We start from the raw sequence: 53,976 nt of genomic DNA, 5'->3' as shown, positions 1-53,976 counted from the left end.
TTGGATGCCAGTCCTTTGGACAAAATTGGTAAGTAATTTAAATGCTTAATAAAGGGAATTCGATGAAAAAATGGTGGATGGCTTGTGCCATATGGCTGGTAAGTAATGTGGCATTTGCAGGATTGGCACCGGATCAGCTGGTGAAGAAAACTGCCGATGATGTGGTCGATGTCATCAAGTCTGATAAAGATATTCAGGCGGGTAACCAGCAAAAGATTTTTGCGCTGGCTGAAGAGAAGATTCTGCCAAACTTTGACTTTGATAAAGTATCCCGTCTGGTATTGGGTAAAAACTGGACCAAGGCGACCCCTGAGCAGCAAACTGCTTTTCAGGCTGAGTTTAAAACCCTGTTGTTGCGCACATACGCCACGGCATTGTCCAAATATAAAAACCAGTCTATCGAGTACAAGCCTTTCCGTCTGGAAGCAGGTGCAGAGACTGCGACTGTGAAAACGGCGATCCAGCAGCCAGGTGGCGATCCGATCTCTGTGGATTACACATTGGGTAAAAAAGGCGAAGACTGGAAAGTATTCGATATCGTGATTGAAAGTGTGAGCCTGGTTACCAATTACCGTAGCCAGTTTGCACAGGAAATCCGCCAGAACGGGTTAGACAGCCTGAATAAAAAGCTGGCTGAAAAAAACAAAGCCGCTACTGGTAAGTAATTTCTCAATAAAGGGTCATCGTGGCAACTATTACACAACAGGCAAATACATTGAGCTTCAGTGGTGATTTGCTGATTAACAATATCAGTAACGCCCTGGCACAGTTGCAAACGTTGCGCCTGGACCCGCCATTGACGCTGGACTTTTCCAAAGTGGAAGAGGTAGATACGGTGGCAGTGAGTTTGATTTTTGAGATTCAGCGCCAGTTTCATCATGAGCATGCCCAGGCCGGGTCTATCTCGGTAGTGGGGGTGCCTGACAATCTGCGTAGTTTGATGCAGTTATATGGTGTGGATAGTTTCTTGTTGAATTAACTTGATATCTCAGTCAGCAAACCCCAGCTCTGTGGACAGAGGTGGGGTTTCGTTTTTTTAGGATAGGGAAAGGCAACACCGTGGCGGCAGCCGTTGAAATCCAGGGTATTACCAAGCATTTTGGTGCGTTTGAAGCGCTGAGGGGCATAGACCTGACCATACAGCAGGGTGAATTCTTTGCGCTACTCGGCCCGAATGGTGCCGGTAAATCGACATTGATCAACCTGTTGTCCGGTTTGTTAAAACCCACCAGTGGGCATATCCGCATCATGGGGCATGATGTGCAGTCTGCTTATCAGCAAGCGCGCATGGCCCTGGGCGTTGTGCCGCAGGAGCTGGTGTTTGATCCGTTTTTCAATGTGCGTGAAATGATGCGTTTCCAGGCCGGTTATTTCGGCTGTGGACCGGAAAATGACGCCTGGGTGGATGAAGTGATCGAGGGTTTGGGGCTGACGGATAAAGCGCATACCAATATGCGCCAGTTATCCGGCGGCATGAAACGCCGTGCCCTGATTGCGCAGGCGCTGGCCCACAAGCCGCCCGTGATTGTGCTCGATGAGCCGACCGCAGGGGTCGATGTAGAGCTGCGCCAGATGCTGTGGGGCTTTATACAAAAGCTGAACCAGCAGGGCCATACCATTATCCTGACCACGCATTACCTGGAAGAGGCTGAAACCCTGTGCGAACGGGTGGCCATGATGAAGCACGGCAAGATCGTGGCGCTGGACACCACCAAGCAACTGTTGCACAGCCACGCCGCCAAACAATTGTCCTTACGCCTGGAGGGCGCAGTGCCGGCACAGCTTCACTCTTTGATCAAGCAGCAACAGGGCGACGAAGTGATTTTTAACCTGCCTGATATCGGACGTATTGAAGTGATCCTATCCGCATTGCGCCAGGCAGAAGTGTCTGTGCTGGATATCCAGTTGCAAGAGGTGGATCTGGAAGATGTGTTCCTGAATCTGGTAGGTAGTCACGGAGGGCAAACAGCATGAAATGGCTACTAAAACGGCTGAATCCTTTTTACTGGCTGGATGACCATATCAGCGCGCGCCACCGTGGCATGTATACGCTGTTTAAAAAAGAGCTGTTAAGGTTCTGGCGGGTTGCGTTTCAAACCATTGCGTCACCCATATTGACCGCATTGCTCTATCTGCTGATTTTTTCACATGTGCTGGAGTCACATGTGAAAGTCTATGACCAGGTGAGTTACACCGCGTTTCTGGTGCCGGGCCTGATGATGATGTCCTTGCTACAAAATGCGTTTGCCAATAGTTCTTCCAGTCTGATCCAGTCCAAGGTGATGGGCAATATTATTTTTTTGATGCTAACGCCATTAACCTACCTGGAATTTTTTGTCGCTTTCCTGGCCGCTTCCATGATCCGCGGCCTGGCGGTCGGGCTCAGTATCTATCTGGTGGCATTGTGTTTTGTCGATGTGCCCACAGTTCACCCATTGTGGATTGTGACATTCGCCCTGCTGGGCAGTGCATTGCTGGGTACCTTTGGCGTGATCGCCGGTATCTGGGCGGATAAGTTCGACCAGATGGCGGCCTTCCAGAACTTTGTCATCATGCCGCTGACGTTTCTCTCTGGCGTGTTTTACTCTATCCATTCCCTGCCACCATTCTGGCAGGCAGTGTCTCAGCTCAACCCTTTTTTCTACATGATAGATGGGTTTAGATATGGATTCTTTGGCCAGGGAGATGTTTCGCCATGGCTAAGTGTCAGTGTCGTAGGTGCGTTTCTGCTGGCATTAGCGTGGCTATGCCTAAAGATGTTAAAATCCGGTTATAAATTACGTAGTTAGTGCGATCCGGTGTTAGCAAAACGCTGCACCGTTTTCAGCTGAGATTGAAATAAAAGCGAGGTTTTGTGTTAACAGCAGCTCAATTGCAATCGTATATCCTCAGTGGTTTGGAATGCGATTATATAAAAGTGAATGGGGACGACGGCACGCATTTTGATGCGGTGGTCGTCAGCCCTTTATTCGAAGGTAAACGCATGGTGCAGCAGCACCAGCTGGTGTACGCCGCGCTGGGTGACCGCATGCGCGCCGAGATACATGCGCTGGCCATGCAAACTTATACGCCGACACAATGGCAACAGATGCAGCAAGCATAAGTGCTTGACGCTGCGACTAAATAGAATCGATTGGAGAAAACATGGACGCACAAGCAAAAATTAAAGAGACAGTCACCACTAATAAAGTGGTGCTGTATATGAAAGGTAGCCCGAAATTCCCGCAATGTGGATTTTCAAATGTGGCGACACAAATCCTGGATGCCTGTGGCGCCGAATTCGTGGCCGTAGACGTGTTGCAAGACATGGATATTCGCGAAGGCATCAAGCAATATGCAAACTGGCCGACGATTCCCCAATTGTATGTCAAAGGTGAATTCATTGGTGGTGCTGACATCATGCGTAGCATGTACCAGAGTGGTGAGCTGCAAACCCTGTTGTCGGAAGCATAATCTTGGACAAACTGATTATTGAGGGCGGCGTGCCTTTGCACGGCGAAGTAGTCGTGTCTGGCGCTAAGAATGCTGCCTTGCCGATTTTATGTGCGGGTTTGCTGGCGGAAACACCGCTGATATTGACCGGCGTACCAGAGTTGCGGGATGTGGCCTCCACACTCAAGCTGCTGGACACCATGGGCGTGAAAGTCAGCAAAACGGATGACCAGGTCAGCCTGGATGCCAGTGATGTCGCTTCGTTTGAAGCGACCTACGAAATGGTAAAAACCATGCGTGCGTCTATCCTGGTGCTGGGCCCGTTGCTGGCGCGCTTTGGTACGGCACGTGTGTCATTGCCTGGCGGCTGTGCCATAGGCTCACGCCCGGTAGATTTACACATCAAAGGCCTGCAAGCCATGGGTGCTGCCATGCATATCACGCATGGCTACATCCAGGCCAGCACCTTGCATTTGCCTAACCGCCGTTTGCAAGGCGCTACTTATTATATGGATATGGTGACGGTGACTGGCACTGAGAACCTGATGATGGCCGCCGCGCTGGCGCAAGGCACTACCGTGCTGGAAAATGCTGCCAAAGAACCCGAAGTCGTAGATCTGGCTGAATGTCTGAACAAAATGGGCGCGAAAATCACGGGTGCTGGTACTGACACCATCACCATTGAAGGCGTAGAGCGCTTGACCGGCGCACAGCACCATATCGTCTGTGACCGTATTGAAGCCGGTACCTACATGGTAGCTGCCGCCATGACGGGTGGCGAAGTCACCTTGAAAAACGCCCGTGCCGATCTGCTGGAAGCTGTCATCGAAAAACTGCGTGAGGCGGGTGTGCAGATCAGCACGGACGCCGACAGTATTACCGTTAAAAGTAATGGTCAGTTGAAAGCGGTCAATATCCGCACCGCGCCGCACCCGGCTTTCCCTACTGATATGCAGGCGCAGTTCATGGCGATGAACACCATGGCAGAAGGCGTTTCTACGGTGGTGGAAACCATTTTTGAAAACCGCTTTATGCACGTGCAGGAACTGCAACGCATGGGTGCCAATATTGAGATCCAGGGCAATACTGCGTTTGTCAAGGGCGTGCCCGCACTGGAAGGCGCCAATGTGATGGCGACAGACTTGCGCGCTTCTGCCGGGCTGGTGTTAGCGGGGCTGGTGGCAGAAGGTGAAACAGTGATAGACCGCATTTATCACCTGGATCGTGGCTACGAGCGGCTGGAAGAAAAACTGAATCAATTGGGCGCCAAAGTACGCAGATCACATTAAGTGAAGCGCTTATTAAATAATACGCAAATTAAAATAATACCTAGGTTAAACAAACCATGATTACTATCGCACTCAGTAAAGGGCGCATTTTTGAAGAAACCACACCGCTACTGGCAGCGGCAGGTATCCGGTCGCTGGAAGATCCTGAATCTTCACGCAAACTGATTCTGCCAACCAACCGTGACGATGTGCGCTTGATCATTGTCCGTGCTACCGATGTGCCGACCTATGTGCAATATGGTGCTGCTGATATCGGCATTGCCGGCAAAGATGTGCTGGATGAACATGGCGGTGAAGGCCTGTACCAGCCTCTGGATTTGAATATCGCCCGTTGCAAGATGATGGTGGCCGTACGCGAAGACTTTGATTACGAAGCTAGCATCCGTCAGGGCGCGCGCTTAAAGGTTGTCACCAAGTATGTGAAAACGGCGCGTGAACATTTTGCCGCCAAAGGCATGCATGTAGACCTGATCAAATTATATGGCTCCATGGAGTTGGGTCCTCTGGTAGGGTTGGCAGATGCGATTGTCGACCTGGTCAGCACCGGAGGCACCTTGCGCGCCAATAAACTCAAAGCCGTTGAAGAGATCGGTGCGATCAGCTCACGCCTGGTGGTGAACCAGGCCTCGTTCAAAGTGAACCGCCCTTCATTGCAGCCGATCATTGACAGTTTTGCTGAAGCTATCCAGAAAGATTCATCACAGTAAACATATGAAGATTAAACGTTTAACCACCCAATCTGCGGATTTTGATCGCGAACTGAAAGCCTTGCTGGCGTTTGAGACCGCGCAGGACGACAACATTGACCAGGTGGTCGCCAATATTCTCAAGGATGTGAAAGCGCGCGGGGATGCCGCGGTGCTGGAATATACCAACCGCTTTGATAAGACCAATGCTGACAGTCTGGCGCAACTGGAAATTCCGCAAGCTGAGTTACAGGCGGCCCTGACCAGTTTGCCAGCCGCCCAGCGCGAAGCTTTGCAAGCCGCGGCTGACCGGGTGCGTAGTTATCACGAAAAGCAGGTCATGCAATCCTGGCAATATACCGAAGCGGATGGCACCTTGCTCGGTCAACAGGTGACTTCGCTTGATCGCGTCGGCTTATATGTGCCTGGCGGTAAAGCGGCTTATCCTTCTTCCGTATTGATGAATGCGATCCCGGCCAAAGTGGCTGGTGTGCAAGAGCTGATCATGGTTGTGCCTACTCCTAATGGCGAGAAGAACCCATTGGTGTTGGCTGCCGCGGCTGTGTGCGGTGTGACGCGCGTATTCTGTATTGGTGGCGCACAGGCGGTAGGCGCGCTGGCGTATGGTACTGAGACAGTGCCACAGGTAGATAAGATTGTCGGCCCGGGCAATGCTTATGTCGCGGCTGCCAAGCGCCGTGTATTCGGTGTCGTCGGCATTGATATGGTGGCAGGCCCTTCTGAAATCCTGGTCATCAGCGATGGCAAGAGCAATCCTGACTGGACAGCGATGGATTTGTTCAGCCAGGCAGAACATGATGAATTGGCACAGGCGATCTTGCTATCACCGAGCGCCGAGTTTCTTGACCAGGTGCAGGCCAGCATTGAGCGCCAGGTCACTGAAATGCCCAGACAGGAAATCATCCGCACCTCCTTGGAAAATCGCGGCGCATTGATACAGGTGAAGGATCTGCAAGAAGCAGCCGAGATTTGTAACTTTATTGCGCCTGAGCACTTGGAGTTATCCATGGACGACGCGTTAGCATTCAGCAAAAAAATCAAACACGCCGGTGCCATTTTCATGGGGCGCGATACCTGCGAAGCCCTGGGTGATTATTGTGCCGGACCTAACCACGTGCTGCCGACTTCACGCACGGCGCGCTTCAGCTCGCCATTGGGTGTGTATGACTTCCAGAAGCGCTCCAGCCTGATCATGGTCTCAAGCGAAGGCGCGCAAACGCTGGGCAAGATTGCAGCAACACTTGCTTATGGCGAAGGCCTGCAGGCGCACGCGCGCAGCGCCGAATACCGCCTGAAATAAGGGTTGGCGACTATGAGTAAATTCTGGAGTCCGATTGTGCATGCCCTGACACCCTATGTGCCAGGCGAGCAGCCCAAGATTCAAAACCTGATCAAGCTGAATACCAATGAGAATCCTTATGGCCCAAGCCCCAAAGTGATTGCAGCTTTGCAGGCGGAAGCAGCGGATAGTTTACGCCTGTATCCTGACCCCGACTCCAGCCGCATGAAAGCAGCAATCGCTGAATATCATGGCCTGCAAACCAATCAGGTATTTGTAGGTAATGGTTCAGACGAAGTACTCGCGCATATCTTTCAGGCATTATTGAAACACGACTTGCCCTTGCTGTTTCCGGATATCACCTATAGTTTTTATCCGGTCTATTGCGGCTTGTATGGCATTCAATACGAAACCGTGCCACTGAATGCGCGGTTTGAGATTGCGATAGATGATTACCTGCGCCCCAATGGCGGCATTATTTTCCCTAACCCGAATGCACCGACAGGGATTCCGCTGCCGTTGGCCGACATTGAAGGCTTACTGCAAGCTAATAAAGACTCCGTCGTCGTGATTGATGAGGCGTATGTGGATTTTGGCACCGAGTCAGCAGTCGCCCTGATCAGCCGCTATCCAAACCTGTTGGTGACGCATACTTATTCTAAATCGCGTTCGCTGGCCGGTTTGCGGATCGGTTATGCAGTCGGTGATGCTGGTTTGATTGAAGCGCTGATCCGCGTGAAAGATAGCTTTAATTCTTATCCGATTGATAGGTTTGCGGAAGCAGGCGCAGTTGCCGCCCTGCAGGATGAAGCTTATTTTCAGCAAACCCGGCAGCAGGTGATTGCCGCACGTGAGCAATTAGTTGATGATTTGCAGGCGCTGGGGTTCGAAGTGCTGCCATCTGGCGCCAATTTTATCTTTGCGCGTCATCCGCAATATGCTGGTGAGCAACTTGCGGCAGGTTTGCGCGAACAGGCTGTGATCGTGCGTCATTTCAAAAAACCAGCCAGGATCAGTGACTTTCTGCGTATCACCATAGGCAATGAAAGCCAGAATCTCGCGTTAATTGCTGCTGTGAAGAGTCTTTTGCAAGCTTGATGTCGCTAAAATCAAACTACGTGCAGCAATATAACTGCTAACATCGCTTAAATGAATCTTTAGTGAAGTAAAAAAAGATGACGCAATATTGTCATTTTGTTTGAAATACGGTTATGATGCACGCTATTGTACATAATGTGCAGTGAGGGTTGCGTTTGCATCATTGCTGCGCAAAAGTTCATTGGATTTAAAATAGAGCAAACTCGGAGGAAGAAAAATGGCACAAACCCAGATGGCATTAGACTCATTGGATTTTGACGCAACAATCGCTTTGGCCGCCAAAGTGGCGCCACATGTTGATATCCTGGAAATTGGTACACCTTGTATCAAGCATAACGGTATCGAACTGTTGAAAGCATTGCGTACTAAATTCCCTAACAACAAGATTTTGGTTGACCTGAAAACCATGGATGCTGGCTTCTACGAAGCTGAGCCATTCTACAAAGCCGGCGCGGATATCGTGACTGTGCTGGGTACTGCAGATGTTGGTACGATCAAAGGTGTGGTCGATGCTGCTAACAAATACGGTAAAGAAGCGCAAGTTGACCTGATCAACGTAAAAGACAAAAAAGCACGCACATTAGAAGTCGTTAAATTGGGCGCGCACATCATTGGCGTACACACTGGCTTGGATCAACAAGCTGCTGGCCATACACCATTTGCTGACCTGGGCCTGGTATCTGGCTTGAAAACAGGCGCTAAAGTATCTGTTGCTGGTGGTGTTAAGGCTGCAACTACTAAACAAGTGGTAGATGCTGGTGCTGACATCGTTGTTGCTGGCGCTGCTATCTACGGTGCTGCTGATCCTGCTGCTGCTGCTTCAGAAATCACAAAAATCGCACACGGTGCTGGTACTTCTGCTAAAGGTGGCAACAAGTTGCTGCCATGGATTATCGCTGCTGTTGCTGCAGTATTGGTATTCTCACTGCTGGGTAAAAAATCTGAAGAAGCTGCTCCTGCTTCAGAAGCGCCAGTAGCTGAAGAGGCTGCACCTGCTGATGCTGCGCCTGCTGCTGAAGCACCTGCTGCTACTGAAGAAGCTGCTCCAGCGGCAACTGAAGAAGCTGCACCTGCTGCAGAAACTCCAGCTAACTAATCTCTGTTTGATTTGATCTGTTGGCCGCCCCGGGCTGGTCAACAGCAGATAGTCAGCAGTCTAAAAAGCAGTCCTCACGGGCTGCTTTTTTGTTTTTAGTGACAGATTTTGCCTAGCCGCGAAGACTTGCGGTAAAATGCCTGTATTATTTGCTAAATCTCTGTGAACACCTCTTTTCCCACTATGTCACGCCAAGCTGAAGTCACGCGCAATACACTCGAAACCCAAATTACAGTTGCTATCAATCTGGATGGCACCGGCGTGTCTGATTTGCAGAGCGGCCTGGGTTTTCTGGACCACATGCTGGATCAAATTGCCCGCCACGGCATGATAGATTTAAAAGTGCATGCCAAAGGTGATCTGCATATTGATGGACACCACACGGTTGAAGATATCGGCATTACCCTGGGCCAGGCCTTTGCAAAGGCCCTAGGTGATAAAAAAGGTCTGACGCGTTATGGCCACAGCTATGTGCCGCTGGACGAAGCTTTGAGCCGTGTTGTGCTCGACCTGTCCGGGCGTCCTGGCCTCGAGTTTGACTGCAAGTTTACGCGTGCCATGATCGGTGAGTTTGATGTAGACTTGTTCTATGAATTCTTTCAGGGGTTCATCAACCACTCGCTGGTGACTTTGCACATTGATAACCTGAAAGGTCATAATGCGCATCATCAGGCGGAAACTATTTTCAAAGCGTTTGGCCGTGCCTTGCGCGTTGCCATTACCCCTGACCCGCGCATGGCTGGAATGATGCCATCGACCAAGGGTTCGCTATAAGCCGATACGCCATACATGAATCGTTTGCAAGTCGCCGTCATTGATTACGGCATGGGTAATTTAAGATCTGTCGCCAATGCCTTGAAAGCAGTTGCGCCGGATGTGCACATCGAGATCACCAGCGATCCGGAACAGATTGCCGCTGCTGAACGCGTGGTGTTTCCCGGGCAGGGCGCGATGCCGGACTGTATTCGTGAACTGGATACGCGTGGTTTACGACAGGCTGTGATTGCGGCGACACGTGACAAGCCTTTCCTGGGGATTTGCATCGGTTTGCAAATGCTGTTCGAGCATTCTGAAGAAGGCGATGTGCCTGGCCTGGGTATTTACCCCGGTGAAGTGAAGCGCTTTCCAGCCGAAAAAATGGTGGATGCTCACGGCGCCAAGCTGAAAGTACCACACATGGGCTGGAGTAAGGTACAGCAAGCCCTGAAACATGATTTGTGGCAGGATATCCCTGATCTTGCACGCTTTTATTATGTGCATAGTTACTATGTGGCGCCTGCAGAATCGGCGCTGACAGCTGCGACCACGGCTTACCCGTTTGACTATACCTGTGCGATTGCGCGGGACAACGTATTTGCCGTCCAATTTCACCCGGAAAAGAGTGCAGAATCAGGCTTGCAACTTTTGCGTAATTTTGTAAACTGGAAACCATGATAGTGTTTTCAAACCCTTTGTCCAAATTCGTTATTTTTCAATACAAAACAGCATGTTAATTATCCCGGCAATTGATTTAAAAGATGGTCACTGTGTTCGCTTGAAGCAGGGGCTGATGGAAGAATCCACCGTATTTTCTGAAGACCCGGCGGCCATGGCCAGACACTGGGTGGATCAGGGTGGCAAGCGCCTGCACCTGGTTGATTTGAATGGTGCGTTTGCCGGTAAACCGGTCAATGAAAACGCCATCAAGTCGATCGTGGCGGCCGTTGGTGGTGATATTCCTATCCAACTGGGTGGCGGTATTCGCGATCTGGATACCATAGAACGTTATCTGGATGACGGCATCAGTTACATCATCATAGGCACTGCCGCCGTGAAAAACCCAGGTTTTCTGCACGAGGCCTGCTATGCATTCCCGGGCCAGATCATGGTCGGGCTGGATGCCAAAGATGGCAAGGTTGCGGTGGATGGCTGGTCTAAATTGACTGGTCACGATGTGATCGACCTGGCGAAGAAGTTTGAAGATTATGGTGTGGAAAGCATAGTCTACACAGACATTGGCCGTGACGGCATGCTGACTGGCGTCAATATTGAAGCGACCGTGGCCCTGGCGCAAGCCCTGACCATCCCGGTGATCGCCAGTGGTGGTGTGACCAACCTCGATGATGTGCGCAAATTATGTGCGGTGCAGGCTGAAGGGATTATTGGTACGATTACCGGCCGTGCCATTTACGAAGGCACACTGGACTTTACCGCAGCCCAGAAACTGGCAGATGAGCTCAGCGCATAATGGGGTGTGCTAAACGCATCATTCCTTGCCTGGATGTGACGAATGGTCGCGTGGTCAAAGGCGTCAATTTTCTTGAACTGCGTGATGCCGGTGACCCGGTAGAGATTGCGCAACGCTACAACGATCAGGGCGCCGATGAGCTGACCTTTCTTGATATTACCGCCAGTTCTGATGACCGCGACCTGATTTTGCATATTATCGAACGTGTGGCCGAGCAGATATTTATCCCGCTGACTGTAGGCGGCGGTGTGCGTAAAGTAGAGGATGTGCGGCGATTGCTGAATGCCGGTGCCGACAAGGTCAGTATCAACACCACTGCGGTGCTGAATCCGCAGGTCGTTGAAGATGCTGCCAGCCGCTTTGGTTCGCAATGTATCGTTGTTGCCATCGATGCCAAAAAAGTCGACAACCAGCCATTTGAGTGGGAAGTCTTCACCCACGGTGGCCGTAATGCGACCGGCTTGGATGCAGTCGAGTGGGCACGTAAAATGGTTAGCCTGGGCGCGGGGGAATTGCTGGTTACCAGTATGGACCGCGATGGTACCAAGATAGGTTTTAATAATCCATTGAATAAAGCGATCAGTGACGCTGTAGATGTACCACTGATTGCCTCCGGCGGCGTTGGTAACTTGCAACACCTGGTTGATGGTGTGACCTTGGGTGGGGCGGATGCCGTGCTGGCCGCCAGTATTTTCCATTATGGTGAGTTTACGGTACAGCAAGCGAAAGACTATATGCGTCAACACGGGTTGGAAATACGATGACTTGGCTGGAACAGGTGGCCTGGAGTGATGACGGCTTGGTGCCTGTCATTGCCCAGGAACTCACTTCGGGCAAGATACTGATGTTTGCCTGGATGAATCGTGAAGCGTTGCAGCTGACACGCGAGACGGGTCATGCCGTGTATTACTCCCGTTCACGCAGCAGGCTGTGGCATAAAGGCGAAGAGTCCGGCCACACCCAGATCGTGCATGATATCCGTCTGGATTGCGACAATGACGTAGTACTGCTCACTGTAGAACAGCAAGGCGGCATCGCATGCCATACCGGCCGTCACAATTGTTTTTTCCAACAGTTGCAGAATGATCGTTGGGTGACTGTTGAGCCTGTCATCAAGGACCCGAAAGCGATTTATCATGAGTGATGTCTTAAATCGGTTGTCTGAACTGCTGGAACAGCGAAAATCTGCGGATCCTGCTGCTTCATATGTGGCCAAGCTCCATGCCAAGGGCCTGGACAGTATCCTGAAGAAGATAGGCGAAGAAGCGACAGAAACCGTGATTGCGGCCAAAGGCGGCAATGCCGAAGAAATCATTTATGAAACCGCAGATTTATGGTTTCACACCCTAGTGTTGCTGAGTCATGCCGGGCTAAGCGCACAGGATGTGCTCAATGAACTGGCGCGCCGCGAAGGCCTGTCTGGCATTGCAGAGAAAGCGAGCAGGGCAGAATGAGCGCAGATTGCATTTTTTGTAAAATCACGGCCGGTAGCATTCCTTCTAAAAGTATTTATGAGGACGACAATGTCATCGCTTTCCATGACATCCGTCCCATGGCTAAAGTGCACTTTCTGATCGTGCCAAAAAAACATATTGAGACATTAAAAGACTGTGCTGCCGAAGACCAGGATTTGCTCGGTGGCATGATGTTGCTGGCGCCTAAACTGGCAGCAGAACAAGGGTTGATTGGCTACAAAACGTTAATGAATGTGGGCCGTGAAGGCGGGCAAGAAGTGTTTCACATTCATTTGCATGTCTACGGTGGTGGGGCTGCGGCATAACCGCAGCCACTCCGCCAGTTAAAGGAGATTGTGATGGGAAGCTTCAGTGTATGGCATTGGTTAATTGTATTGCTGATCGTGGTGCTGGTGTTTGGTACCAAAAAATTGCGTAATATCGGTAGCGATGTCGGCGGGGCGGTCAATGAGTTCAAAAAGGCTGTCAATGAAGGCAAAGGCGAATCCAAGCCAGACGAACTGTCTGACAAAAAATAAGCGCTAGTCTCGCTGTGTTTGATATTTCTTTTTCTGAGTTACTGGTGATCGCCATTGTTGCACTGGTGGTGATCGGGCCGGAAAAACTGCCAAAAGTCGCCCGCACTGCGGGCGCTTTTTTTGGCCGCTTGCAGCGCTTTGTCGCGCAGGTCAAAGATGAAGTCAATCGTGAATCGCGCTTTGCAGAGCTGCAGAAGTTGCAGGACGAGGTGCATTCCAGCCTGCAACAGAGTTATGTCGATATCGAACGTAGTATTCTGCCGACTGAATCCCAGGTGATTGAGGAACCGGTAGCGATTGAGGCCGTTAAAAAGCCGCGCAAGCCACGTCGGGCGAAAGTGCCGGAAACCGCGACAGAAAGCCCTTTGGCCTCGCCTAAGCGCCGATCTAAAATGGCAGTCAAAGACAATCAGCCGGCGCCATCATCAGATGCAGTGCAAAACCTTACTCATGGGGATGCAACTGTCAGCCCCGCGCTTAAGCGTCAGCGCAAACCTAAACCCAAACCAGCCGGTGACACCACGGATATGTTTATCGATGAGCCGCAGTCTTAACGCGTGATGAATGCGCTTTAGCCTATGACGCCTACTGAAAATTTTATTACCCACCTGGTTGAGCTGCGCAACCGCCTGCTACGTGCAGTAGCGGGTTTGCTGGTTATATTTGTCGGCTTGTTTCCTTTTGCCGATAAGCTCTATAGTTTGCTAGCGGCACCGTTGCTGGCCAAGTTGCCGCAAGGCGCCCAAATGATTGCGACAGCGGTCACGACGCCGTTTTTTGTGCCTATGAAAGTCACCATGCTGGCAGCGTTTCTGCTGGCGTTGCCATGGATACTGTATCAGTGCTGGGCATTTGTGGCGCCGGGTTTGTACACGCATGAGAAACGCATGCTGCTGCCCTTGCTGGTGGCTTCACTCATCCTGTTCTTTATTGGCATGGCGTTCGCTTACTTTGCAGTTTTCCCCGTGGTGTTCGGTTTCCTGATCGGGAGTGCACCGCAAGGCGTGGCGGTGATGACTGATATTGCCGAATACCTGGACTTTGTGATTGGCATGTTCCTGGCGTTCGGATTCGCGTTTGAAGTGCCTGTGGCGGTGGTACTGATGGCACTCATGGGTTGGGTGACTTTAGAGCAACTGAAAGAAGCGCGTTCTTATGTGATTGTTGGCGCGTTTGTGTTGGGGGCCATTTTTACACCACCAGATATCGTGTCACAGTTTATGCTGGCTATCCCGTTGTGGATATTATATGAGGCCGGGCTGCTGGTGGTGCGCTGGCTACCACCGCGTGCGACAACACCGACCTCCATCTGAATCCAGATTTAGTTATTTTTAGGTATTTTACTCGGTAGTGGGCGCTTACCTACGACCAGGTCGATATCCACTTTCTTGCCGGTGCGCAAAATAGACAATGTGGCTTTCTCGCGCGGTTTTAGCAGGGCAATAATATTCAGCATGGATTGACTATCTGCCACCGGTTTCTTGTTGATGGCAGTGAGAATATCTCCAGGCCGTAATCCGGCGCGGTCTGCCGGGCTATCCAGCAACACCCCGGCGATCAGCGAACCGTTGATGCTCTTCAGATTAAATGATTCTGCCAGTTCAGGCGTGATGTCTTGGGCTTCTATGCCTATCCAGCCACGGGTGACCGAGCCGCTGGAAGTGATTTGTTCCATCACCTGCTGCGCGATACTCACCGGAATGGCAAAGCCTATGCCCATGCTGCCACCATTGCGGGAATAAATGGCGCTGTTGATCCCAATCAGGTTACCGTTGGTATCGATCAATGCGCCGCCAGAGTTGCCCGGGTTGATGGATGCGTCGGTCTGGATGAAATTCTCGAACGTATTAATACCCAGATGGTTGCGACCCAGCGCGCTGATGATGCCTTGCGTCACGGTTTGGCCTACGCCAAACGGGTTGCCGATCGCCAGCACGACATCACCCACCTTCATTTGCTCGCTATTGCTAAAGGTGATGGCAGGTAATGCTTTGCGGTCGATCTTAAGCACGGCTATATCTGTTTCGGGGTCGGTACCGACCACAGTGGCGGACGATTTGCTGCCGTCACTTAAGGCAACTTCGATCTGGTCTGCCGAGCTGATGACATGGTTGTTGGTCAGGATCAGGCCATCGGCACTGACGATCACGCCGCTGCCCAGGCTGTTTTCCGGCTGTTCATCTTCTTCTTCCATTTCCTCGCCAAAAAAATGACGGAATAAAGGGTCATTCTTGAGCGCACGGTGCGGGTCCTGGCTGATATGTGCAGTGGTGAAGATATTGACGACTGAAGGTGTCGCCTTGCTGACAGCGCCGCGATAGCCTGTTTGAGCGATGGCGGCGGCCTGGTCACCGGGAGTGGATTGTTTGACGATAGTCTGTTGACCGTTCGATTGCACCAGCAGGTTGGGATAAAATAGTTTCATCACAAACAGAATACCGAGGCAGACGGTGACAGCTTGTGAGAATATAGTCCAGAGTTGTCGCATGGGTGCAGTCAAATAATTGTTTTAATAATTGATCAGTATATGAGAGTCAGAGATGGAATTGAATCGTCTTGTTAGCGAATTGGCTAATTTTTTGCAAGTTGTCAGATTTCAGGACTATTGCCCGAACGGATTGCAGGTAGAAGGCCGGCCAGAAGTGCGTCGCATCGTCACCGGTGTTACCGCCAGCCAGGCGTTGATCGACGCAGCGATTGAAGCGAATGCTGATGCGATCATGGTGCATCACGGCTATTTCTGGCGCGGCGAGCCTGCGGAGGTCACCGGTATGAAACGCAAACGCCTGAAGCAACTGCTCACTCACGATATCAGCCTGCTGGCTTACCATTTACCTTTAGATGCGCATCCTGAAGTTGGCAACAATGTGCAACTGGGTAAAGTGCTCGGCTGGCCGCTGGTGCGTTATCTCGATGAGAAGAATATGCTGCCTATGGCGTCCTTGCCGCAAGCAGTTTCATTGAAACAGCTCGGTGAGCATATCAGCGGGGAATTAGGTCGCCAGGTGCAATTGCTGGGTGACCCAGGACAGCAGGTGCGCACAGTGGCCTGGTGTACAGGCGCGGCGCAGTCCTATATCCAGCAGGCAGTGACCGCAGGGGTGGATGTATTTATCAGCGGCGAGGTCTCGGAACAAACCTGGCATACCGTGCAGGAAACCGGAACGGCCTACATTGCAGCCGGGCATCATGCCACTGAGCGCTACGGTGTCCAGGCGCTGGGGCAGTGGCTGGCAAACAATTACGGAATTGAGCATATTTATATAGAAGTGGAGAACCCAATTTAATTGATAAATATCAATAAGTTATTGAATTATATTTGGATTGTGCATGCGGAAAATGTATAATCGCGACTCAAGTTTTGATCTAACTGTTACCTTAAAAGGGTAGATTAAGGAAGCCAATGTCAGAAAACAAAATCGACAACCCTAGTTTGTCGTTTTGCGCGCCATCTGAGGTGGATTTGCAAAAGCGTGATTTTTTGGTGAAAGCAACTGCTGCCACCGGTGCTGTCGGCGTTGCTGCCGTGGCGGTGCCATTTGTCGGCAGCATGTTACCCAGTGAGCGTGCAAAAGCCGCTGGTGCACCAGTAGAAGTCGATATCAGCAAGCTGAAACCAGGTGAAAAGATGACAGCCGAATGGCGTGGTCAGCCAGTCTGGATCGTGCGCCGTTCGCCAGAAATGATGGCGATTCTGGACAAGCATGATGCGGATTTGTCCGATCCTGCGATGGAAGTGCCTCAGCAACCTGAATATTGCAAAAACAAGGCACGCGCGATTAAACCTGAGTTTGCTGTGATGTTGGGCACATGCACGCACCTGGGTTGTTCACCGAATGATAACTTTGCGCAAACAGCCGAATGGCCAGGTGGTTTTGTCTGTCCTTGCCATGGGTCTAAGTTTGACCTGACTGGCCGGGTATTCAAAGGCTCGCCAGCCCCGACTAACCTGATTGTGCCGCCACATCAATATCTGACAGAAACCACCATCCTGATTGGTGATGACAAAAAGGCGGAGGCTTAAAATATCATGGCAACTAATAATAAAACTATTGCCGCTGGTGTGCTGGATTGGGTCGATGCCCGTTTCCCGCTGACCAGTACCATCAAAGGACACCTTACCGAGTATTACGCACCGAAAAACTTCAACTTCTGGTATTTCTTTGGCTCATTGGCGTTATTAGTATTGGTGCTGCAAATCGTCACCGGTATTTTCCTGACCATGAACTACAAGCCGGATGCTGAACTGGCATTTGCCTCGGTGGAATACATCATGCGGGACGTATTTGGCGGCAACATCATTCGTTATATGCACTCGACTGGCGCCTCCATGTTCTTTGTGGTGGTTTACCTGCATATGTTCCGTGGCATCATTTACGGTTCATACCGCACGCCGCGTGAGCTGATCTGGTTGTTTGGCGTAGGTATTTTCCTGGTGCTGATGGGTGAGGCTTTCTTCGGTTATCTGCTGCCATGGGGGCAAATGTCCTACTGGGGCGCGCAGGTGATTGTGAACCTGTTCTCTACCGTGCCATTTATCGGCCCTGATCTGTCCGAATGGCTGCGTGGTGATTACCTGGTGTCTGATGCGACCTTGAACCGCTTTTTTGCCTTCCACGTGATCGCCTTGCCGCTGGTGCTGTTGGGCCTGGTTGCTGTGCATATCGTGGCTTTGCATGAAGTGGGTTCTAACAACCCTGACGGTGTGGAAATCAAGAAATATAAAGATAAAGAAACCGGTATCCCGCTGGATGGGATTCCTTTCCATCCTTATTACTCGGTCAAGGATCTGGTCGGCGTGGTCGCCTTCCTGATGGTGTTCTTCGCCATCGTGTTCTTTATGCCGGAAATGGGTGGTTACTTCCTCGAAGCCAACAACTTTGTGCCTGCTGATCCGTTGAAAACGCCAGCACACATTGCACCGGTATGGTATTTCACGCCTTATTACTCCATCTTGCGTGCTGTGCCGCCTATCGGTATCTCACAGTTCCCAGGCGTAGTGGCGATGGGCTTGTCTGTTGTTGCATTCGCTTTCCTGCCTTGGCTGGATAGAAGTCCTGTGAAGTCGATTCGTTACCGTGGCCAATTGTACAAGCGCTGGTTGACTGCTTTCGTTATCAGCTTTGTTATCCTGGGTTATCTGGGCACTGTTCCAGGCGATGTCTGGGGTCAGTTCGGGCCGTGGCTGGGGCGTGCAGATCGTGCCACCGTGGTCGCACGTATTTGTATGGTGGTCTACTTTGCATATTTTGTATTAATGCCTTGGTACACCAAAAAAGACAAAACCAAACCAGTGCCGGAAAGGGTGACATACAAATGATGAAGAAATTGTTTATTCAGGCATTTGCCAGTGTAGCGTTGCTGGTTTCAGGCGCTGCTTTGGCGAATGAGGTGCATATTGATGTAACGGCACCGATCAGCATGAGCGATAAAGCCTCTTTGCAGCGCGGGGCCAAGATTTTTGTGAATTACTGCCTCAACTGCCACAGTGCCAACTATATGCGCTACAACCGTTTGCAGGATATCGGCCTGACCGACAAGCAGATCAAGGATAACTTGCTGTTTGCCGGTGAGAAAGTTGGCGAGCCCATGCGTGTCAGCATGAATCCCAAAGATGCCAAGCAATGGTTTGGTGCAGCGCCGCCTGATCTGAGCGTGGAAGTGCGCGCACGTGGTGCAGACTGGGTATATGCCTACCTTCGCAGTTTCTACAAGGATGACAGCCGTCCTACCGGCTGGAATAACCTGGTGTTTGATAAAGTGGCCATGCCGCATGTGTTGTACGAGTTGCAGGGCGTGCAGGTGCTGGATCATGAAACGCATACACTAAAACTGGAAAAAGCCGGCAAATTGAGTCCTGAAGAATATGACCAGTTTGCAGGTGATTTAACCAACTTTATGGCATTTATGGCAGAGCCTGCGAAACAATCCCGCTTGTGGATCGGTGTGTTCGTGCTGCTGTTCTTGTCTGTGCTGTTAGTCTTGGTGAAGAAAATCAAAGCTGAATACTGGAAAGATATTCGTTAATCAGCAACCAAGTCCGACACCAGGGCTTTGGCCTTGGTGTCTTTTTTTATAGGGAAAAATGATTATGATGAGATTGTATTCGGGCACTGTCGATCCTTACAGCCACCGTTGCCGTATCGTGCTGTTTGAAAAAGGCATGGACTTTGAAGTCATTGATGTTGACCTCACCAACAAAACTGAAGACCTCGCCATTCTGAACCCTTATGGCGAAGTGCCGGTGCTGGTTGAGCGTGACCTGGTATTGTCAGAGGCCAATATTATCAATGAATACATTGACGAGCGCTTCCCGCATCCGCAATTGATGCCGGCTGACCCGGTCATGCGTGCACGTGCACGCCTGTACCTGTATAACTTTGAAAAAGATTTGTTTAATCACATCAAGGATATCGAGTCCGGTGAAGATGACAGAGTAGAGCGTGCACGTAAAGTCATTCGCGATAATTTGACGCAGCTGGTGCCTATCTTCAGTAAGCAGAATTATTTGATGGGTGATGAATACTCCATGCTGGATGTGGCGATTACGCCATTGCTATGGCGCCTGGGCCACTATGGCATTGAATTGCCAAACCAGGCAGCGCCGCTGCTGAAGTATGCCGAGCGTTTGTTCTCGCGCCCTATGTATGCTGAAGCGATGACCCCTTCTGAAAAGGCCATGCGCAAGTAATTTTTAGTTCGCAGATACGCAGCGCGGTGAAATTCTCCCGCGCTGTTTTTTTAAGGAAAATCAGCATGAGTACATTGATCCCTACCACGGCTTATTTGATACGCGCGATACATGAATGGTGTGTTGATAATGCATTGACGCCACATCTGCTGGTGAAAGTGGATGCGCAAACGCGTGTGCCTATGGCATTTGTGAAAAATGGCGAGATTGTGCTGAACATTAATTACACCGCGGTGAAAGATCTGCATATCGATAATGATGCCGTGGTGTTCTCGGCGCGGTTCAGCGGCGTGGCTCAGCATATCTATGTGCCTATCGGCCGCATTGCCGGCGTGTTTGCCCGCGAGAACAGCCAAGGCATGTTTTTTGAAGTGACGGATGGCCCTGCGCCAGAGCCTTACACGAAAGCCGAATTGTCGGTGGCGGAGGCACCTGCAGCGGCTTCGCCGAAAAAATCCCATCTTAAAGTGGTCAAGTAACCTTGCACATCCGCAAAAATGCATCGTCATAAAAATGAACGGTTGCGGATGTATGATTGTTTTTGCTGAGAATAAAAAAATTTCTCAAAGCACTAGATAAAACTCATAAAAAAGTGCTATAGTTGCGCCTTTCCGAAATGCCGGGTTAGCTCAGTTGGTAGAGCAGCGCACTTGTAATGCGAAGGTCATCAGTTCGATTCCGATACCCGGCACCATAGATTAAATACAGTTAGCATTGACGCTGATTGGATTTGCCGCGATAATCGCGGTCGATTTTGGAGGGGTGGCCGAGTGGTTAAAGGCGACGGACTGTAAATCCGTTCTCTCAGAGTACGCTGGTTCGAATCCAGCCTCCTCCACCAAATTTTCTGTCTGTAGGCGTTTGTAAAGCGGGATGGTGAGAGCCCTCCTTGGGTGTTCTGCACAGTGCGGGTGTAGCTCAGTTGGTAGAGCACTTGCCTTCCAAGCAAGATGTCGCGAGTTCGAACCTCGTCGCCCGCTCCAGCTAATAGGTAAAAGCGCCCATGTGGCTCAGTGGTAGAGCACTCCCTTGGTAAGGGAGAGGTCGCGGGTCCGATTCCCGCCATGGGCACCAGTTTTGCTCTCGTTAAGTTAGTGGCAAAAAATTGGTGACGTAAAGTTTGGTAGCATAGAGCTTGTTTAAGTAGTGGCGTTTCAGGGTGGTGTCATCCGCGTCGCGTAATTTGTGAAAACACAATTATTTATTGGCATTTTCAGTATCAATAAAGGAAAACATCATGGCAAAAGGCAAATTTGAACGTACCAAGCCACACGTGAACGTTGGTACGATTGGTCACGTTGACCACGGTAAGACAACCCTGACAGCGGCTATTACCACTGTATTGACTAAGAAATTTGGTGGTGAAGCGAAGGCTTACGATCAAATTGACGCGGCGCCAGAAGAAAAAGCACGTGGTATCACGATCAACACAGCGCACGTTGAGTACGAGACAGCAGCACGTCACTACGCACACGTTGACTGTCCAGGTCACGCTGACTACGTTAAGAACATGATTACCGGTGCTGCCCAGATGGACGGCGCGATCCTGGTATGTTCAGCTGCTGACGGCCCAATGCCACAAACACGTGAACACATCCTGTTGGCTCGCCAGGTTGGCGTACCATACATCGTTGTATTCCTGAACAAAGCTGACATGGTAGATGACGCTGAGTTACTGGAACTGGTTGAAATGGAAGTGCGTGACCTGTTGTCTAAATATGACTTCCCAGGTGACGACACCCCGATCATCAAAGGCTCAGCAAAACTGGCCCTTGAAGGCGACCAATCAGAGATCGGCGAACCAGCCATCTTCGCATTGGCTGACGCATTAGACAGCTACATCCCAACGCCTGAGCGTGCTATCGACGGTACCTTCCTGATGCCAGTAGAAGACGTATTCTCTATCTCTGGTCGTGGTACTGTAGTGACTGGCCGTATCGAGCGCGGTATTGTTAAAGTCGGCGACGAAATCGAAATCGTTGGTATCAAGCCAACACTGAAAACAACATGTACCGGTGTTGAAATGTTCCGTAAACTGCTGGACCAAGGTCAGGCAGGCGACAACGTAGGTGTACTGTTGCGTGGTACCAAGCGTGAAGAAGTTGAACGTGGTCAAGTATTGTCCAAATCAGGTTCTATCAAGCCACACACCAAGTTCACAGCAGAGATCTACGTGTTGGGTAAAGATGAAGGTGGTCGTCATACGCCATTCTTCAACGGCTACCGTCCACAGTTCTACTTCCGTACGACTGACGTGACTGGTGCAGTTGAATTGCCAGCAGGTACCGAAATGGTGATGCCAGGTGATAACGTATCTATCTCAGTAGCGCTGATTGCGCCTATCGCGATGGAAGACGGCTTGCGCTTCGCTATCCGTGAAGGTGGTCGTACCGTTGGTGCTGGCGTTGTTGCCAAAATCATCGAATAATTGATTTGATCGTGTAAAAACCTGCACTACAACCCGTGCAGGTTTTACGTTTAAGAGTACAGGCCAATAGCTCAATTGGTAGAGTATCGGTCTCCAAAACCGAGGGTTGGGGGTTCGAGACCCTCTTGGCCTGCCAAACACCCGGTTAGCTGATTTCCAGCAAACCAAAGGTGTAAAAAACATAAAGTTAAGGTTATGATCGATAAAATCAAACTGGCTTTGTCCCTTTTGTTGCTAGCTTTGGGGATTGCCGGTTTTTATCTTTTTGAAGATAAAGCAATGGTTGTTAGAATACTTGCCGTTCTGGCAGGTATTGTCGCGTCTGTCGCGGTAGCATGGACTGCTCCGCAAGGTAAACAGGCGCTGAGCTTTTTTAATGAGTCTATTGCCGAAGCAAAACGTGTTGTCTGGCCAACGCGTCAGGAAACCATACAAACCACATTGGCCGTGATCGTGCTGGTTGTGATTATGGCTGCATTCCTGGCGCTGGTTGATATTAGTTTCGCTTACATGGTGCAATGGATTATGGGTCGAGGTGCTTAATGTCAATGCGTTGGTATGCAGTTCAAGCTTTCTCCGGCATGGAAAAATCCGTGAAAGCCGGTTTGGAAGAACGTATTATCAGATCCAACTTGCAGGATCAGTTTGGTGACATTCTGGTGCCGGTAGAGGAAGTGGTTGAGATGAAGGGTGGCCAAAAGACCATTTCAGAGCGCCGCTTGTATCCTGGCTATGTCCTGGTGCAAATGGATATGACAGATGAAAGCTGGCACCTGGTGAAAAGTACGCCACGCGTGACTTCCTTTATCGGTGGTACCGCACAGCGTCCAACCCCGATCAAAGATAAAGAAGTAGAGATTATTCTGCGCCGCATGGATGACAGTAAGTCAAACCCAACGCAGAAAATGACCTTCGAAAAAGGCGAAAGCGTGCGCGTCATCGACGGCCCTTTCAAAGATTTCTCAGGCAGTGTCGAAGAGATCAATTACGACAAAAACAAAGTACGTGTTTCTGTGGTGATTTTTGGTCGTGCGACACCAGTCGAACTCGACTTTGCACAAGTCGAAAAAGAAGTTTAAGTCTTAAAAGCTTAGTAGTTTTTTCAACGGGGAGCTCGTAAGAGCGCTTGTACCCATTTAAGGAGTCAAAAATGGCAAAGAAAGTCATTGGCTACATCAAGCTGCAGATCCCTGCAGGTAAAGCCAACCCAAGCCCACCAGTTGGTCCAGCACTTGGTCAACGTGGTTTGAACATCATGGAATTCTGTAAAGCGTTTAACGCCGCTACTCAAGGTGTTGAGCCAGGTCTGCCAGTACCAGTCGTGATTACTGCGTTTGCTGACAAGAGCTTTACCTTCATCATGAAAACCCCACCAGCAACGGTGCTGATTAAAAAAGCAGCCAAGCTGGAAAAAGGGTCTCCACGTCCTCACACCGACAAAGTAGGCAAAATCACTCGTGCGCAAGCTGAAGAAATTGCTAAAACAAAACAACCTGACCTGACTGCTGCAGACTTGGATGCTGCTGTACGTACCATCGCTGGTAGTGCACGTAGTATGGGTATTGAAGTGGAGGGTGTATAACATGGGTAAAAGAATTGATGCGTTGCGCGCGAAGATCGACCGCAACAAGCTGTATCCGGCAACTGATGCACTGAACCTGGTTAAAGAAGGTGCAGCTGCAAAATTTAACGAATCTGTTGACGCAGTGGTGAACCTGGGTATCGACCCACGTAAATCTGATCAACTGGTACGTGGCGCGATTGTATTGCCTAACGGTACTGGCAAATCAGTACGCGTAGCCGTGTTTGCACAAGGTGCACAAGCTGAAGCTGCTAAAGCGGCTGGTGCTGAGATCGTTGGTTTTGAAGATCTGGCCGAGCAAGTTAAAGGCGGTATGCTGGATTTTGACGTAGCGATTGCTACGCCTGATGCGATGCGTATCGTGGGTGCTTTGGGTCAAGTGTTGGGTCCACGTGGTTTGATGCCAAACCCAAAAGTGGGTACCGTGACACCAGACGCAGCGACTGCAGTTAAAAACGCTAAAGCAGGTCAAGTACAATACCGTACCGACAAAGGTGGTATCGTACATTGCACTATCGGTCGCGCATCTTTCACTGTTGAGCAATTGCAAGGCAACCTGGCTGCTTTACTTGAAGCATTGAACAAAGCCAAGCCAACAAGCTCAAAAGGCGTATACCTGAAAAAACTGTCTGTCTCCAGCACCATGGGTCCTGGCGTTCGTATCGACCAGACAACAGTTGCAGCTTAAGCATTAAAACTGGCCTCGCAAGAGGTCAGGCAAGAACTTTGGGCTTGGGTCAGGCCGCTTTATCAGCCTAGCTCAAGAGCATCAAAGACCGTTGGTGTGTTTCACTTAATTGAAAGACACGTTGTGAATGGGTGAGAAATCCTCTGTTTACAGGTGTTTGAAACCAGCGCAGATGGCGATCCCCGACACAGGATATTTCCATGCCCTGAACAAGGACGCCGTGAGTGGCCCGATGCAAGTCGGGCTTTCATTAACGGAAGGAGAACAGACCTTGAGTCTTAATCTTACAGAGAAAAAAGAAGTCGTTGCAGAGGTAAGCGCCCAAGTGGCGAATGCACAGTCAATCATTCTTGCTGAGTATCGTGGTATTGGCGTTGCCAACATGACGAAACTGCGTGCTGAAGCACGTGAAGCAGGTGTGTTTCTGCGTGTATTAAAAAATACCCTGGTTCGTCGTGCAGTAGAAGGTACGCCTTTTGCAGCATTGGCTGACGACATGGTTGGTCCACTGGTTTACGGTATTTCTACTGACCCGGTGGCGGCTGCTAAAGTATTGAACAATTTTGCGAAAAGCAATGATCAGTTCAAACTGGTTGCAGGCGCGATGCCTAATGAGCGTTTAGACGCTGCTGGTGTGCAAGCACTGGCTTCAACATTGAGCCGCGATGAGTTGCTGTCCAAACTGGCTGGCATGCTCAACGAAATCCCGACCAAGTTTGCTCGTGCCGTTGCAGCAGTACGCGACGAAAAAGAAAAGCAAGCCGCTTAATTTTTAATCAAATTTATTTTAGGAAATTATTATCATGGCAATTTCAAATGCTGATATTTTGGATGCAATTGGTAGCAAGACCGTATTAGAGCTGACCGCATTCATCAAAGAAATCGAAGAGAAGTTTGGCGTTTCTGCTGCTGCTGTTGCAGTTGCTGGTGGCGCTGCTGCCGGTGCTGCTGCACCTGCTGCTGCTGAGCAAACTGAGTTCAACGTGATCTTGAACAGCGCTGGCGACAACAAAGTTAGCGTGATTAAAGCTGTGCGTGAATTGACTGGTCTGGGCTTGAAAGAAGCTAAAGACGTCGTTGACGGTGCACCTAAAGCAGTTAAAGAAGGCGTAAGCAAAGCTGACGCTGAAGCTGCTATCAAGAAATTGATCGAAGCTGGCGCGACTGCTGAATTGAAATAATTCATCATTGTGCTGATGGCTGGGCTGACGGGCAACCGTCGGCCTTCGCCGTTTCTGGCGTTGCAGATTATTGATTAGCTGTAATTGTCAGTGCAGGTGTTGTAAAAGTAGTGTTGTGGCCGCATTTAACTTTATCTAAGTGGCTGTTTTTAATACGAAGTTAGAAATCAAAACATTGCAGTGGATGAAAAGTGTTTTGTCTTCTACCCTCAAAATCTCAGGAGACGCTATGAGCTATTCCTTTACCGAAAAGAAACGCATCCGCAAAAGCTTTGCCAAGCGCGACAGTGTTCAAGAGGTTCCTTATCTGCTGGCTATGCAGTTGGAGTCCTACAAATCATTCCTGCAAGAAAATGTCGCAGTAGACCAACGTAAAGACCAGGGTCTGGAATCAACTTTCCGTTCCATTTTCCCTATCGTCAGCCATTCAGAGAATGCGCGTCTGGATTATGTCAGCTACCAGTTAGGTGCAGAGCCGTTTGACGTCAAAGAATGTCAACAACGTGGCCTGACTTATGCTGTGCCGTTGCGCGTGAAAGTACGCCTGACCATTATGGACCGTGAAGCTTCCAAGCCGACGGTTAAAGAAGTCAAAGAACAAGAAGTGTACATGGGTGAATTGCCACTCATGACCGAAAATGGTTCTTTTGTGATCAACGGTACTGAGCGCGTGATCGTGTCCCAGTTACACCGTAGCCCGGGGGTGTTCTTTGAGCACGACCGTGGTAAAACCCACAGCTCAGGCAAGTTGCTGTTCTCGGCACGTATCATTCCTTACCGTGGTTCATGGTTAGACTTTGAGTTTGACCCTAAAGATTACCTGTATTTCCGCGTTGACCGTCGCCGCAAAATGCCAGTGACTATCCTGTTGAAGGCATTGGGCTACAACCCGGAACAGATCCTGGAAACATTCCACGACACTGACACTTTCCATATCGGCCCTAAAGGTCTGGAATTCGAGTTGGTGGCTGATCGCCTGCGTGGCGAAGTTGCAAAATTTGATATTGCCGATAAAGACGGCACCGTGCTGGTCGCTAAAGACAAGCGCGTAACGGTAAAACACATCCGTGATATTGAAAAAGCCGGCATTAAAGCCATGGCTGTGCCAACCGACTTTATTATGGGTCGCGCGGTTGCCAGAAATATCATCGACACCGAAAGTGGTGAGTTGATTGCGAATGCCAACGACGAAATCACACCAGCGTTACTGGAAAAATTAGTCGCTGCCAAAATCAGCGAAGTCGATACCATTTACACCAATGACCTGGATCACGGTGATTTCATTTCGCAAACATTGCGCAGTGATGAGATCCCTGACCAGTACAGCGCACGCGTGGCGATTTACCGCATGATGCGTCCTGGTGAGCCACCGACCGAAGATGCAGTGCAAGCCCTGTTCAATGGCCTGTTCTTCTCTGAAGACAGGTATGACCTGTCAGTGGTTGGCCGCATGAAGTTTAACCGTCGTGCTTACCCAACCAAGCTGGAAGACCGTTCTGCTGCCTGGATCCGCCGTTTTTACGAAAACGTTGGCGCACAAGGCGATACCGGTGCTAATGTGTTGTCTAACGAAGACATCCTGGCTGTGATCGGCGTGCTGATCGAGTTGCGCAATGGTCGCGGCGAGATCGACGATATTGATCACCTGGGTAACCGTCGTATTCGTTCAGTCGGTGAATTGGCTGAGAACCAGTTCCGTGCCGGTCTGGTGCGTGTTGAGCGTGCCGTGAAAGAGCGTTTGTCACAGGCAGAATCAGAAAACCTGATGCCGCATGATTTGATCAACGCCAAACCAGTCTCTAGCGCGATCCGTGAGTTCTTCGGCTCCAGCCAGTTGTCACAGTTTATGGATCAGACTAACCCATTGTCCGAGATTACGCATAAACGCCGTATCTCAGCCCTGGGCCCTGGTGGTTTGACACGTGAACGTGCCGGTTTTGAGGTGCGTGACGTACATACCACCCACTATGGCCGCGTATGTCCTATCGAAACGCCAGAAGGTCCAAACATTGGTTTGATTAACTCTCTGGCCCTGTATGCACGTACCAATGATTATGGTTTCCTAGAGACGCCATATCGCTTGGTTGAAGGCAACAAAGTCAGTGCTCAGATCAACTTCCTGTCTGCGATTGAAGAAAGCCAGTACGTGATTGCCCAGGCAAACACGGAAGTGGCGAAAGATGGCAGCTTTAAAGAAGATTTGATCTCTGCGCGTTTCCACAATGAATTCACCATGACGCAGCCAGAGCGCGTGCAGTACATGGACGTGGCGCCAGGACAGATCGTGTCTGTAGCGGCTTCATTGATTCCTTTCCTGGAACACGATGATGCGAACCGTGCATTGATGGGCGCAAACATGCAACGTCAGGCCGTACCTTGTCTGCGTGCTGAAAAAGCCGTGGTAGGTACCGGTATTGAGCGTACGGTTGCCATTGACTCGGGTACTGTCGTTACTTCCCGTCGTGGCGGTATCGTCGATTACGTCGATTCAGGCCGTATTGTGATCCGTGTACACGATGCTGAAGCACAAGCGGATGAAGTCGGTGTTGATATCTACAACCTGACCAAGTACACACGTTCTAACCAGAACACCAACATCAACCAGCGTCCGTTGGTCAAAGTGGGTGATGTCATCGCTCGCGGTGACGTAGTTGCGGATGGCGCGTCCACTGACATGGGTGAATTGGCTCTGGGTCAGAACATGCTGGTAGGCTTTATGCCTTGGAACGGCTATAACTACGAAGACTCGATCCTGATCTCCGAGCGCGTGGTGGCGGATGACCGTTACACTTCAATTCATATTGAAGAGCTGTCAGTCGTGGCACGTGATACCAAACTGGGACCTGAAGAGATTACCCGTGATATTTCCAACCTGTCCGAGCGTATGCTGGGCCGTCTGGATGACTCCGGTATCATCTACATCGGTGCTGAAGTGGAAGCCGGTGACGTACTGGTTGGTAAAGTGACACCAAAAGGTGAAACAACGCTGACGCCGGAAGAAAAATTGCTGCGTGCGATTTTCGGTGAAAAAGCCTCAGACGTGAAAGACACATCCCTGCGCGTGCCTTCTGGCATGACAGGTACTGTGATCGACGTGCAAGTGTTCACGCGTGAAGGCATAGACCGCGATACCCGTGCCCAGCAAATCATTGATGACCAGCTGTCTCACTACAAAAAAGATCTGGGCGACCAGATGCGTATTGTTGAAGATGACGCGTTTGGCCGTATCAGCCGTTTGCTGACAGGTAAAGCGGCAACTGGCGGCCCTAACAAGCTGAAAAAAGGCGACAGCGTTACTGCCGAGTATCTGGAAACTGTTGGTCGTTATGACTGGTTTGATATCCGTTTGAATGACGAAGAAGCGGCTCGTCAGCTGGAGCAGTTGAAAGACAGCCTCAGCCAGGCACGCGTCGAGTTCGACAACAAGTTCGAAGAGAAGAAGCGTAAACTGACTCAAGGTGACGAATTGCCACCTGGCGTTCAGAAAATGGTCAAAGTCTACCTGGCAGTAAAACGTCGTATCCAGCCTGGTGACAAAATGGCGGGTCGTCACGGTAACAAGGGTGTGATCTCCAAAATTTGTCCGGTTGAAGACATGCCACACATGGCCGATGGTACGCCATTGGACATCGTGTTGAACCCATTGGGCGTTCCTTCACGGATGAACATCGGCCAGATTCTGGAAACGCATCTGGGTTGGGCTGCTAAAGGCCTGGGCAAGCGCCTGGGCGATATGTTGCAAGCAGAAGCCAAAGTCGCAGAGATCCGTGGCTTCCTGGATAAGATCTACAACAGCAGCACTGGCAAGAAAGAAGACATTGCCGGCCTGACAGATGTTGAAGTGATTGACCTGGCAACTAACCTGAAACACGGTGTGCCATTTGCAACGCCAGTGTTTGACGGCGCTGCTGAATCCGATATTAAAGCCATGCTGGACCTGGCTTTCCCGGACGATGATGAACATACCCAGAAACTGCAGTTCCACGCAGGTAAAACACAGGTCAAACTGTTTGATGGCCGCACCGGTGATGCTTTCGAGCGTCCGGTCACTGTGGGTTACATGCACGTGCTGAAACTGCATCACTTGGTCGATGACAAGATGCACGCACGTTCTACCGGGCCTTACAGTCTGGTGACACAGCAACCATTGGGCGGTAAAGCACAATTCGGTGGCCAGCGTTTCGGTGAGATGGAGGTTTGGGCACTGGAAGCGTATGGTGCGTCATACACCTTGCAAGAGATGTTGACTGTGAAATCGGATGACGTGAATGGTCGTACCAAAGTGTACGAAAACATCGTCAAGGGTGAGCACAAAATTGATGCGGGTATGCCTGAATCATTCAATGTGTTGGTGAAAGAAATCCGTTCACTGGCTATTGATATCGATTTGGACCGTAACTAATTCCCGCCATTAAGGAGAGTCTCTATGAAAGCGTTATTAGATTTATTTAAGCAGGTTACGCAAGAAGAAGAGTTTGACGCGATTAAGATCGCGCTGGCTTCACCTGAAAAAATCCGCTCATGGTCTTATGGCGAAGTGAAAAAGCCAGAAACCATCAACTACCGTACCTTCAAACCTGAGCGGGACGGTTTGTTCTGCTCCAAGATCTTTGGCCCTATCAAAGATTACGAGTGTTTGTGCGGTAAATACAAACGTCTGAAGCACCGTGGCGTGATTTGTGAGAAGTGTGGCGTTGAAGTCACACTGAGCAAAGTGCGTCGTGAACGTATGGGCCACATTGAGCTGGCTTCACCAGTTGCGCATATCTGGTTCCTGAAATCCCTGCCTAGCCGCTTGGGTATGGTGCTGGATATCGCCCTGCGTGACATCGAACGTGTGCTGTACTTTGAAGCATTCATCGTGATCGACCCAGGCATGACACCACTGACACGTGGTCAGTTGCTGACTGAAGATGATTACATCGCCAAGGTAGAAGAATACGGTGATGAATTCAACGCCGTCATGGGTGCTGAAGCAATCCGTGAGCTGTTGCGCACGATGGACATCAACCGGGAAATCGAAACCTTGCGCAGCGAATTGTCTGCGACTGGTTCAGAAGCCAAGATCAAAAAGATCGCCAAGCGCCTGAAAGTGCTGGAAGCGTTCCAGAAATCTGGCATCAAACCAGAGTGGATGATCCTGGAAATCCTGCCGGTATTGCCGCCAGAATTGCGTCCATTGGTCCCACTGGACGGTGGCCGTTTCGCTACGTCTGACCTGAACGATCTGTATCGCCGCGTGATCAACCGTAACAACCGCTTGAAGCGTTTGTTAGAGTTGAAAGCACCGGAAATCATCGTCCGTAACGAAAAACGTATGCTGCAAGAAGCAGTGGATTCACTGCTGGATAACGGCCGTCGCGGTAAAGTGATGACGGGTGCTAACAAGCGTCCGCTGAAATCACTGGCTGACATGATCAAAGGTAAGGGCGGTCGTTTCCGTCAGAACTTGCTGGGTAAACGCGTGGACTACTCCGGTCGTTCCGTGATTGTGGTTGGCCCGCAATTGAAATTGCACCAATGCGGCCTGCCTAAGAAAATGGCGCTGGAACTGTTCAAACCATTCATCTTCCACAAACTGGAAGTATTAGGTTTGGCAACAACCATTAAAGCGGCGAAGAAGAAAGTTGAAGAGGAAGGACCAGAAGTCTGGGATATCCTTGAAGACGTGATTCGTGAGCATCCGGTATTGTTGAACCGTGCGCCTACACTGCACCGTCTGGGTATCCAGGCGTTTGAGCCAGTGTTGATTGAAGGTAAAGCGATCCAGTTGCACCCATTGGTGTGTTCAGCCTTTAACGCCGACTTTGACGGTGACCAGATGGCGGTACACGTACCATTGAGCCTGGAAGCACAGATGGAAGCCCGCACATTGATGCTGGCGTCTAACAACGTGCTGTCTCCAGCCAACGGCGAACCTATCATTGTGCCGTCACAGGATATCGTGTTGGGTCTGTACTACATGACCCGCGAGAAAGTATCTGCACGCGGCGAAGGCATGATTTTCAGTGACATCAAGGAAGTACAGCGTGTGTACGACCAGGGTCTGATTGATCTGCATGCCAGAGTGACTGTGCGTATCAAGGAATTTGAACTGGATGTTGCCGGTGAGAAAACCGAAAAAATCAATCGCTACAATACAACGGTTGGTCGTGCATTGCTGTCTGAGATCCTGCCACCTGGCTTGCCATACAGTTACATCGACAAGGCATTGAAAAAGAAAGAGATTTCACGCCTGATCAACGCCAGCTTCCGTAAAGTGGGCATCCGCGAGACAGTGATTTTTGCTGATAAACTGATGTACACCGGTTACTCCTACGCGACTAAAGCAGGTATCTCTATCAGCATCAACGATATGTTGGTGCCGCCAGAGAAAGAGCAATTGATTGCTGCTGCTGACGCTGAAGTGAAAGAGATTGAAGACCAGTATGTCTCCGGTCTGGTGACACAAGGTGAGCGTTACAACAAAGTGGTCGATATCTGGGGCCGTGCCGGTGACAAAGTGGCAGACGCCATGATGAAACAGTTGCGCGAAGAAGATGTAAAAGACGCTGATGGCAACGTTGTGATGAAAGACGGCAAGGCTGTACGTCAGGAATCGTTTAACGCGATTTACATGATGGCCGACTCCGGTGCCCGTGGTTCTGCGGCGCAGGTACGTCAGCTGGCTGGTATGCGTGGCCTGATGGCGAAACCGGATGGCTCCATTATTGAAACGCCGATTAAGGCGAACTTCCGTGATGGCCTGAATGTATTGCAGTACTTTATTTCTACCCACGGTGCACGTAAAGGCTTGGCTGATACGGCATTGAAAACGGCTAACTCAGGTTACCTGACACGCCGTCTGGTAGACGTGACACAGGATCTGGTCGTGACACAGATCGATTGCGGTACTGTTGATGGTTTGGTGACTAAAGCGCTGGTTAAAGGCGGTGAAGTGGTTGAGCCATTGCATGACCGTATCCTGGGCCGTACTGCGGCGCTGGATGTATTGCATCCTGAAACACAGGAAGTGGTTTACGCGGCTGGTACATTGCTGGGTGAAGACGAAGTTGAAAAAATCGATGCCCTGGGTATTGATGAAGTCAAAGTGCGTACTGCACTGACTTGTGACACCCGCTACGGTATTTGTGCCAAGTGTTACGGTCGTGACCTGGGTCGCGGCAAGCTGATCAGTATCGGTGAATCTGTCGGTGTGATCGCGGCGCAATCCATTGGTGAACCGGGTACCCAGTTGACCATGCGTACCTTCCACATCGGTGGTGCGGTATCGCGTGCAGCTTCTGTGTCTCAGGTAGAAAGTAAGTCCAACGGTGTGGCTGGCTTTACGTCAACCATGCGCTATGTGACTAACTCACGTAACGAGCAGATCGTGATTTCACGTAATGGTGAAGTGGTGATCTCTGAAGACAATGGCCGTGAACGTGAACGCCATAAAGTGCCTTACGGTGCGACACTGACCATCACTGATGGTAAAACAGTGAAAGCCGGCCAGGCATTGGCAACATGGGATCCGCATACCCGTCCGATCATTACCGAGTACGCTGGCCATGTGAAATTCGAGAACGTTGAAGAAGGCGTGACCGTTGCCAAGCAGGTCGATGAAGTGACCGGTTTGTCATCACTGGTGGTGATCGATCCTAAACAGCGTGCTGGCCAGTCCAAAGGTCTGCGTCCACAAGTGAAATTGCTGGATGCTAACGGTGTGGAAGTGAAAGTCGCTGGTACAGATACACCAGTGAACGTGACCTTCCAGTTGGGTTGCATTATTACGGTGAAAGATGGTCAGGAAGTTGGCGTGGGTGAAGTGCTGGCACGTATCCCGCAAGAATCTTCCAAAACCCGTGATATTACCGGTGGTCTGCCACGTGTAGCCGAACTGTTCGAAGCGCGTTCACCAAAAGATGCCGGCATGCTGGCTGAGGTGACAGGTACTGTTTCGTTCGGTAAAGACACCAAAGGCAAACAGCGTTTAGTGATCACGGATCTGGATGGTATTACCAGCGAGTTCCTGATTGCGAAAGACAAGCACGTGACTGCGCATGATGGTCAAGTGGTGACTAAGGGTGAGTCTATTGTTGACGGCCCGGCTGATCCACAAGATATCTTGCGTCTGCAAGGTCGCGAGGCATTGGCTCGTTACATCATCGACGAAGTGCAAGACGTGTATCGCTTGCAAGGCGTGAAGATCAATGACAAGCATATTGAAGTGATTGTGCGTCAGATGTTGCGTCGTGTACGTGTAACGGATGCTGGTGATACTGGTTTCATTACCGGTGAACAAGTCGAGCGTGCAGATCTGTTGACAGAAAACGAACGCGTAGTAGCTGAAGACAAGCGTCCGTCTACTTTTGAGTACGTGTTGCTGGGTATTACCAAAGCTTCGCTGTCTACCGATTCGTTCATCTCGGCGGCTTCCTTCCAGGAAACCACCCGTGTATTGACCGAAGCAGCTATTTTGGGCAAACGCGACGATCTGCGTGGCCTGAAAGAAAACGTGATCGTGGGTCGCTTGATTCCAGCCGGTACCGGCCTGGCTTATCACGAGTCCCGCAAGCGCGCAGCAGTGGCGTCACTGACACCAAACGTGGCAGAGCCATCACAAGCCATGTTGGCCGCTGAAGCAATGTTTGCACCAGAAGTCGTGGTAGAAGAGACTGCAGCAGACGACAACACAGCCGAGTAATTCGATCACTGTTGTCCCTGTTTTCAAGGGGTGTCTCGCATGAATAATGCTTGACACCCCTTGACTCATTTACTAAAATGCTGGGTTTCTCAGAATGGCCTTATTGTCTCAATAAGGCATTATTGTTGATATGCCACCAAAGCTGAGTCTTCCTGCTCAAATTGGTGGTTCTTAAAAAAGGTGAAGAGGTTAAGGCAATGCCAACCATTAATCAGTTAGTACGTAAACCACGCGTTAAAGTGGTTACAAAGAGCAAGGTTCCAGCTTTGGAAGCTTGCCCACAGAAGCGTGGTGTGTGTACCCGTGTATACACAACAACTCCAAAAAAACCAAACTCTGCGTTACGTAAAGTTGCCAAGGTGCGTTTGACCAATGGCTACGAAGTAATTAGCTACATCGGCGGTGAAGGCCACAACCTGCAAGAGCATAGCGTTGTATTGCTGCGCGGCGGTCGTGTAAAAGATTTGCCAGGTGTGCGTTACCACATGGTGCGTGGTAGTTTGGATACGGCTGGTGTGAAAGACCGTAAACAGTCACGTTCCAAATACGGTGCCAAGCGTCCTAAAGAGGCTAAAGCTTAATCTATTAAGCGTTTGCACGAGTTTTTCCCATTTTTTAAAGCGGCTGAAATGCCTTGCGAGTGTCATTGCTAGCAAAAATTTAATTGAAAAGAGAATGTTATGCCAAGACGTAGAGAAGTCCCCAAACGTATTATCTTGCCGGATCCAAAATTTGGTAGCCAGGAAGTGTCCAAATTTGTAAATGTGCTGATGACAGGTGGTAAAAAATCTGTTGCCGAGCGCATCATTTACGGTGCCTTTGATCAGGTGGCCAGCAAGAGCGGTAAGGACCCGCTGGAATTATTCACCACAGCGTTGAATAATCTGCGTCCTGTCGTTGAAGTGAAAAGCCGCCGTGTTGGTGGTGCAAACTACCAGGTGCCTGTTGAAGTGCGCCCAAGCCGCCGTAGTGCGCTGGCTATGCGCTGGTTGCGTGATGCAGCCCGCAAGCGGGGCGAGAAGTCTATGGGTCTGCGTTTGGCAGCTGAGCTGATCGAAGCTTCAGAAGGCCGTGGTTCAGCAATGAAAAAGCGTGAAGAAGTTCACCGTATGGCAGAAGCTAACAAAGCTTTCTCACACTTCCGTTTTTAATTAAACGACCTCGTTCTTTAATAATTAGTTGAATTGATAGCAAAGGTAAACTATCGTGGCACGCAAAACCCCTATTGAACGCTACCGGAATATTGGTATTTCTGCGCACATTGATGCAGGTAAAACAACCACTACAGAACGTATTCTGTTCTACACAGGTGTGAACCATAAAATTGGTGAGGTGCACGATGGTGCAGCCACTATGGACTGGATGGAGCAAGAGCAGGAGCGTGGTATTACCATTACTTCTGCAGCAACGACCTGTTTCTGGAAAGGTATGGACCTTTCCTTGCCTGAGCATCGATTCAACATTATTGATACCCCGGGACACGTGGACTTTACCATTGAGGTAGAGCGCTCCATGCGTGTGCTGGATGGTGCCTGCATGGTGTACTGTGCAGTGGGTGGCGTACAGCCGCAATCTGAAACTGTTTGGCGTCAGGCCAACAAGTACAAAGTGCCACGTCTGGCCTTTGTGAACAAAATGGACCGTTCCGGTGCCGATTTCTTCAAAGTCGTAGACCAAATGAAAACGCGTTTGCGCGCGAACCCAGTGCCAGTGGTGATCCCTATTGGCCGCGAAGATACTTTCGCAGGTGTGGTTGATCTGCTGAAAATGAAAGCCATCATCTGGGATGAGGCTTCTCAAGGCATGAAATTCACTTATGGTGACATTCCTGCTGATCTGGTCGAGACTGCCAACAAATGGCGCGAGCAAATGGTTGAGTCAGCTGCTGAAGCCAGTGAAGACTTGATGAACAAATACCTCGAAAGCGGCGAGCTGGAAGAGAAAGACATCGTTCTGGGTCTGCGTACACGTACCATCGCTGGTGAAATCCAGCCGATGCTGTGTGGTTCAGCATTTAAAAACAAAGGCGTGCAGCGTATGCTGGATGCGGTTGTTGATTTCCTGCCATCACCGATCGATATTGATGATGTGACCGGTGAAGATGACTACGGCAAGCCTGCCAGCCGTAAAGCTGACGACAAAGAAGGATTCTCTGCCCTGGCATTTAAATTGATGACGGATCCGTTCGTTGGTCAATTGACGTTTATCCGCGTTTACTCTGGTGTGCTGAACAAGGGTGATACTGTTCTTAACTCTATCAAGAACAAAAAAGAGCGTATCGGCCGTATCGTACAGATGCACGCCAACAACCGTGAAGAAGTTGAAGAGGTTTTGGCTGGCGACATCGCCGCCTGTATCGGCTTGAAAGACGTTACAACTGGTGAATCTTTGTGTTCACCGGACAAGCCTATCATTCTTGAGCGCATGATTTTCCCTGAGCCAGTGATTCACGTGGCCGTGGAACCAAAAACCAAGAGTGACCAGGAAAAAATGGGTCTGGCGCTGGGTCGTCTGGCGCAGGAAGATCCATCATTCCGCGTGCGTTCAGATGAAGAATCTGGCCAAACGATTATTTCCGGTATGGGTGAGTTGCACCTGGAAATCCTGGTAGACCGTATGCGTCGTGAATTCAACGTTGAAGCTAACGTTGGTGCACCGCAAGTGGCATACCGTGAAGCGATCCGCAAATCAGTCGAAGTCGAAGGCAAGTTCGTTAAGCAATCCGGTGGTAAAGGTCAGTACGGTCACGTATGGCTCAAAATGGAACCTAACGAAGCTGGTAAAGGCTTTGAGTTCGTTGACCAGATCAAAGGTGGTACCGTGCCGCGTGAATTTATTCCTGCGGTTGAAAAAGGCTTGCGTGAAACGATTCCTGCCGGTGTGTTGGCTGGTTTCCCGGTAGTCGACGTGAAAGTCACCTTGTTTGATGGTTCATACCACGACGTTGACTCGAACGAAAACGCATTTAAAATGGCGGCTTCTATCGGCTTTAAAGATGGTATGCGTAAAGCAGATCCAGTCTTGCTTGAGCCTATGATGGCAGTAGAAGTTGAAACACCTGAAGATTACATGGGTGACGTCATGGGTGACTTGTCTTCACGCCGCGGTATCATCCAGGGCATGGATGACATGCCTGGTGGTGGCAAAGCGATTAAAGCTGAAGTGCCATTGTCAGAAATGTTTGGTTACTCCACTGTGGTACGTTCCTTGTCACAAGGCCGTGCAACTTACAGCATGGAATTCAAGCATTATTCCGACGCACCGAAAAACGTTGCTGAAGCAATCATCAACAAAAAATAATTGATTTAATACAGATTTAATTAAAAGGAAAACATCATGGCAAAAGGCAAATTTGAACGTACCAAGCCACACGTGAACGTTGGTACGATTGGTCACGTTGACCACGGTAAGACAACCCTGACAGCGGCTATTACCACTGTATTGACTAAGAAATTTGGTGGTGAAGCGAAGGCTTACGATCAAATTGACGCGGCGCCAGAAGAAAAAGCACGTGGTATCACGATCAACACAGCGCACGTTGAGTACGAGACAGCAGCACGTCACTACGCACACGTTGACTGTCCAGGTCACGCTGACTACGTTAAGAACATGATTACCGGTGCTGCCCAGATGGATGGCGCGATCCTGGTATGTTCAGCTGCTGACGGCCCAATGCCACAAACACGTGAACACATCCTGTTGGCTCGCCAGGTTGGCGTACCATACATCGTTGTATTCCTGAACAAAGCTGACATGGTAGATGACGCTGAGTTGCTGGAACTGGTTGAAATGGAAGTGCGTGACCTGTTGTCTAAATATGACTTCCCAGGTGACGACACCCCGATCATCAAAGGCTCAGCAAAACTGGCCCTTGAAGGCGACCAATCAGAGATCGGCGAACCAGCCATCTTCGCATTGGCTGACGCATTAGACAGCTACATCCCAACGCCTGAGCGTGCTATCGACGGTACCTTCCTGATGCCAGTAGAAGACGTATTCTCTATCTCTGGTCGTGGTACTGTAGTGACTGGCCGTATCGAGCGCGGTATTGTTAAAGTCGGCGACGAAATCGAAATCGTAGGTATCAAGCCAACACTGAAAACAACATGTACCGGTGTTGAAATGTTCCGTAAACTGCTGGACCAAGGTCAGGCAGGCGACAACGTGGGTGTACTGTTGCGCGGTACCAAGCGTGAAGAAGTTGAACGTGGTCAAGTATTGTCCAAATCAGGTTCTATCAAGCCACACACCAAGTTCACAGCAGAGATCTACGTGCTGGGTAAAGATGAAGGTGGTCGTCATACACCATTCTTCAACGGCTACCGTCCACAGTTCTACTTCCGTACGACTGACGTGACTGGTGCAGTTGAATTGCCAGCAGGTACCGAAATGGTGATGCCAGGTGATAACGTATCTATCTCAGTAGCGCTGATTGCGCCTATCGCGATGGAAGACGGCTTGCGCTTCGCTATCCGTGAAGGTGGCCGTACCGTTGGTGCTGGCGTTGTTGCCAAAATCATCGAATAATTGATTGACTAAACAAGCGACAGGATATTCCTGTCGCTTTTGCTCTTTTTAAAGGAAAAAACATGGCAGCTCAAAAAATCCGTATCCGTCTGAAAGCATTTGACTATCGTTTGATCGACCAATCTGCTTTGGAAATCGTGGATACAGCGAAACGTACTGGTGCAGTTGTTAAAGGTCCAGTGCCATTGCCAACACGTATTGAGCGCTTTGATATTCTGCGTTCGCCACACGTGAACAAAACTTCACGTGACCAGTTTGAAATCCGTACCCATCAGCGTTTGATGGACATCGTGGATCCTACAGACAAAACTGTAGATGCATTGATGAAGCTGGATCTGCCAGCTGGTGTGGATGTAGAAATCAAGCTTTAATTTAAAAGTTTGTCATTCTCGACTTTGGCCTTCAAGTTGAAGGCTATTGTCAAATCAAGAATAGTTCGGTATAATCCGCGCTCTTCGGTGGACGGTCAATTGTAATCGTCCACTTTAAACTATTATAAGGAACTGATCATGAGCTTAGGGCTTATTGGTCGCAAGGTGGGCATGACCCGCATTTTTACAGAAGAAGGCGCAAGCGTTCCTGTAACAGTGCTGGAAGTGATTCCTAACCGCGTGACACAAGTAAAGACAGTTGCAACTGATGGCTATACAGGCCTGCAAGTTGCATACGGTGAGCGTCGTGCTAGCCGTATCAACAAAGCGTTGACTGGACACTTTGCCAAAGCTGGCGTAACTGCTGGTGCTGGTATCAAAGAATTCAATGTGGTTGAAGACGTTCTTGCTAACTTCCAGGTCGGTGGAAATGTCACTGTTGATATTTTCTCCGTAGGTCAGTTGGTAGACGTGACAGGTACATCCATCGGTAAAGGTTTTGCCGGTGCGATCAAGCGTCATAACTTCTCCTCTAACCGTGCTTCTCACGGTAACTCCCGTTCACATAACGTACCAGGTTCTATCGGTATGGCGCAGGATCCGGGTCGAGTATTCCCTGGTAAGCGCATGCCTGGTCATTTGGGTGATGTTAAAGTCACTACTCAAAACCTGGAAATCGTTCGTGTTGACGTTGAGCGTAATCTGTTATTGATTAAAGGTTCCGTGCCTGGCTCCAAAGGTGGCAATGTTGTTGTACGTCCAGCCATCAAAGCGAAAGGGGCTGCATAATGGAATTGAAGCTGATTGATCTGAACGGCAAAGTTGCGAAAAAAGGCGTTGATGCGTCTGACGTGACTTTCGGTCGTGAATTTAACGAGTCCCTGGTACACGAAGTTGTTGTTGCTTACATGGCCAACGCCCGTACAGCGACTCGTGCACAAAAAACACGTGCTACCGTTGCCCACACTACCCACAAGCCATATGCGCAAAAGGGTACTGGTAACGCTCGTGCTGGTATGACTTCCAGCCCGATCTGGCGCGGAGGTGGTCGTGCATTCCCTAACAGCCCTAATGAAAACTACAGCCACAAAGTAAACCGTAAGGCTTACCGTGCTGGCATGCAGACTATCTTGTCTGAGTTGGTTCGTCAGGATCGTTTGAAAGTGGTTGATACATTTACGATCGACACACCAAAAACAAAACAATTGGTACAAAAAATCAATGCGCTGGGTGTAGACGGTGGTGTGTTGGTATTGATCGATGGTTTTGATGAGAATTTGTACTTGTCTTCCCGTAACCTTCCAAACGTTTTGGTAGTTGAAGCGCAATTTGCTGACCCGGTCAGCCTGGTGCGTTTCCCTAACGTTTTGGTCACTGCTGGTGCAGTGAAAAAACTTGAGGAGATCTTGGCATGATTACCGCAGCAACCAAAACTCAAGATCGTTTATTGCAAGTGATTTTGGCACCACAAATTACCGAGAAGGCAACGTTCATTGCTGACAAGCATCAGCAAATTGCTTTTAAAGTGCGTACCGATGCAACCAAGCCAGAAATCAAGGCTGCTGTTGAATTGGTTTTCAAGGTCGAAGTGGCTTCTGTATCTGTGATTAACGTTGCAGGTAAAGTGAAGCGTGCTGGCCGTCGTACTGGTAAGCGTAGTGACTGGAAGAAGGCTTACGTTAGCCTGAAGCCAGGTCAAGAAATTAACTTTGCAGCTGGCGAATAAGGAGAGAAGACATGGCATTAGTTAAAGTCAAACCAACTTCCCCCGGTCGTCGTGGTGTATTGAAGGTTGTCACACCTGATTTGCACAAAGGTAAGCCTTACGCGCCGCTGTTGGAAAGTCAAAGTAAAAATGCTGGTCGTAATAACAACGGCCGCATTACAACCCGTCACCAAGGTGGTGGTCATAAGCAGCACTACCGTGTGATCGACTTCCGTCGTAACAAGGATGGTATTCCTGCAACTGTAGAGCGTATCGAGTACGATCCAAACCGTACAGCCAACATCGCGTTGCTGTGCTATGCGGATGGTGAGCGTCGTTACATCATTGCGCCACGTGGCATTGCTGCCGGTGCGCAACTGGTGAGCGGTTCTGAAGCGCCTATCCGTGCTGGTAATGCATTGCCTTTGCGCAACATCCCAGTCGGTAGCACGATTCATTGTATCGAGATCCAGCCAGGCAAAGGCGCGCAAATTGCACGTTCAGCCGGTACTTCAGTCCAGTTGCTGGCACGTGAAGGTGCTTACGCTCAGTTGCGTTTGCGCTCCGGTGAAGTTCGCCGTGTACACGTTGATTGCAAGGCAACCTTGGGTGAAGTGGGTAACGAAGAGCATTCATTGCGTTCTATCGGTAAAGCCGGTGCGATGCGTTGGCGCGGTGTCCGCCCAACCGTACGTGGTGTGGTGATGAACCCGGTTGATCACCCGCACGGTGGTGGTGAAGGCCGTACTGCTGCAGGTATGAACCCAGTTTCACCATGGGGTCAGAAAACTAAGGGTTATCGTACACGTAAGAATAAGCGTACTGATAACATGCGCGTAAGTCGTCGTCCGAGAAATGTAAGGTAATCGCCATGGCACGTTCTATTAAAAAAGGTCCATTTGTGGACGCTCACTTGGCTAAAAAAGTCGAAACTGCGTCAGCGAACCGCGATAGAAAACCAATCAAAACTTGGTCTCGTCGTTCGACTGTATTGCCAGACTTTATTGGTTTAACCATCGCAGTGCACAACGGTAGACAACATGTGCCTGTGTTGATTTCTGAAAACATGGTTGGTCACAAGCTTGGCGAATTTGCGTTAACCCGCACATTCAAAGGGCACGCGGCTGATAAAAAAGCGAAGAAGTAAGGGGCTGATATGCAAGTTACTGCAATTTTAAAAGGCGTACACCTTTCTCCGCAAAAAGCGCGTTTGGTGGCCGACTTGGTTCGTGGCAAAAAAGTAGATCACGCTTTGAATATCCTTGCATTCACGCCTAAGCGTGGTGCAGAGATTATCAAAAAAGTCGTGTTGTCTGCGATTGCCAATGCCGAGCATAACAATGGGGCTGATATTGACGCATTGAAGGTGACTTCAATCTACGTTGATAAAGGTATTGTCATGAAACGTATCCGTGCACGTGCAAAAGGTCGCGCTGGTCGTATTACGAAACCAACATGTCACATTCATGTGACGGTCGGTGACTCAAAGGAATAATATGGGACAGAAAATTCATCCAATTGGGTTCCGTTTGAGCGTTCAGAAAAACTGGGCGTCACGTTGGTACTCAAATAGCCAGAACTTCCCTGCGATGTTGCAAGGCGACATTAAAGTGCGCGAGTTCTTGAATAAGAAACTGGCTAGCGCTGCTGTGAGCAAGATCATCATCGAGCGTCCGGCTAAAAACGCAAAAATCACCATCCACAGTGCCCGTCCAGGTGTTGTGATTGGTAAAAAAGGTGAAGACATCGAGTCTTTACGTTCTTCACTGCAAGGTTTGATGGGCGTGCCTGTTCACCTGAACATTGAAGAAGTGCGTAAGCCAGAATTAGATGCAACATTGATCGCACAATCCATTGCTCAGCAATTGGAAAAACGCGTGATGTTCCGTCGTGCCATGAAACGTGCGATGCAAAACGCAATGCGTTTGGGCGCACAAGGCATCAAGATCATGAGTTCCGGTCGTTTGAACGGTATCGAGATCGCGCGTACTGAGTGGTATCGTGAAGGCCGCGTGCCTCTCCATACACTGCGTGCTGATATCGACTACGGTGTGGCAGAAGCTTCTACCACCTACGGTATTATCGGGATTAAAGTTTGGGTATTCAAAGGTGAGATTTTTGGTGATAACGCCGCTGCAAATGCTGCTGTTGCCGATGCTGAGCCAGAGAAAAAAGTAAGAAAGCCGAGGGCTAAAGATGCTGCAACCAGCTAGACAGAAATACCGCAAGATGCAAAAGGGTCGCAATAAAGGTATTGCGACTACTGGTAACAAGGTAAGCTTTGGTGAATTTGGTTTAAAAGCGATTGGTCGTGGTCGTTTGACCGCACGCCAGATTGAAGCTGCACGTCGTGTGATGACTCGTCACATTAAACGTGGTGGCCGCGTTTGGATCCGTGTGTTTCCTGATCAGCCAATCTCCAAAAAACCTGCTGAAGTACGTATGGGTAATGGTAAAGGTAGCGTGGACTACTACATCGCTCAAATTCAGCCAGGCAAAATGTTGTACGAGATGGATGGCGTGAGCGAAGAGTTGGCTCGCGAAGCTTTCAAACTGGCTGCTGCCAAGCTGCCAATTGAAACTACATTCATGACCCGTCAAATCGGCAGTTAAGGAGTAGTGAAATGAAAGCTTCAGAATTTCGAGCAAAATCAGCTGAAGAGCTGAACACCGAGTTGGTTGAATTGCGTCGCGCACAGTTTTCACTGCGCATGCAATTGGCGACTCAACAATTGAACAAAGTAGATCAGCTGGGTAAAGTGCGCAAAGATGTAGCTCGCGTGAAGACCGTGCTGGCTGAGAAGGCGAAACAGGCATGATGACTGAAAAAGCGAAAGTTGTACGCAGTTTGACTGGTCGCGTGGTAAGCAACAAAATGGATAAAACCGTGACTGTGCTTGTCGAGCGTAAAGTTAAACACCCTCTGATTGGTAAAGTGGTTTCTAAATCAAACAAATTCCATGCGCATGACGAAAGTAATGCATGCCAGGAAGGCGATCTGGTTACGATCACTGAATCACGCCCATACTCCAAGACCAAGTCTTGGGTAGTAAGCAAAATCGAAGCTAAATAAGGCTTCAAAATATAAAACTGGAAAAGCGCTTGTCATAAGCGTTTTTTTGGTTGTATAATGTTGGACTTTTCGGTGTCCGCCTTAGATGGCATGTAGCTGGCACCCCAATACTGACCGTGGTCTATTGGCCGAAAAATGTTCTTGAATGAAAGTTCAAAGCAGCGGCTGGTAGTGGTTATAACGGATTAAGTTGGAGATTATTTCTCATGATTCAAATGCAATCTCGGCTGGAAGTAGCCGACAACACTGGTGCGCGTTCCGTGCAGTGTATCAAAGTCTTGGGTGGTTCCAAGCGTCGTTATGCCAGCATTGGCGACATCATCAAGGTCAGCATCAAAGATGCTGCCCCGCGTGGTCGCGTCAAAAAAGGTGAAATCTATAACGCTGTGGTTGTGCGTACCGCTAAAGGTGTGCGTCGCCCAGATGGTTCTTTAGTTAAATTCGATGCCAATGCTGCAGTCTTGTTGAATAACAAGCTTGAGCCAATTGGCACACGTATTTTTGGCCCGGTGACACGTGAGTTGCGCAGTGAGCGCTTCATGAAGATCGTTTCATTAGCGCCTGAAGTGCTGTAATAGGCGGGAGACGATAAATGAGCAAAATTCGCAAAGGTGACCAAGTCATTTTGAATACAGGTAAAGACGCAGGTAAAACAGGTACTGTTTTAAACGTCTTGCCAACCGGCCATGTAGTGGTGGAAGGCTTGAATGTGGTAAAAAAGCACACTCGCCCTAACCCTATGCGTGGTGTTACTGGTGGCATCATCAGCAAGGAAATGCCTTTGGACATTTCTAATGTGGCGCTTTATAACGCTGCAACTAAAAAAGCTGATCGTGTTGGTTTTAAGGTACTCGAAGATGGTCGCAAGATTCGTGTTTACAAATCTAGCGGCGAGTCAATCGACGCATAGGAATACATATGGCACGTTTAAAACAATACTATAAAGATACAGTGGTTTCCAAATTGACAGAACAATTTGGTTATTCCTCCTCAATGCAGGTGCCACGTATCGAAAAAATCACCCTGAACATGGGTGTTGGCGAAGCAGTGGCTGATAAGAAAGTCATGGAAAACGCAGTTTCCGATATGGAAAAAATTGCTGGTCAAAAACCTATCGTGACTAAGGCTAAAAAGTCTGTTGCTGCGTTTAAGATCCGTGATGACTATCCTGTTGGATGTAAAGTCACATTGCGCCGTGAGCGTATGTATGAATTCCTGGACCGTCTGATTACAGTGGCTATCCCACGTATTCGTGACTTCCGTGGTATTTCAGGCAAGTCCTTTGATGGCCGTGGTAACTACAACATGGGTGTTAAAGAACAGATCATTTTCCCGGAAATCGAATACGACAAGATCGATGCTCTGCGCGGAATGAACATCACCATTACCACGACAGCTCAAACAGATGAAGAAGCAAAAGCACTGTTGGCTGCATTTAGTTTCCCATTTAGAGGTTAAGTCATGGCAAAAGTATGTATGACAGAGCGCGAGCAAAAGCGTCGCGAAACCGTAAAAAAATATGCAGCCAAACGTGCTGAATTGGTTGAAATCATTAACAACCAGTCTGCAAGCGTTGAAGATCGTTTCGCTGCACGTTCAAAATTGCAAAGTTTGCCACGTAATTCCAGCCCGGTGCGTACACGTAATCGTTGTGCATTGACTGGTCGTCCACGTGGTGTGTTCAGTAAATTTGGTATCGCACGTAATGAGTTGCGTAAGTTGATGATGGCTGGTCATGTACCAGGTGTCACCAAGGCCAGCTGGTAACGGAGGAATAGAACATGAGTATGAGTGATCCGATTGCCGATATGTTGACCCGTATTCGTAACGCGCAACGTACGAATAAGCCATCAGTTTCAATGCCTGCGTCTAAAGTTAAAGGCGCCATTGCAAACGTACTGAAAGATGAAGGTTACATTGAAGATTTCAACGTTCAAGACAATGAAGGTAAGCCTGTTTTGAACATCAGCCTGAAGTACTATGCTGGTCGTCCAGTTATTGAGAAGATCGAGCGTGTATCTAAGCCAGGTTTGCGTATATATAAAGGTAGTCAAAACATTCCTCGAGTGATGAACGGATTGGGTGTAACCATCGTTTCTACCTCAAAAGGTGTAATGACTGATCGTAAAGCACAAGCTGCCGGTATCGGTGGTGAAGTTTTGTGCATCGTGGCCTAAGGGGAATTTGATATGTCACGTGTTGCTAAAAATCCGGTTGCGATTCCTGCCAAGGTAGAAGTCGTGATCTCACCTGCTGCGATCGCAGTAAGTGGTCCTTTGGGTAAATTAAACCAAGCGTTGTCATCAGATATCTCTGTGACACGTGATGGTGAACAGTTGTTGGTGAAAGCCAACAATGAAACACAGCATGCGCGAGCAATGTCTGGAACCATACGAGCCTTGCTGGCAAATATGGTGCTGGGTGTTTCAGCTGGTTTTACCCGTAAATTGACACTGATTGGTGTGGGTTACAAAGCCAATGCCCAGGGTTCAACATTGAACCTGGAATTAGGTTACTCACATCCTATCAACCACAAAATGCCTGAAGGCGTGACCGTGCAAACACCAACTCCAACAGAAGTTGTGTTGACTGGTGCGAACAAGCAAGTGCTTGGCCAAGTCGCGGCTCAGATCCGTGGTTACCGTGCTCCTGAGCCATATAAAGGCAAAGGCGTGCGTTATGCGGATGAAGTGGTTGTCATTAAAGAGACCAAGAAGAAATAAGTAAAGCACTTCTAGGCTAGCAATAGCCTGAACAGTGAATCAATATTAAAGGTAAATTCAATGAAAAACGTTAATAACCGATTGCGCAGAGCACGTAAAACCCGTGCCAAAATCGCCGAGTTAAAAGTGACACGTTTGAGTGTACATCGCACCAATACAAACATTTATGCACAGATCATCACAGAAACCGGTGATCGCGTATTGGCGAGTGCATCTACCGTTGAGGCGGAAGTGCGTCAACAACTGAAAAATGGTGGCAACATCGAAGCTGCAACCTTGATTGGCAAACGTATCGCTGAAAAAGCTGTAAAAGCAGGCATCACTGACGTTGCTTTTGATCGTTCAGGCTACAAGTATCACGGTCGTATTAAAGCTTTGGCTGACGCTGCCCGTGAACATGGTCTCAAATTCTAATGGGTGAGATGAATAATGGCTAAAGATTTTGAACAGCAGCAAACAGACGGTTTGCGTGAAAAAATGATTACTGTTAACCGTGTAAGTAAAACGGTTAAGGGTGGTCGTATCATGAGCTTCGCTGCATTGACCGTGGTTGGTGATGGTGACGGCACTGTGGGTATGGGTAAAGGTAAAGCACGTGAAGTGCCAGTGGCTGTACAAAAGGCCATGGATGAAGCCCGCCGCAGTATGGTAAAAGTAAATTTGAAGAATGGCACTTTGCATCATAGAGTTACCGGTGTACACGGTGCTGCTAAAGTGCTGATCCTGCCTGCCGCTGAAGGTACCGGTATTATTGCTGGTGGCACGATGCGCGCTATTTTTGAAGTGATGGGTATCACAAACGTGATTGCTAAGAGTCTTGGTTCTTCCAACCCTTACAATCTGGTGCGTGCAACCTTGAACGGTCTGGCTTCCATGAACACACCAGCTGAAATTGCTGCTAAACGTGGTAAGACCTTAGAAGAAATCAGAGGTTAATCATGGCTAAAGCGAAAAAAGAAAACGCTAACTTGAAAGTAACGTTAGTAAGAAGTTTGATTGGCCGTATTGAAGCGCATAAAGCGACAGTACGTGGCTTGGGTCTGCGTCGTATGCACCACACAGTTGAAGTGCAAGATACGCCTGAAATCCGCGGCATGATCAATGCTGTAAGCTATCTTTTAAAGGTTGAAGCATAATGCAATTGAACACGATTAAGCCTGCAGAAGGCGCTAAAAAGGAACGTCGTCGTTTAGGTCGTGGCATTGGCTCCGGTTTGGGTAAAACTGGTGGCCGTGGTCACAAAGGTCAAAAGTCACGTGCCGGTGGTTTCCACAAAGTAGGTTTTGAAGGCGGTCAAATGCCTTTGCAACGTCGTTTGCCTAAACGTGGTTTCAATTCTTTGACGCATGCTGATACAGCCCGCATCCGTACTAGCGAATTGTCTTTGGTTGATGTTGAAGTGATTGATATTTTGGCTCTTAAAGCAGCCAAACTGGTCCCAGCTTCTGTCAAATCAGTCAAAGTGTATTTGTCTGGTGATGTCACTGCTAAAGTACAGGTTCAAGGCTTGTTGTTGACTAAAGGTGCTAAAGCAGCCATCGAATCTGCTGGCGGCAAAGTACTCGAAGTTTAATTGTTGTCATAAGAGAGTATCAGCTTGGCACAGGATAATATTTTAAGTTCCGTAGGCAAACTTGGCGAATTAAAAGCCCGTTTGTGGTTCTTGTTGGGAGCATTGATCGTTTATCGACTCGGTGCTCATATTCCAGTGCCAGGCATTGACCCTACTGTGTTGAAGCAATTATTCGACACACAAAAGGATGGCATTCTGGGCATGTTCAACATGTTCTCTGGCGGTGCATTATCACGGTTCACCGTGTTTGCCCTAGGGATCATGCCTTACATTTCAGCTTCCATCATCATGCAGTTGCTGACTGTGGTTTCACCACAGTTAGAGCAACTGAAAAAAGAAGGTGAAGCAGGCCGTCGTCAAATTACCAAATACACACGCTACGGCACTGTGTTGCTGGCGACTTTCCAGGCGCTAGGCATTGCCATTGCGCTGGAAGGACAGGCTGGCCTAGTGCTTGATCCAGGTTTGGCTTTCCGCATCACTGCGGTGACTACACTGGTCGCTGGCACCATGTTTTTGATGTGGCTTGGTGAGCAGATCACCGAGCGCGGCATTGGTAACGGTATTTCTATTATCATTTTTGCCGGTATTGTGGCTGGTTTGCCACATGCGATTGGTAGTACTTTAGATTTGGCAAAAACAGGCGCGTTCTCTATTCCATTAGTGATCTTCCTGTTTGTGGCAGTGATTTTGGTAACGGCTTTGGTGGTGTTCGTTGAGCGTGGACAACGCAAGATTACGGTCAATTACGCCAAGCGTCAGGTAGGTAATCGTATTTACGGTGGTCAATCTACCCACCTGCCGTTGAAGTTGAATATGTCTGGTGTGATTCCACCGATCTTCGCTTCAAGTATTATTTTGTTCCCTGCCACCCTCGCCGGTTGGTTTGGAAGTAGTGAGCATATGTATTGGTTGAAGGATGTCAGTGCCAAACTGTCACCAGGTCAGCCATTGTATATTTTGTTGTTTGCAGCCGCGATTCTGTTCTTTGCGTTCTTCTACACGGCTTTGGTGTTTAATCCCAAAGAAACGGCAGATAATCTGAAGAAAAGTGGTGCTTTTGTACCGGGTATTCGTCCTGGTGATCAAACAGCGAAGTATATCGACAGAATTATGGGACGTTTGACACTGATCGGTGCGTTGTACATCACACTGGTTTGTTTATTGCCGGAATTCCTGGTGTTGAAATTTAATACACCGTTTTATTTTGGTGGAACGTCATTGCTGATTATTGTTGTGGTCACCATGGACTTTATGACGCAGGTGCAATCACACCTGATGTCTCAGCAATATGAAGGTTTGCTCAAAAAAGCAAATTTTAAAGGATCTGGTCGCTAGATTTGTAGTCAGCCCTGCAGGGTAGCTGCAAAGATTGTGCTAAATGATTTAACCCGTGCGTGAATAAACATTCCGCACAAAGTAAGTGAATTAACTAAAGGAAATAAGATGAGAGTTCGCGCATCAGTTAAAGCATTGTGCCGTAACTGTAAAGTGGTAAGACGTCGCGGTGTTGTTCGTGTTATTTGTACAGACCCACGTCATAAACAACGTCAAGGTTAATTGGTATAACAATTTCTTGTGAGGGTCTGGATTGGCTGATATAATATGCGGCTTTTCTTTTCTACGCACAAGTTTAATCGTGATGAACGATTGATTATTGGAGTTTAAGTATGGCTCGTATTGCCGGGGTGAATATCCCAAACCACAAACATGCAGAAATCGCTTTAACATCGATTTACGGTATTGGCCGTAATACTGCGCAGAAGATCTGTGCAGCCGCTGGTGTATTGACGACAGCGAAGGTGAAAGACCTGAACGATGCTGAAGTGGAAAAGTTGCGTGACGAAGTTGCGAAATTCACTGTAGAAGGTGACTTGCGCCGTGAAGTAACCATGAACATCAAGCGTTTGATGGATCTGGGTTGCTATCGTGGTATCCGCCATCGTCGCGGTTTGCCAGTGCGCGGACAGCGTACCAAGACCAATGCGCGTACGCGTAAAGGTCCTGTCAAAGCCATCAAGCAAGCTAAATAATCTCTTTGAACATTAGTAGATATTAAGGACAGTACAACATGGCAAAAGCTAATGTACGCGTTAGAAAAAAAGTTAAAAAGAATATTGCCGAGGGCATCGCTCACGTGCACGCTTCTTTTAACAACACGATTATTACGATTACCGATCGTCAGGGCAATGCGTTGTCATGGGCTACTTCCGGTGGTCAAGGTTTTAAAGGTTCACGTAAGAGTACACCATTTGCAGCACAGGTTGCTTCTGAAGTAGCTGGTAAAGCTGCTCAGGAATCCGGTGTTAAGAATCTGGAAGTGCGCATCAAGGGCCCAGGCCCAGGTCGTGAATCTGCTGTACGTGCATTGAATGCTGCTGGTTTCAAGATCACTAGCATTACCGATGTTACTCCAGTACCACACAACGGTTGCCGTCCACCTAAAAAACGCAGGATTTAATTCATTTCGCTGATTTAATTATTAGCGAATCGATTAATGGAGAATATTTTGGCTAGAAATCTAGACCCTAAATGCCGCCAGTGCCGTCGTGAAGGTGAGAAGTTGTTTCTAAAAGCTGAAAAATGCTTTACAGACAAATGCGCAATCGAAAAGCGTAACTTCGCACCAGGTCAACATGGCCAGCGCCGTGTTGCCCGCGTATCGGATTACGGTGTGCAGTTGCGTGAAAAACAAAAAGTGCGTCGTATTTACGGAGTATTGGAAGGTCAATTCCGTGCTTACTACGCTAAAGCAGATGGTCAAAAAGGAATTACCGGCGAAAGCTTATTGCAGTTGCTGGAATCACGTTTAGACAATGTAGCTTATCGTATGGGGCTGGCAGGTTCGCGTTCCGAAGCTCGTCAGGTTGTACGCCATAACAGCATTCTGGTGAATGGCAAACGTGTGAACATCCCTTCTTACCAGGTTAAAGCAGGTGATGTGATCAGTGTTTCACAAAAGGCTAAATCGCAATTGCGTATTACAGCTGCAGTTGAAGCAGCTGAGCAGCGCGGCTTTCCTGAGTGGTTGGACGTCAACATCAAGGCATTGAGTGGTATGTACAAGGCTAAGCCTCAGCGTGATGCGTTGCCAGTTACCATCAATGAGTCATTGATCGTTGAGTTGTATTCTAAGTAATCACTTAGTTTAGGCTAAGGTTTATTTGTTTATACCCAATTACTCCAAGGAAATATATGCAAAATAGCCCTACAGAATATTTGAAGCCACGCGTAGTAGACGTTGAGGTCATTAATCCTCTGCGTGCGCGTGTGACTTTAGAACCAATGGAGCGCGGTTTCGGCTATACATTGGGTAACGCTTTAAGAAGAGTGCTTTTATCTTCTATCCCAGGCTTTGCCATTACTGAAGTCAAAATCGATGGCGTAGTACATGAGTACTCCACGATTGAAGGCGTTCAGGAAGATGTTGTTGATATCTTGTTGAACCTTAAAGGTGTTGCACTGAAACTGCACAACAAAACTGAAACCATCTTGGTATTAAGCAAGTCTGGTGAAGGGATTGTCACAGCTGGTGACTTTGAAGTTGGTCACGATGCTGAAATTGTGAACCCGAATCACGTGATTGCGCATATCACCAAAGGTGGTAAGTTGAATCTGGAAGTGAAGATTGAAATGGGTCGTGGTTATCAGCCTGTGCCAGCACGCCAGAAAGCAAACGATGAAGACCGCGTATTGGGCTTCATGATGGTCGATGCTTCTTTCAGCCCGATCAACAAGGTGAGCTACCATGTTGAGAGTGCACGTGTTGAGCAGCGCACTGACTTGGACAAGCTGATCATGGACGTTGAAACCAACGGCATCATCGAGCCAGAACAAGCCATTCGTGATGCAGCGCGTATCCTGATCGGCCAGTTGTCAGTATTTGCAAATCTCGAAGGCGCTTCTGCTGATGTGGAAGTGAAAGCTGCACCACAGGTTGATCCTATCCTGTTGCGTCCAGTGGATGATCTGGAATTGACGGTACGTTCTGCCAACTGCTTGAAAGCGGAAAACATTTTTTACATTGGTGATTTGATTCAACGCACAGAAAACGAGCTGTTAAAAGCTCCAAACCTGGGCAGAAAATCATTAAATGAAATTAAAGACGTGTTGGCCTCCAAAGGCTTGACACTTGGAATGAAGCTGGAAAACTGGCCACCTGTTGGCTTGGAAAAAGCTTAATTTCTAATAAGATAAATACTTAAGGAATTACTATGCGTCACGGTAATAGCAATCGTAAATTGAACAGAACAAGTAGCCACCGCGCTGCTATGTTCCGCAACATGGTGACCTCTTTGCTGCGTCACGAAGTCATCAAGACTACTTTGCCAAAAGCAAAAGAACTGCGTAAATATGCAGAGCCTTTGATCACTTTAGGTAAAACACCTACATTGGCAAACCGTCGCCTGGCTTTCAGCCGTTTGCGTGACCGTGATATCGTAGGTAAATTGTTCGCTGAACTGGGCCCACGCTACACAGAGCGCAATGGCGGTTACCTGCGTATCCTGAAATGTGGTTTCCGTAATGGCGACAACGCACCAATGGCTTTTGTTGAGCTGGTTGACCGTCCGGAAGTTGCTGAAGCGCCAGTTGCCGCAGAATAATCTCTGTCGCACGCTTCAAACATAAAAAGCCAGCATTGCTGGCTTTTTTGTTTTTCTCATCCCTGTCATTCTCACTATTCTAAAGAATGATTTTTTACTGCTTTCTGTTAGCCGGATTTTAACTTCACTGATTTAACCAGACGGTGACCTGTGCTTCGTTGAACGGCCAGTACAGATACGTTTCACCAGCACCTGCTAACACCGGGATAGTGGTAGCAAACTTCTCCAGAAGCTGATTGTCATCAATAATGTCAGTTGTTTTATAAGCAAGCCCAAGCGCCTGCAATACACGCTCTGCATCGTCACATAAGTGGCAGCCCAGGGTGCCGTATAAAATCAAATACTTCTGCATAAATCGCTAGGTAGTGTCATCAACGCTTTGTACAATATTACCTGTAAAAAATAAACCCTGCTCAACATTGGAAAAAGCATGACTGAAATTCGTGAACATGATGAGAAGGTGAGTGAAAGCAAGGAGAGCCTGAGCGAAACATTGCAACAGGTGATCAACTTGCTCGGCAAGCACAAGCTGGTAGAGCATGTCGTGCACAAACAGGATATGCCTAACCACGATCTGGTTGAGTCGCTGGTCCACAAACAAAATCTGAACATCCTGCAACACAAACTGGATCAGTTACATCCGGCTGACGTTGCCTATATCCTGGAATCGCTACCGCTGGATGACCGTCTCATGGTGTGGGATCTGGTCAAGGCTGAGCGCGATGGTGAAATCCTGCTTGAGGCTTCTGATGCGGTACGTCAGACCCTGATTGCGGACATGGACAGCGAGGAGCTGCTTGCTGCCGCCGAACAGCTCAATACAGATGAGTTGGCTGACCTAGCCCCTGACCTGCCAAAGGATGTATTGCAGGACTTGATGTACAGCCTGGATACGCAAAATCGAGAGCGTCTGCAGTCCGCGCTTTCATATCCTGAAGATACCGTGGGCGCGATCATGGATTTCGATATCGTCACCATCCGCGACGATATCACTTTGGAAGTGGTATTGCGCTACCTGCGCCG

At 49.1% G+C, this 53,976-nt stretch carries 72 protein-coding genes and 5 tRNA genes (2 of these 77 cut by a window edge); 75 read left to right on the top strand and 2 right to left on the bottom strand.

Translation table 11 applies throughout. The features are described 5' to 3' along the window. The 22 genes from mlaD to tatC all read left to right on the top strand — a co-directional run. On the top strand, window positions 1-36 hold the 3' end of the coding sequence (mlaD, locus tag ACTS9Y_RS04310) for an outer membrane lipid asymmetry maintenance protein MlaD (RefSeq protein WP_442584749.1). 510 nt of this gene lie to the left of the window's left edge; only the last 36 of its 546 coding nucleotides appear in the window; the start codon falls outside the window, past its left edge; it ends in the stop codon at window positions 34-36. 26 nt (window positions 37-62) lie between these two features. After that, entirely contained in the window at window positions 63-665 is a 603-nt protein-coding gene (locus ACTS9Y_RS04305; protein WP_442584748.1) for an MlaC/ttg2D family ABC transporter substrate-binding protein, read from the top strand. 20 nt (window positions 666-685) lie between these two features. Continuing rightward, window positions 686-979, top strand: a complete 294-nt coding sequence (locus ACTS9Y_RS04300; RefSeq protein ID WP_442584747.1) for an STAS domain-containing protein — start codon at window positions 686-688, stop codon at window positions 977-979. Window positions 980-1,059: 80 nt separating this feature from the next. Further along, window positions 1,060-1,974, top strand: a complete 915-nt coding sequence (locus ACTS9Y_RS04295) for an ABC transporter ATP-binding protein (RefSeq protein WP_442584746.1) — start codon at window positions 1,060-1,062, stop codon at window positions 1,972-1,974. A 68-nt stretch (window positions 1,975-2,042) separates the two neighbouring features. After that, window positions 2,043-2,789, top strand: a complete 747-nt coding sequence (locus tag ACTS9Y_RS04290; protein WP_442586897.1) for an ABC transporter permease — start codon at window positions 2,043-2,045, stop codon at window positions 2,787-2,789. A 65-nt stretch (window positions 2,790-2,854) separates the two neighbouring features. Continuing rightward, entirely contained in the window at window positions 2,855-3,103 is a 249-nt protein-coding gene (locus ACTS9Y_RS04285; RefSeq protein WP_442584745.1) for a BolA family protein, read from the top strand. A gap of 41 nt (window positions 3,104-3,144) precedes the next feature. Then, window positions 3,145-3,453 carry a Grx4 family monothiol glutaredoxin gene (gene grxD, locus ACTS9Y_RS04280; protein ID WP_442584744.1) on the top strand — a complete coding sequence of 103 codons (309 nt, stop codon included), beginning with the start codon at window positions 3,145-3,147 and terminating at the stop codon, window positions 3,451-3,453. Window positions 3,454-3,455: 2 nt separating this feature from the next. After that, on the top strand, window positions 3,456-4,721 hold the full coding sequence (murA, locus tag ACTS9Y_RS04275) for a UDP-N-acetylglucosamine 1-carboxyvinyltransferase (RefSeq protein ID WP_442584743.1): 1,266 nt from the start codon (window positions 3,456-3,458) through the stop codon (window positions 4,719-4,721). A 56-nt stretch (window positions 4,722-4,777) separates the two neighbouring features. Next, window positions 4,778-5,428: an ATP phosphoribosyltransferase gene (gene hisG, locus ACTS9Y_RS04270; RefSeq protein ID WP_442584742.1), complete on the top strand. Its 651-nt coding sequence runs from the start codon at window positions 4,778-4,780 to the stop codon at window positions 5,426-5,428. Between the two features lie 4 nt (window positions 5,429-5,432). Further along, window positions 5,433-6,728: a histidinol dehydrogenase gene (gene hisD / locus ACTS9Y_RS04265; protein WP_442584741.1), complete on the top strand. Its 1,296-nt coding sequence runs from the start codon at window positions 5,433-5,435 to the stop codon at window positions 6,726-6,728. A gap of 12 nt (window positions 6,729-6,740) precedes the next feature. Then, on the top strand, window positions 6,741-7,805 hold the full coding sequence (gene hisC / locus ACTS9Y_RS04260) for a histidinol-phosphate transaminase (RefSeq protein WP_442584740.1): 1,065 nt from the start codon (window positions 6,741-6,743) through the stop codon (window positions 7,803-7,805). Window positions 7,806-8,022: 217 nt separating this feature from the next. Next, window positions 8,023-8,901, top strand: coding sequence for a 3-hexulose-6-phosphate synthase (hxlA, locus tag ACTS9Y_RS04255; RefSeq protein WP_442584739.1), 879 nt, complete (start codon window positions 8,023-8,025; stop codon window positions 8,899-8,901). Between the two features lie 183 nt (window positions 8,902-9,084). Next, window positions 9,085-9,675 carry an imidazoleglycerol-phosphate dehydratase HisB gene (gene hisB / locus ACTS9Y_RS04250; protein ID WP_442584738.1) on the top strand — a complete coding sequence of 197 codons (591 nt, stop codon included), beginning with the start codon at window positions 9,085-9,087 and terminating at the stop codon, window positions 9,673-9,675. 15 nt (window positions 9,676-9,690) lie between these two features. Then, complete coding sequence (gene hisH, locus ACTS9Y_RS04245; protein WP_442584737.1) at window positions 9,691-10,335, top strand: imidazole glycerol phosphate synthase subunit HisH; 645 nt, start codon at window positions 9,691-9,693, stop codon at window positions 10,333-10,335. A gap of 52 nt (window positions 10,336-10,387) precedes the next feature. Beyond that, window positions 10,388-11,128: a 1-(5-phosphoribosyl)-5-[(5-phosphoribosylamino)methylideneamino]imidazole-4-carboxamide isomerase gene (gene hisA, locus ACTS9Y_RS04240; RefSeq protein ID WP_442584736.1), complete on the top strand. Its 741-nt coding sequence runs from the start codon at window positions 10,388-10,390 to the stop codon at window positions 11,126-11,128. Next, window positions 11,128-11,892 carry an imidazole glycerol phosphate synthase subunit HisF gene (hisF, locus tag ACTS9Y_RS04235; protein WP_442584735.1) on the top strand — a complete coding sequence of 255 codons (765 nt, stop codon included), beginning with the start codon at window positions 11,128-11,130 and terminating at the stop codon, window positions 11,890-11,892. The genes hisA and hisF overlap by 1 nt, the downstream gene beginning before the upstream one ends. Beyond that, entirely contained in the window at window positions 11,889-12,272 is a 384-nt protein-coding gene (gene hisI, locus ACTS9Y_RS04230) for a phosphoribosyl-AMP cyclohydrolase (RefSeq protein ID WP_442584734.1), read from the top strand. The genes hisF and hisI overlap by 4 nt, the downstream gene beginning before the upstream one ends. Then, entirely contained in the window at window positions 12,265-12,582 is a 318-nt protein-coding gene (locus ACTS9Y_RS04225; RefSeq protein ID WP_442584733.1) for a phosphoribosyl-ATP diphosphatase, read from the top strand. The genes hisI and ACTS9Y_RS04225 overlap by 8 nt, the downstream gene beginning before the upstream one ends. Then, window positions 12,579-12,908: a histidine triad nucleotide-binding protein gene (locus tag ACTS9Y_RS04220; protein ID WP_442584732.1), complete on the top strand. Its 330-nt coding sequence runs from the start codon at window positions 12,579-12,581 to the stop codon at window positions 12,906-12,908. Before ACTS9Y_RS04225 ends, ACTS9Y_RS04220 begins: the two co-directional genes overlap by 4 nt. A 33-nt stretch (window positions 12,909-12,941) precedes the next feature. After that, complete coding sequence (gene tatA, locus ACTS9Y_RS04215; protein WP_379057032.1) at window positions 12,942-13,121, top strand: Sec-independent protein translocase subunit TatA; 180 nt, start codon at window positions 12,942-12,944, stop codon at window positions 13,119-13,121. A 14-nt stretch (window positions 13,122-13,135) separates the two neighbouring features. Next, window positions 13,136-13,675 carry a Sec-independent protein translocase protein TatB gene (gene tatB / locus ACTS9Y_RS04210; protein ID WP_442584731.1) on the top strand — a complete coding sequence of 180 codons (540 nt, stop codon included), beginning with the start codon at window positions 13,136-13,138 and terminating at the stop codon, window positions 13,673-13,675. 24 nt (window positions 13,676-13,699) lie between these two features. Further along, on the top strand, window positions 13,700-14,434 hold the full coding sequence (gene tatC / locus ACTS9Y_RS04205; protein ID WP_442584730.1) for a twin-arginine translocase subunit TatC: 735 nt from the start codon (window positions 13,700-13,702) through the stop codon (window positions 14,432-14,434). An 8-nt stretch (window positions 14,435-14,442) separates the two neighbouring features. On the opposite strand, the gene ACTS9Y_RS04200 is transcribed toward tatC, so the two are convergent. Then, window positions 14,443-15,609 carry a S1C family serine protease gene (locus ACTS9Y_RS04200; RefSeq protein ID WP_442584729.1) on the bottom strand — a complete coding sequence of 389 codons (1,167 nt, stop codon included), beginning with the start codon at window positions 15,607-15,609 and terminating at the stop codon, window positions 14,443-14,445. Window positions 15,610-15,661: 52 nt separating this feature from the next. Here ACTS9Y_RS04200 and ACTS9Y_RS04195 point away from each other — a divergent pair, with 52 nt between their 5' ends. From ACTS9Y_RS04195 to rplQ, 52 genes are all read left to right on the top strand, one after another. Beyond that, on the top strand, window positions 15,662-16,408 hold the full coding sequence (locus ACTS9Y_RS04195; protein WP_442584728.1) for a Nif3-like dinuclear metal center hexameric protein: 747 nt from the start codon (window positions 15,662-15,664) through the stop codon (window positions 16,406-16,408). Between the two features lie 116 nt (window positions 16,409-16,524). Further along, on the top strand, window positions 16,525-17,145 hold the full coding sequence (gene petA / locus ACTS9Y_RS04190; RefSeq protein ID WP_442584727.1) for a ubiquinol-cytochrome c reductase iron-sulfur subunit: 621 nt from the start codon (window positions 16,525-16,527) through the stop codon (window positions 17,143-17,145). Between the two features lie 6 nt (window positions 17,146-17,151). Further along, on the top strand, window positions 17,152-18,441 hold the full coding sequence (locus ACTS9Y_RS04185) for a cytochrome b (protein WP_442584726.1): 1,290 nt from the start codon (window positions 17,152-17,154) through the stop codon (window positions 18,439-18,441). Then, a complete protein-coding gene (locus ACTS9Y_RS04180) occupies window positions 18,438-19,148 on the top strand; it encodes a cytochrome c1 (protein WP_442584725.1) in 711 nt (236 codons plus the stop codon). The genes ACTS9Y_RS04185 and ACTS9Y_RS04180 overlap by 4 nt, the downstream gene beginning before the upstream one ends. Window positions 19,149-19,212: 64 nt before the next feature. Beyond that, on the top strand, window positions 19,213-19,812 hold the full coding sequence (locus ACTS9Y_RS04175; protein WP_442584724.1) for a glutathione S-transferase N-terminal domain-containing protein: 600 nt from the start codon (window positions 19,213-19,215) through the stop codon (window positions 19,810-19,812). 65 nt (window positions 19,813-19,877) lie between these two features. After that, on the top strand, window positions 19,878-20,291 hold the full coding sequence (locus tag ACTS9Y_RS04170; protein WP_442584723.1) for a ClpXP protease specificity-enhancing factor: 414 nt from the start codon (window positions 19,878-19,880) through the stop codon (window positions 20,289-20,291). Between the two features lie 139 nt (window positions 20,292-20,430). After that, a tRNA-Thr gene (locus tag ACTS9Y_RS04165) sits at window positions 20,431-20,506 on the top strand. 62 nt (window positions 20,507-20,568) lie between these two features. Continuing rightward, window positions 20,569-20,653 (top strand) — tRNA-Tyr (locus tag ACTS9Y_RS04160). Between the two features lie 66 nt (window positions 20,654-20,719). Continuing rightward, window positions 20,720-20,795 (top strand) — tRNA-Gly (locus tag ACTS9Y_RS04155). A gap of 16 nt (window positions 20,796-20,811) precedes the next feature. Further along, window positions 20,812-20,886, top strand: a tRNA-Thr gene (locus tag ACTS9Y_RS04150). A gap of 163 nt (window positions 20,887-21,049) precedes the next feature. Further along, window positions 21,050-22,240 (top strand): elongation factor Tu, encoded by a 1,191-nt coding sequence (gene tuf, locus ACTS9Y_RS04145; protein WP_442584715.1) that lies wholly within the window; start codon window positions 21,050-21,052, stop codon window positions 22,238-22,240. A gap of 60 nt (window positions 22,241-22,300) precedes the next feature. Further along, a tRNA-Trp gene (locus ACTS9Y_RS04140) sits at window positions 22,301-22,376 on the top strand. 59 nt (window positions 22,377-22,435) lie between these two features. Then, complete coding sequence (gene secE, locus ACTS9Y_RS04135; protein ID WP_442584722.1) at window positions 22,436-22,783, top strand: preprotein translocase subunit SecE; 348 nt, start codon at window positions 22,436-22,438, stop codon at window positions 22,781-22,783. Continuing rightward, entirely contained in the window at window positions 22,783-23,319 is a 537-nt protein-coding gene (gene nusG, locus ACTS9Y_RS04130; RefSeq protein ID WP_379035199.1) for a transcription termination/antitermination protein NusG, read from the top strand. The genes secE and nusG overlap by 1 nt, the downstream gene beginning before the upstream one ends. A 71-nt stretch (window positions 23,320-23,390) precedes the next feature. Then, on the top strand, window positions 23,391-23,822 hold the full coding sequence (gene rplK, locus ACTS9Y_RS04125) for a 50S ribosomal protein L11 (protein WP_379057022.1): 432 nt from the start codon (window positions 23,391-23,393) through the stop codon (window positions 23,820-23,822). 1 nt (window position 23,823) lies between these two features. Beyond that, window positions 23,824-24,510 (top strand): 50S ribosomal protein L1, encoded by a 687-nt coding sequence (rplA, locus tag ACTS9Y_RS04120; protein ID WP_442584721.1) that lies wholly within the window; start codon window positions 23,824-23,826, stop codon window positions 24,508-24,510. A gap of 271 nt (window positions 24,511-24,781) precedes the next feature. Next, window positions 24,782-25,279, top strand: coding sequence for a 50S ribosomal protein L10 (gene rplJ / locus ACTS9Y_RS04115; protein WP_442584720.1), 498 nt, complete (start codon window positions 24,782-24,784; stop codon window positions 25,277-25,279). 34 nt (window positions 25,280-25,313) lie between these two features. Next, on the top strand, window positions 25,314-25,691 hold the full coding sequence (gene rplL, locus ACTS9Y_RS04110; RefSeq protein ID WP_442584719.1) for a 50S ribosomal protein L7/L12: 378 nt from the start codon (window positions 25,314-25,316) through the stop codon (window positions 25,689-25,691). 229 nt (window positions 25,692-25,920) lie between these two features. Further along, window positions 25,921-30,093, top strand: a complete 4,173-nt coding sequence (gene rpoB / locus ACTS9Y_RS04105) for a DNA-directed RNA polymerase subunit beta (RefSeq protein ID WP_442584718.1) — start codon at window positions 25,921-25,923, stop codon at window positions 30,091-30,093. A gap of 24 nt (window positions 30,094-30,117) precedes the next feature. Then, window positions 30,118-34,377, top strand: a complete 4,260-nt coding sequence (rpoC, locus tag ACTS9Y_RS04100; RefSeq protein ID WP_442584717.1) for a DNA-directed RNA polymerase subunit beta' — start codon at window positions 30,118-30,120, stop codon at window positions 34,375-34,377. 197 nt (window positions 34,378-34,574) lie between these two features. Continuing rightward, on the top strand, window positions 34,575-34,958 hold the full coding sequence (rpsL, locus tag ACTS9Y_RS04095) for a 30S ribosomal protein S12 (RefSeq protein ID WP_018987692.1): 384 nt from the start codon (window positions 34,575-34,577) through the stop codon (window positions 34,956-34,958). Between the two features lie 99 nt (window positions 34,959-35,057). Beyond that, window positions 35,058-35,528, top strand: a complete 471-nt coding sequence (rpsG, locus tag ACTS9Y_RS04090) for a 30S ribosomal protein S7 (protein WP_019881216.1) — start codon at window positions 35,058-35,060, stop codon at window positions 35,526-35,528. 55 nt (window positions 35,529-35,583) lie between these two features. After that, on the top strand, window positions 35,584-37,677 hold the full coding sequence (gene fusA, locus ACTS9Y_RS04085; RefSeq protein WP_442584716.1) for an elongation factor G: 2,094 nt from the start codon (window positions 35,584-35,586) through the stop codon (window positions 37,675-37,677). A gap of 36 nt (window positions 37,678-37,713) precedes the next feature. Then, entirely contained in the window at window positions 37,714-38,904 is a 1,191-nt protein-coding gene (tuf, locus tag ACTS9Y_RS04080) for an elongation factor Tu (protein WP_442584715.1), read from the top strand. Between the two features lie 62 nt (window positions 38,905-38,966). After that, window positions 38,967-39,275: a 30S ribosomal protein S10 gene (rpsJ, locus tag ACTS9Y_RS04075; RefSeq protein WP_018986280.1), complete on the top strand. Its 309-nt coding sequence runs from the start codon at window positions 38,967-38,969 to the stop codon at window positions 39,273-39,275. Window positions 39,276-39,413: 138 nt separating this feature from the next. Continuing rightward, a complete protein-coding gene (gene rplC / locus ACTS9Y_RS04070; RefSeq protein WP_442584714.1) occupies window positions 39,414-40,064 on the top strand; it encodes a 50S ribosomal protein L3 in 651 nt (216 codons plus the stop codon). Further along, window positions 40,064-40,690 carry a 50S ribosomal protein L4 gene (gene rplD, locus ACTS9Y_RS04065; protein ID WP_325241274.1) on the top strand — a complete coding sequence of 209 codons (627 nt, stop codon included), beginning with the start codon at window positions 40,064-40,066 and terminating at the stop codon, window positions 40,688-40,690. The genes rplC and rplD overlap by 1 nt, the downstream gene beginning before the upstream one ends. Beyond that, a complete protein-coding gene (gene rplW / locus ACTS9Y_RS04060) occupies window positions 40,687-41,001 on the top strand; it encodes a 50S ribosomal protein L23 (protein ID WP_055827143.1) in 315 nt (104 codons plus the stop codon). The genes rplD and rplW overlap by 4 nt, the downstream gene beginning before the upstream one ends. An 11-nt stretch (window positions 41,002-41,012) precedes the next feature. Beyond that, window positions 41,013-41,846 carry a 50S ribosomal protein L2 gene (rplB, locus tag ACTS9Y_RS04055; RefSeq protein WP_325241270.1) on the top strand — a complete coding sequence of 278 codons (834 nt, stop codon included), beginning with the start codon at window positions 41,013-41,015 and terminating at the stop codon, window positions 41,844-41,846. A 5-nt stretch (window positions 41,847-41,851) separates the two neighbouring features. Then, window positions 41,852-42,127 (top strand): 30S ribosomal protein S19, encoded by a 276-nt coding sequence (rpsS, locus tag ACTS9Y_RS04050; RefSeq protein WP_091472934.1) that lies wholly within the window; start codon window positions 41,852-41,854, stop codon window positions 42,125-42,127. A 9-nt stretch (window positions 42,128-42,136) separates the two neighbouring features. Next, complete coding sequence (gene rplV / locus ACTS9Y_RS04045) at window positions 42,137-42,475, top strand: 50S ribosomal protein L22 (protein WP_442584713.1); 339 nt, start codon at window positions 42,137-42,139, stop codon at window positions 42,473-42,475. 1 nt (window position 42,476) lies between these two features. Further along, window positions 42,477-43,193 (top strand): 30S ribosomal protein S3, encoded by a 717-nt coding sequence (gene rpsC, locus ACTS9Y_RS04040; protein WP_379057012.1) that lies wholly within the window; start codon window positions 42,477-42,479, stop codon window positions 43,191-43,193. Beyond that, window positions 43,177-43,593, top strand: coding sequence for a 50S ribosomal protein L16 (gene rplP, locus ACTS9Y_RS04035; protein ID WP_055827127.1), 417 nt, complete (start codon window positions 43,177-43,179; stop codon window positions 43,591-43,593). The genes rpsC and rplP overlap by 17 nt, the downstream gene beginning before the upstream one ends. A gap of 11 nt (window positions 43,594-43,604) precedes the next feature. Then, complete coding sequence (rpmC, locus tag ACTS9Y_RS04030) at window positions 43,605-43,799, top strand: 50S ribosomal protein L29 (protein WP_379057011.1); 195 nt, start codon at window positions 43,605-43,607, stop codon at window positions 43,797-43,799. After that, complete coding sequence (rpsQ, locus tag ACTS9Y_RS04025; protein ID WP_082488120.1) at window positions 43,796-44,053, top strand: 30S ribosomal protein S17; 258 nt, start codon at window positions 43,796-43,798, stop codon at window positions 44,051-44,053. The genes rpmC and rpsQ overlap by 4 nt, the downstream gene beginning before the upstream one ends. A gap of 206 nt (window positions 44,054-44,259) precedes the next feature. Then, window positions 44,260-44,628, top strand: coding sequence for a 50S ribosomal protein L14 (rplN, locus tag ACTS9Y_RS04020; RefSeq protein ID WP_019881229.1), 369 nt, complete (start codon window positions 44,260-44,262; stop codon window positions 44,626-44,628). Window positions 44,629-44,645: 17 nt separating this feature from the next. Further along, window positions 44,646-44,963 (top strand): 50S ribosomal protein L24, encoded by a 318-nt coding sequence (rplX, locus tag ACTS9Y_RS04015; protein ID WP_379032492.1) that lies wholly within the window; start codon window positions 44,646-44,648, stop codon window positions 44,961-44,963. A gap of 8 nt (window positions 44,964-44,971) precedes the next feature. Beyond that, window positions 44,972-45,511: a 50S ribosomal protein L5 gene (gene rplE, locus ACTS9Y_RS04010; RefSeq protein ID WP_442584712.1), complete on the top strand. Its 540-nt coding sequence runs from the start codon at window positions 44,972-44,974 to the stop codon at window positions 45,509-45,511. A 3-nt stretch (window positions 45,512-45,514) separates the two neighbouring features. Beyond that, complete coding sequence (gene rpsN / locus ACTS9Y_RS04005; RefSeq protein WP_379032487.1) at window positions 45,515-45,820, top strand: 30S ribosomal protein S14; 306 nt, start codon at window positions 45,515-45,517, stop codon at window positions 45,818-45,820. Window positions 45,821-45,834: 14 nt separating this feature from the next. Continuing rightward, window positions 45,835-46,230, top strand: coding sequence for a 30S ribosomal protein S8 (gene rpsH, locus ACTS9Y_RS04000; protein ID WP_379032485.1), 396 nt, complete (start codon window positions 45,835-45,837; stop codon window positions 46,228-46,230). Window positions 46,231-46,242: 12 nt separating this feature from the next. Next, complete coding sequence (rplF, locus tag ACTS9Y_RS03995; protein WP_442584711.1) at window positions 46,243-46,776, top strand: 50S ribosomal protein L6; 534 nt, start codon at window positions 46,243-46,245, stop codon at window positions 46,774-46,776. A gap of 60 nt (window positions 46,777-46,836) precedes the next feature. Further along, a complete protein-coding gene (rplR, locus tag ACTS9Y_RS03990; protein ID WP_055827104.1) occupies window positions 46,837-47,190 on the top strand; it encodes a 50S ribosomal protein L18 in 354 nt (117 codons plus the stop codon). Between the two features lie 15 nt (window positions 47,191-47,205). Next, window positions 47,206-47,712 (top strand): 30S ribosomal protein S5, encoded by a 507-nt coding sequence (gene rpsE, locus ACTS9Y_RS03985; RefSeq protein WP_325241246.1) that lies wholly within the window; start codon window positions 47,206-47,208, stop codon window positions 47,710-47,712. Between the two features lie 2 nt (window positions 47,713-47,714). After that, window positions 47,715-47,912 carry a 50S ribosomal protein L30 gene (gene rpmD / locus ACTS9Y_RS03980; protein WP_325241244.1) on the top strand — a complete coding sequence of 66 codons (198 nt, stop codon included), beginning with the start codon at window positions 47,715-47,717 and terminating at the stop codon, window positions 47,910-47,912. Continuing rightward, window positions 47,912-48,349: a 50S ribosomal protein L15 gene (gene rplO / locus ACTS9Y_RS03975; RefSeq protein ID WP_442584710.1), complete on the top strand. Its 438-nt coding sequence runs from the start codon at window positions 47,912-47,914 to the stop codon at window positions 48,347-48,349. Before rpmD ends, rplO begins: the two co-directional genes overlap by 1 nt. Window positions 48,350-48,373: 24 nt before the next feature. Continuing rightward, window positions 48,374-49,687, top strand: a complete 1,314-nt coding sequence (secY, locus tag ACTS9Y_RS03970) for a preprotein translocase subunit SecY (RefSeq protein ID WP_379032474.1) — start codon at window positions 48,374-48,376, stop codon at window positions 49,685-49,687. A 108-nt stretch (window positions 49,688-49,795) separates the two neighbouring features. After that, window positions 49,796-49,909, top strand: coding sequence for a 50S ribosomal protein L36 (rpmJ, locus tag ACTS9Y_RS03965; RefSeq protein ID WP_325241676.1), 114 nt, complete (start codon window positions 49,796-49,798; stop codon window positions 49,907-49,909). Window positions 49,910-50,019: 110 nt separating this feature from the next. Next, window positions 50,020-50,382 (top strand): 30S ribosomal protein S13, encoded by a 363-nt coding sequence (gene rpsM, locus ACTS9Y_RS03960; RefSeq protein ID WP_442584709.1) that lies wholly within the window; start codon window positions 50,020-50,022, stop codon window positions 50,380-50,382. Between the two features lie 38 nt (window positions 50,383-50,420). Then, on the top strand, window positions 50,421-50,810 hold the full coding sequence (rpsK, locus tag ACTS9Y_RS03955) for a 30S ribosomal protein S11 (RefSeq protein ID WP_018986256.1): 390 nt from the start codon (window positions 50,421-50,423) through the stop codon (window positions 50,808-50,810). Window positions 50,811-50,858: 48 nt separating this feature from the next. Then, on the top strand, window positions 50,859-51,488 hold the full coding sequence (gene rpsD, locus ACTS9Y_RS03950) for a 30S ribosomal protein S4 (protein ID WP_442586896.1): 630 nt from the start codon (window positions 50,859-50,861) through the stop codon (window positions 51,486-51,488). Between the two features lie 56 nt (window positions 51,489-51,544). Continuing rightward, the gene (locus ACTS9Y_RS03945) at window positions 51,545-52,531 is read left to right on the top strand and encodes a DNA-directed RNA polymerase subunit alpha (protein ID WP_055827085.1); all 987 of its coding nucleotides are present in this window, start codon (window positions 51,545-51,547) and stop codon (window positions 52,529-52,531) included. A 32-nt stretch (window positions 52,532-52,563) separates the two neighbouring features. Further along, entirely contained in the window at window positions 52,564-52,953 is a 390-nt protein-coding gene (rplQ, locus tag ACTS9Y_RS03940) for a 50S ribosomal protein L17 (RefSeq protein ID WP_442584708.1), read from the top strand. A 124-nt stretch (window positions 52,954-53,077) separates the two neighbouring features. Here the strand turns inward: rplQ and ACTS9Y_RS03935 are convergent, their stop codons facing one another. After that, complete coding sequence (locus ACTS9Y_RS03935; protein ID WP_442584707.1) at window positions 53,078-53,293, bottom strand: glutaredoxin family protein; 216 nt, start codon at window positions 53,291-53,293, stop codon at window positions 53,078-53,080. A gap of 90 nt (window positions 53,294-53,383) precedes the next feature. On the opposite strand from ACTS9Y_RS03935, the gene mgtE reads away from it, so the two are divergent. Beyond that, window positions 53,384-53,976, top strand: the start of a protein-coding gene (gene mgtE / locus ACTS9Y_RS03930) for a magnesium transporter (RefSeq protein ID WP_442584706.1). The gene runs 865 nt beyond the window's last position; 593 of the gene's 1,458 nt are visible here — the first part of the coding sequence; the start codon lies at window positions 53,384-53,386; the stop codon falls past the right edge of the window.

The sequence above is a fragment of the Methylophilus sp. genome (assembly GCF_052173275.1).
Taxonomy (GTDB): domain Bacteria; phylum Pseudomonadota; class Gammaproteobacteria; order Burkholderiales; family Methylophilaceae; genus Methylophilus.
The sequence above is the reverse complement of the archived record's forward strand: the minus strand, read 5'-3'. Positions and strand labels throughout refer to the sequence as shown.

Excerpts from the sequence above, each read along its gene's own strand:
- ACTS9Y_RS04305 (WP_442584748.1), top strand. The coding sequence starts at position 63 with ATGAAAAAATGGTGGATGGCTTGTGCCATATGGCTGGTAAGTAATGTG.
- ACTS9Y_RS04290 (WP_442586897.1), top strand. The coding sequence starts at position 2,043 with ATGTATACGCTGTTTAAAAAAGAGCTGTTAAGGTTCTGGCGGGTTGCG.
- grxD (WP_442584744.1), top strand. The coding sequence starts at position 3,145 with ATGGACGCACAAGCAAAAATTAAAGAGACAGTCACCACTAATAAAGTG.
- hisG (WP_442584742.1), top strand. The coding sequence starts at position 4,778 with ATGATTACTATCGCACTCAGTAAAGGGCGCATTTTTGAAGAAACCACA.
- hisD (WP_442584741.1), top strand. The coding sequence starts at position 5,433 with ATGAAGATTAAACGTTTAACCACCCAATCTGCGGATTTTGATCGCGAA.
- hisC (WP_442584740.1), top strand. The coding sequence starts at position 6,741 with ATGAGTAAATTCTGGAGTCCGATTGTGCATGCCCTGACACCCTATGTG.
- hxlA (WP_442584739.1), top strand. The coding sequence starts at position 8,023 with ATGGCACAAACCCAGATGGCATTAGACTCATTGGATTTTGACGCAACA.
- hisB (WP_442584738.1), top strand. The coding sequence starts at position 9,085 with ATGTCACGCCAAGCTGAAGTCACGCGCAATACACTCGAAACCCAAATT.
- hisH (WP_442584737.1), top strand. The coding sequence starts at position 9,691 with ATGAATCGTTTGCAAGTCGCCGTCATTGATTACGGCATGGGTAATTTA.
- hisA (WP_442584736.1), top strand. The coding sequence starts at position 10,388 with ATGTTAATTATCCCGGCAATTGATTTAAAAGATGGTCACTGTGTTCGC.
- hisF (WP_442584735.1), top strand. The coding sequence starts at position 11,128 with ATGGGGTGTGCTAAACGCATCATTCCTTGCCTGGATGTGACGAATGGT.
- hisI (WP_442584734.1), top strand. The coding sequence starts at position 11,889 with ATGACTTGGCTGGAACAGGTGGCCTGGAGTGATGACGGCTTGGTGCCT.
- ACTS9Y_RS04225 (WP_442584733.1), top strand. The coding sequence starts at position 12,265 with ATGAGTGATGTCTTAAATCGGTTGTCTGAACTGCTGGAACAGCGAAAA.
- ACTS9Y_RS04220 (WP_442584732.1), top strand. The coding sequence starts at position 12,579 with ATGAGCGCAGATTGCATTTTTTGTAAAATCACGGCCGGTAGCATTCCT.
- tatA (WP_379057032.1), top strand. The coding sequence starts at position 12,942 with ATGGGAAGCTTCAGTGTATGGCATTGGTTAATTGTATTGCTGATCGTG.
- tatC (WP_442584730.1), top strand. The coding sequence starts at position 13,700 with ATGACGCCTACTGAAAATTTTATTACCCACCTGGTTGAGCTGCGCAAC.
- ACTS9Y_RS04200 (WP_442584729.1), bottom strand. The coding sequence starts at position 15,609 with ATGCGACAACTCTGGACTATATTCTCACAAGCTGTCACCGTCTGCCTC.
- ACTS9Y_RS04195 (WP_442584728.1), top strand. The coding sequence starts at position 15,662 with ATGGAATTGAATCGTCTTGTTAGCGAATTGGCTAATTTTTTGCAAGTT.
- petA (WP_442584727.1), top strand. The coding sequence starts at position 16,525 with ATGTCAGAAAACAAAATCGACAACCCTAGTTTGTCGTTTTGCGCGCCA.
- ACTS9Y_RS04185 (WP_442584726.1), top strand. The coding sequence starts at position 17,152 with ATGGCAACTAATAATAAAACTATTGCCGCTGGTGTGCTGGATTGGGTC.
- ACTS9Y_RS04180 (WP_442584725.1), top strand. The coding sequence starts at position 18,438 with ATGATGAAGAAATTGTTTATTCAGGCATTTGCCAGTGTAGCGTTGCTG.
- ACTS9Y_RS04175 (WP_442584724.1), top strand. The coding sequence starts at position 19,213 with ATGATGAGATTGTATTCGGGCACTGTCGATCCTTACAGCCACCGTTGC.
- ACTS9Y_RS04170 (WP_442584723.1), top strand. The coding sequence starts at position 19,878 with ATGAGTACATTGATCCCTACCACGGCTTATTTGATACGCGCGATACAT.
- tuf (WP_442584715.1), top strand. The coding sequence starts at position 21,050 with ATGGCAAAAGGCAAATTTGAACGTACCAAGCCACACGTGAACGTTGGT.
- secE (WP_442584722.1), top strand. The coding sequence starts at position 22,436 with ATGATCGATAAAATCAAACTGGCTTTGTCCCTTTTGTTGCTAGCTTTG.
- nusG (WP_379035199.1), top strand. The coding sequence starts at position 22,783 with ATGTCAATGCGTTGGTATGCAGTTCAAGCTTTCTCCGGCATGGAAAAA.
- rplK (WP_379057022.1), top strand. The coding sequence starts at position 23,391 with ATGGCAAAGAAAGTCATTGGCTACATCAAGCTGCAGATCCCTGCAGGT.
- rplA (WP_442584721.1), top strand. The coding sequence starts at position 23,824 with ATGGGTAAAAGAATTGATGCGTTGCGCGCGAAGATCGACCGCAACAAG.
- rplL (WP_442584719.1), top strand. The coding sequence starts at position 25,314 with ATGGCAATTTCAAATGCTGATATTTTGGATGCAATTGGTAGCAAGACC.
- rpoB (WP_442584718.1), top strand. The coding sequence starts at position 25,921 with ATGAGCTATTCCTTTACCGAAAAGAAACGCATCCGCAAAAGCTTTGCC.
- rpoC (WP_442584717.1), top strand. The coding sequence starts at position 30,118 with ATGAAAGCGTTATTAGATTTATTTAAGCAGGTTACGCAAGAAGAAGAG.
- rpsL (WP_018987692.1), top strand. The coding sequence starts at position 34,575 with ATGCCAACCATTAATCAGTTAGTACGTAAACCACGCGTTAAAGTGGTT.
- rpsG (WP_019881216.1), top strand. The coding sequence starts at position 35,058 with ATGCCAAGACGTAGAGAAGTCCCCAAACGTATTATCTTGCCGGATCCA.
- tuf (WP_442584715.1), top strand. The coding sequence starts at position 37,714 with ATGGCAAAAGGCAAATTTGAACGTACCAAGCCACACGTGAACGTTGGT.
- rpsJ (WP_018986280.1), top strand. The coding sequence starts at position 38,967 with ATGGCAGCTCAAAAAATCCGTATCCGTCTGAAAGCATTTGACTATCGT.
- rplC (WP_442584714.1), top strand. The coding sequence starts at position 39,414 with ATGAGCTTAGGGCTTATTGGTCGCAAGGTGGGCATGACCCGCATTTTT.
- rplD (WP_325241274.1), top strand. The coding sequence starts at position 40,064 with ATGGAATTGAAGCTGATTGATCTGAACGGCAAAGTTGCGAAAAAAGGC.
- rplW (WP_055827143.1), top strand. The coding sequence starts at position 40,687 with ATGATTACCGCAGCAACCAAAACTCAAGATCGTTTATTGCAAGTGATT.
- rplB (WP_325241270.1), top strand. The coding sequence starts at position 41,013 with ATGGCATTAGTTAAAGTCAAACCAACTTCCCCCGGTCGTCGTGGTGTA.
- rpsS (WP_091472934.1), top strand. The coding sequence starts at position 41,852 with ATGGCACGTTCTATTAAAAAAGGTCCATTTGTGGACGCTCACTTGGCT.
- rplV (WP_442584713.1), top strand. The coding sequence starts at position 42,137 with ATGCAAGTTACTGCAATTTTAAAAGGCGTACACCTTTCTCCGCAAAAA.
- rpsC (WP_379057012.1), top strand. The coding sequence starts at position 42,477 with ATGGGACAGAAAATTCATCCAATTGGGTTCCGTTTGAGCGTTCAGAAA.
- rplP (WP_055827127.1), top strand. The coding sequence starts at position 43,177 with ATGCTGCAACCAGCTAGACAGAAATACCGCAAGATGCAAAAGGGTCGC.
- rpmC (WP_379057011.1), top strand. The coding sequence starts at position 43,605 with ATGAAAGCTTCAGAATTTCGAGCAAAATCAGCTGAAGAGCTGAACACC.
- rpsQ (WP_082488120.1), top strand. The coding sequence starts at position 43,796 with ATGATGACTGAAAAAGCGAAAGTTGTACGCAGTTTGACTGGTCGCGTG.
- rplN (WP_019881229.1), top strand. The coding sequence starts at position 44,260 with ATGATTCAAATGCAATCTCGGCTGGAAGTAGCCGACAACACTGGTGCG.
- rplX (WP_379032492.1), top strand. The coding sequence starts at position 44,646 with ATGAGCAAAATTCGCAAAGGTGACCAAGTCATTTTGAATACAGGTAAA.
- rplE (WP_442584712.1), top strand. The coding sequence starts at position 44,972 with ATGGCACGTTTAAAACAATACTATAAAGATACAGTGGTTTCCAAATTG.
- rpsN (WP_379032487.1), top strand. The coding sequence starts at position 45,515 with ATGGCAAAAGTATGTATGACAGAGCGCGAGCAAAAGCGTCGCGAAACC.
- rpsH (WP_379032485.1), top strand. The coding sequence starts at position 45,835 with ATGAGTATGAGTGATCCGATTGCCGATATGTTGACCCGTATTCGTAAC.
- rplF (WP_442584711.1), top strand. The coding sequence starts at position 46,243 with ATGTCACGTGTTGCTAAAAATCCGGTTGCGATTCCTGCCAAGGTAGAA.
- rplR (WP_055827104.1), top strand. The coding sequence starts at position 46,837 with ATGAAAAACGTTAATAACCGATTGCGCAGAGCACGTAAAACCCGTGCC.
- rpsE (WP_325241246.1), top strand. The coding sequence starts at position 47,206 with ATGGCTAAAGATTTTGAACAGCAGCAAACAGACGGTTTGCGTGAAAAA.
- rpmD (WP_325241244.1), top strand. The coding sequence starts at position 47,715 with ATGGCTAAAGCGAAAAAAGAAAACGCTAACTTGAAAGTAACGTTAGTA.
- rplO (WP_442584710.1), top strand. The coding sequence starts at position 47,912 with ATGCAATTGAACACGATTAAGCCTGCAGAAGGCGCTAAAAAGGAACGT.
- rpmJ (WP_325241676.1), top strand. The coding sequence starts at position 49,796 with ATGAGAGTTCGCGCATCAGTTAAAGCATTGTGCCGTAACTGTAAAGTG.
- rpsM (WP_442584709.1), top strand. The coding sequence starts at position 50,020 with ATGGCTCGTATTGCCGGGGTGAATATCCCAAACCACAAACATGCAGAA.
- rpsK (WP_018986256.1), top strand. The coding sequence starts at position 50,421 with ATGGCAAAAGCTAATGTACGCGTTAGAAAAAAAGTTAAAAAGAATATT.
- ACTS9Y_RS03945 (WP_055827085.1), top strand. The coding sequence starts at position 51,545 with ATGCAAAATAGCCCTACAGAATATTTGAAGCCACGCGTAGTAGACGTT.
- rplQ (WP_442584708.1), top strand. The coding sequence starts at position 52,564 with ATGCGTCACGGTAATAGCAATCGTAAATTGAACAGAACAAGTAGCCAC.